45 protein-coding genes and 1 rRNA gene (1 of these 46 running past the window's edge) are annotated in these 57,671 nt (G+C 60.2%); 23 read left to right on the top strand and 23 right to left on the bottom strand.

The window, feature by feature from the left end; genetic code table 11:
- The 9 genes from tcyL to HU755_RS23420 all read left to right on the top strand — a co-directional run.
- Positions 1 to 223: the 3' end of a cystine ABC transporter permease gene (gene tcyL / locus HU755_RS23460; RefSeq protein ID WP_186622017.1), read on the top strand. The gene continues 443 nt to the left of window position 1, outside the view; the window shows 223 of its 666 coding nt (coding positions 444–666); its start codon lies off the left edge, out of view; the stop codon is at positions 221 to 223.
- 4 nt (positions 224 to 227) lie between these two features.
- On the top strand, positions 228 to 977 hold the full coding sequence (gene tcyN / locus HU755_RS23455) for an L-cystine ABC transporter ATP-binding protein TcyN (protein WP_186551515.1): 750 nt from the start codon (positions 228 to 230) through the stop codon (positions 975 to 977).
- Between the two features lie 474 nt (positions 978 to 1,451).
- Positions 1,452 to 2,216, top strand: a complete 765-nt coding sequence (locus tag HU755_RS23450) for a hypothetical protein (protein ID WP_186636984.1) — start codon at positions 1,452 to 1,454, stop codon at positions 2,214 to 2,216.
- A gap of 348 nt (positions 2,217 to 2,564) precedes the next feature.
- Positions 2,565 to 3,806: an SfnB family sulfur acquisition oxidoreductase gene (locus tag HU755_RS23445; protein WP_186636981.1), complete on the top strand. Its 1,242-nt coding sequence runs from the start codon at positions 2,565 to 2,567 to the stop codon at positions 3,804 to 3,806.
- Positions 3,807 to 3,829: 23 nt separating this feature from the next.
- Complete coding sequence (locus HU755_RS23440) at positions 3,830 to 5,023, top strand: SfnB family sulfur acquisition oxidoreductase (RefSeq protein WP_186622011.1); 1,194 nt, start codon at positions 3,830 to 3,832, stop codon at positions 5,021 to 5,023.
- On the top strand, positions 5,023 to 6,381 hold the full coding sequence (locus HU755_RS23435) for an LLM class flavin-dependent oxidoreductase (protein ID WP_186636978.1): 1,359 nt from the start codon (positions 5,023 to 5,025) through the stop codon (positions 6,379 to 6,381). The genes HU755_RS23440 and HU755_RS23435 overlap by 1 nt, the downstream gene beginning before the upstream one ends.
- Positions 6,382 to 6,501: 120 nt before the next feature.
- Complete coding sequence (locus HU755_RS23430) at positions 6,502 to 7,311, top strand: MetQ/NlpA family ABC transporter substrate-binding protein (protein WP_186636975.1); 810 nt, start codon at positions 6,502 to 6,504, stop codon at positions 7,309 to 7,311.
- Between the two features lie 2 nt (positions 7,312 to 7,313).
- Positions 7,314 to 8,435 carry a methionine ABC transporter ATP-binding protein gene (locus tag HU755_RS23425; protein ID WP_186636972.1) on the top strand — a complete coding sequence of 374 codons (1,122 nt, stop codon included), beginning with the start codon at positions 7,314 to 7,316 and terminating at the stop codon, positions 8,433 to 8,435.
- On the top strand, positions 8,425 to 9,069 hold the full coding sequence (locus tag HU755_RS23420; RefSeq protein ID WP_186636965.1) for a methionine ABC transporter permease: 645 nt from the start codon (positions 8,425 to 8,427) through the stop codon (positions 9,067 to 9,069). Before HU755_RS23425 ends, HU755_RS23420 begins: the two co-directional genes overlap by 11 nt.
- A 74-nt stretch (positions 9,070 to 9,143) precedes the next feature.
- On the opposite strand, the gene HU755_RS23415 is transcribed toward HU755_RS23420, so the two are convergent.
- Positions 9,144 to 11,975: an RHS repeat-associated core domain-containing protein gene (locus HU755_RS23415; RefSeq protein ID WP_346655442.1), complete on the bottom strand. Its 2,832-nt coding sequence runs from the start codon at positions 11,973 to 11,975 to the stop codon at positions 9,144 to 9,146.
- Positions 11,976 to 12,484: 509 nt separating this feature from the next.
- Between HU755_RS23415 and HU755_RS23410 the strand changes: the two genes are divergently transcribed.
- Positions 12,485 to 12,841 carry a hypothetical protein gene (locus HU755_RS23410; RefSeq protein WP_186636962.1) on the top strand — a complete coding sequence of 119 codons (357 nt, stop codon included), beginning with the start codon at positions 12,485 to 12,487 and terminating at the stop codon, positions 12,839 to 12,841.
- A gap of 137 nt (positions 12,842 to 12,978) precedes the next feature.
- Positions 12,979 to 13,605 (top strand): bifunctional 2-polyprenyl-6-hydroxyphenol methylase/3-demethylubiquinol 3-O-methyltransferase UbiG, encoded by a 627-nt coding sequence (locus tag HU755_RS23405; RefSeq protein ID WP_186636960.1) that lies wholly within the window; start codon positions 12,979 to 12,981, stop codon positions 13,603 to 13,605.
- 1 nt (position 13,606) lies between these two features.
- Here the strand turns inward: HU755_RS23405 and HU755_RS23400 are convergent, their stop codons facing one another.
- The 4 genes from HU755_RS23400 to HU755_RS23385 all read right to left on the bottom strand — a co-directional run bounded on the left by HU755_RS23400 (position 13,607) and on the right by HU755_RS23385 (position 21,169).
- Positions 13,607 to 15,856, bottom strand: coding sequence for a glycoside hydrolase (locus HU755_RS23400; RefSeq protein ID WP_186636957.1), 2,250 nt, complete (start codon positions 15,854 to 15,856; stop codon positions 13,607 to 13,609).
- 89 nt (positions 15,857 to 15,945) lie between these two features.
- A complete protein-coding gene (locus HU755_RS23395) occupies positions 15,946 to 19,008 on the bottom strand; it encodes an efflux RND transporter permease subunit (protein WP_186621997.1) in 3,063 nt (1,020 codons plus the stop codon).
- Positions 19,005 to 20,069 carry an efflux RND transporter periplasmic adaptor subunit gene (locus HU755_RS23390; RefSeq protein ID WP_186636954.1) on the bottom strand — a complete coding sequence of 355 codons (1,065 nt, stop codon included), beginning with the start codon at positions 20,067 to 20,069 and terminating at the stop codon, positions 19,005 to 19,007. Before HU755_RS23390 ends, HU755_RS23395 begins: the two co-directional genes overlap by 4 nt.
- Entirely contained in the window at positions 20,066 to 21,169 is a 1,104-nt protein-coding gene (locus HU755_RS23385; RefSeq protein ID WP_186636951.1) for an efflux RND transporter periplasmic adaptor subunit, read from the bottom strand. Before HU755_RS23385 ends, HU755_RS23390 begins: the two co-directional genes overlap by 4 nt.
- 222 nt (positions 21,170 to 21,391) lie before the next feature.
- On the opposite strand from HU755_RS23385, the gene HU755_RS23380 reads away from it, so the two are divergent.
- Positions 21,392 to 22,552, top strand: coding sequence for an AAA family ATPase (locus tag HU755_RS23380; protein WP_186636948.1), 1,161 nt, complete (start codon positions 21,392 to 21,394; stop codon positions 22,550 to 22,552).
- Between the two features lie 111 nt (positions 22,553 to 22,663).
- Here HU755_RS23380 and HU755_RS23375 read toward each other — a convergent pair whose 3' ends face one another.
- The 14 genes from HU755_RS23375 to HU755_RS23310 form a co-directional block, all read right to left on the bottom strand.
- Complete coding sequence (locus tag HU755_RS23375) at positions 22,664 to 23,536, bottom strand: transporter substrate-binding domain-containing protein (RefSeq protein WP_186636945.1); 873 nt, start codon at positions 23,534 to 23,536, stop codon at positions 22,664 to 22,666.
- On the bottom strand, positions 23,533 to 24,315 hold the full coding sequence (locus tag HU755_RS23370; protein ID WP_186636942.1) for an amino acid ABC transporter ATP-binding protein: 783 nt from the start codon (positions 24,313 to 24,315) through the stop codon (positions 23,533 to 23,535). The genes HU755_RS23375 and HU755_RS23370 overlap by 4 nt, the downstream gene beginning before the upstream one ends.
- Positions 24,312 to 24,971: an amino acid ABC transporter permease gene (locus HU755_RS23365; protein ID WP_186636940.1), complete on the bottom strand. Its 660-nt coding sequence runs from the start codon at positions 24,969 to 24,971 to the stop codon at positions 24,312 to 24,314. The genes HU755_RS23370 and HU755_RS23365 overlap by 4 nt, the downstream gene beginning before the upstream one ends.
- Positions 24,952 to 25,617, bottom strand: a complete 666-nt coding sequence (locus HU755_RS23360; protein ID WP_186636937.1) for an amino acid ABC transporter permease — start codon at positions 25,615 to 25,617, stop codon at positions 24,952 to 24,954. The genes HU755_RS23365 and HU755_RS23360 overlap by 20 nt, the downstream gene beginning before the upstream one ends.
- Positions 25,618 to 26,125: 508 nt before the next feature.
- Positions 26,126 to 26,923, bottom strand: a complete 798-nt coding sequence (locus HU755_RS23355; RefSeq protein ID WP_186551534.1) for a MetQ/NlpA family ABC transporter substrate-binding protein — start codon at positions 26,921 to 26,923, stop codon at positions 26,126 to 26,128.
- A 166-nt stretch (positions 26,924 to 27,089) separates the two neighbouring features.
- Positions 27,090 to 28,022 carry a sigma 54-interacting transcriptional regulator gene (locus HU755_RS23350; protein ID WP_186636935.1) on the bottom strand — a complete coding sequence of 311 codons (933 nt, stop codon included), beginning with the start codon at positions 28,020 to 28,022 and terminating at the stop codon, positions 27,090 to 27,092.
- Between the two features lie 51 nt (positions 28,023 to 28,073).
- Entirely contained in the window at positions 28,074 to 28,655 is a 582-nt protein-coding gene (locus HU755_RS23345) for an alpha/beta hydrolase (RefSeq protein ID WP_186551536.1), read from the bottom strand.
- Between the two features lie 159 nt (positions 28,656 to 28,814).
- Positions 28,815 to 29,657 (bottom strand): taurine dioxygenase, encoded by an 843-nt coding sequence (gene tauD / locus HU755_RS23340; RefSeq protein WP_186636933.1) that lies wholly within the window; start codon positions 29,655 to 29,657, stop codon positions 28,815 to 28,817.
- A 147-nt stretch (positions 29,658 to 29,804) separates the two neighbouring features.
- Positions 29,805 to 30,638, bottom strand: a complete 834-nt coding sequence (gene tauC, locus HU755_RS23335) for a taurine ABC transporter permease TauC (RefSeq protein WP_186636925.1) — start codon at positions 30,636 to 30,638, stop codon at positions 29,805 to 29,807.
- On the bottom strand, positions 30,635 to 31,429 hold the full coding sequence (gene tauB, locus HU755_RS23330) for a taurine ABC transporter ATP-binding subunit (RefSeq protein ID WP_186636923.1): 795 nt from the start codon (positions 31,427 to 31,429) through the stop codon (positions 30,635 to 30,637). Before tauB ends, tauC begins: the two co-directional genes overlap by 4 nt.
- A gap of 16 nt (positions 31,430 to 31,445) precedes the next feature.
- Positions 31,446 to 32,423, bottom strand: coding sequence for a taurine ABC transporter substrate-binding protein (gene tauA, locus HU755_RS23325; protein ID WP_186636921.1), 978 nt, complete (start codon positions 32,421 to 32,423; stop codon positions 31,446 to 31,448).
- 207 nt (positions 32,424 to 32,630) lie between these two features.
- Positions 32,631 to 34,214, bottom strand: a complete 1,584-nt coding sequence (gene gshA, locus HU755_RS23320) for a glutamate--cysteine ligase (protein WP_186551541.1) — start codon at positions 34,212 to 34,214, stop codon at positions 32,631 to 32,633.
- Positions 34,215 to 34,446: 232 nt separating this feature from the next.
- Complete coding sequence (locus HU755_RS23315) at positions 34,447 to 34,830, bottom strand: PaaI family thioesterase (protein WP_186551542.1); 384 nt, start codon at positions 34,828 to 34,830, stop codon at positions 34,447 to 34,449.
- Positions 34,830 to 37,154, bottom strand: coding sequence for a Tex family protein (locus tag HU755_RS23310; protein WP_186621974.1), 2,325 nt, complete (start codon positions 37,152 to 37,154; stop codon positions 34,830 to 34,832). Before HU755_RS23310 ends, HU755_RS23315 begins: the two co-directional genes overlap by 1 nt.
- 358 nt (positions 37,155 to 37,512) lie before the next feature.
- Between HU755_RS23310 and ompR the strand changes: the two genes are divergently transcribed.
- Positions 37,513 to 38,253 (top strand): two-component system response regulator OmpR, encoded by a 741-nt coding sequence (gene ompR, locus HU755_RS23305; protein WP_186551544.1) that lies wholly within the window; start codon positions 37,513 to 37,515, stop codon positions 38,251 to 38,253.
- A gap of 114 nt (positions 38,254 to 38,367) precedes the next feature.
- Complete coding sequence (locus HU755_RS23300; protein ID WP_186551545.1) at positions 38,368 to 39,681, top strand: ATP-binding protein; 1,314 nt, start codon at positions 38,368 to 38,370, stop codon at positions 39,679 to 39,681.
- A 64-nt stretch (positions 39,682 to 39,745) separates the two neighbouring features.
- Here HU755_RS23300 and lapD read toward each other — a convergent pair whose 3' ends face one another.
- Positions 39,746 to 41,692 carry a cyclic di-GMP receptor LapD gene (lapD, locus tag HU755_RS23295; RefSeq protein ID WP_186636915.1) on the bottom strand — a complete coding sequence of 649 codons (1,947 nt, stop codon included), beginning with the start codon at positions 41,690 to 41,692 and terminating at the stop codon, positions 39,746 to 39,748.
- A 14-nt stretch (positions 41,693 to 41,706) separates the two neighbouring features.
- Positions 41,707 to 42,399, bottom strand: a complete 693-nt coding sequence (gene lapG, locus HU755_RS23290) for a cysteine protease LapG (protein ID WP_186636914.1) — start codon at positions 42,397 to 42,399, stop codon at positions 41,707 to 41,709.
- Between the two features lie 196 nt (positions 42,400 to 42,595).
- Between lapG and HU755_RS23285 the strand changes: the two genes are divergently transcribed.
- From HU755_RS23285 to HU755_RS23265, 5 genes are all read left to right on the top strand, one after another.
- Entirely contained in the window at positions 42,596 to 43,306 is a 711-nt protein-coding gene (locus HU755_RS23285; RefSeq protein WP_186636913.1) for an FCD domain-containing protein, read from the top strand.
- Between the two features lie 747 nt (positions 43,307 to 44,053).
- Positions 44,054 to 44,830, top strand: coding sequence for a DUF3050 domain-containing protein (locus HU755_RS23280; protein WP_186551549.1), 777 nt, complete (start codon positions 44,054 to 44,056; stop codon positions 44,828 to 44,830).
- The gene (locus HU755_RS23275; protein WP_186551550.1) at positions 44,827 to 45,756 is read left to right on the top strand and encodes a diiron oxygenase; all 930 of its coding nucleotides are present in this window, start codon (positions 44,827 to 44,829) and stop codon (positions 45,754 to 45,756) included. The genes HU755_RS23280 and HU755_RS23275 overlap by 4 nt, the downstream gene beginning before the upstream one ends.
- Positions 45,757 to 45,769: 13 nt before the next feature.
- Entirely contained in the window at positions 45,770 to 49,162 is a 3,393-nt protein-coding gene (locus HU755_RS23270) for an amino acid adenylation domain-containing protein (RefSeq protein ID WP_186636911.1), read from the top strand.
- A 21-nt stretch (positions 49,163 to 49,183) separates the two neighbouring features.
- Positions 49,184 to 49,651, top strand: coding sequence for an SRPBCC family protein (locus HU755_RS23265; protein WP_186636909.1), 468 nt, complete (start codon positions 49,184 to 49,186; stop codon positions 49,649 to 49,651).
- A gap of 153 nt (positions 49,652 to 49,804) precedes the next feature.
- Here the strand turns inward: HU755_RS23265 and HU755_RS23260 are convergent, their stop codons facing one another.
- Entirely contained in the window at positions 49,805 to 51,685 is a 1,881-nt protein-coding gene (locus HU755_RS23260; RefSeq protein WP_186636906.1) for a methyl-accepting chemotaxis protein, read from the bottom strand.
- Positions 51,686 to 51,996: 311 nt separating this feature from the next.
- Here HU755_RS23260 and HU755_RS23255 point away from each other — a divergent pair, with 311 nt between their 5' ends.
- The 4 genes from HU755_RS23255 to HU755_RS23240 all read left to right on the top strand — a co-directional run bounded on the left by HU755_RS23255 (position 51,997) and on the right by HU755_RS23240 (position 57,346).
- Complete coding sequence (locus tag HU755_RS23255) at positions 51,997 to 52,497, top strand: sigma-70 family RNA polymerase sigma factor (RefSeq protein WP_186636903.1); 501 nt, start codon at positions 51,997 to 51,999, stop codon at positions 52,495 to 52,497.
- Positions 52,497 to 53,498 carry a FecR domain-containing protein gene (locus tag HU755_RS23250; protein ID WP_186624040.1) on the top strand — a complete coding sequence of 334 codons (1,002 nt, stop codon included), beginning with the start codon at positions 52,497 to 52,499 and terminating at the stop codon, positions 53,496 to 53,498. The genes HU755_RS23255 and HU755_RS23250 overlap by 1 nt, the downstream gene beginning before the upstream one ends.
- Before the next feature lie 87 nt (positions 53,499 to 53,585).
- On the top strand, positions 53,586 to 56,090 hold the full coding sequence (locus tag HU755_RS23245) for a TonB-dependent siderophore receptor (RefSeq protein ID WP_186636901.1): 2,505 nt from the start codon (positions 53,586 to 53,588) through the stop codon (positions 56,088 to 56,090).
- Between the two features lie 77 nt (positions 56,091 to 56,167).
- Positions 56,168 to 57,346: a PepSY domain-containing protein gene (locus HU755_RS23240; protein ID WP_186636892.1), complete on the top strand. Its 1,179-nt coding sequence runs from the start codon at positions 56,168 to 56,170 to the stop codon at positions 57,344 to 57,346.
- Between the two features lie 73 nt (positions 57,347 to 57,419).
- On the opposite strand, the gene rrf is transcribed toward HU755_RS23240, so the two are convergent.
- Positions 57,420 to 57,535 (bottom strand): 5S ribosomal RNA (gene rrf, locus HU755_RS23235).
- Positions 57,536 to 57,671 lie beyond the last annotated feature (136 nt).

Genomic DNA, 57,671 nt, shown 5'->3' with positions numbered 1-57,671 from the left:
GCTGGGCAACAGCTTCATTTCACTGGTCAAGGACACCGCGCTGGCTGCCACCATTCAGGTACCGGAACTGTTCCGCCAGGCGCAGTTGATTACCGCCCGGACTTTCGAAGTCTTCACCATGTATCTTGCCGCCGCGCTGATCTACTGGATTCTGGCCACAGTGCTTTCGCACTTCCAGAACAAGTTGGAAGAGCGGGTCAATCGGCACGACCAGGAGTCTTGACCCCATGATCGTCGTGGAAAAACTGACCAAGCAATTCAAGGGTCAAGTGGTGCTCAACGGCATCGATCTGCAGGTGCAGGAAGGCGAGGTGGTGGCAATCATTGGCCCCAGCGGCTCGGGTAAAACGACGTTCCTGCGCTGCCTGAATTTCCTTGAGGAGCCCAGCAGCGGCCGGATCAAGGTCGGCAATATCGAAATCGATACCCGTCGCCCGTTGAACCAGCAGCAGAGCCTGGTGCGTAACTTGCGCCAGCACGTCGGCTTCGTGTTCCAGAACTTCAACCTGTTTCCCCATCGCACAGCGTTGGAGAACGTCATTGAAGGCCCGATCGTGGTCAAGAAGATGCCACGCGACGAAGCCACTGCCCTGGGCAAAAGGCTGCTGGCCAAGGTTGGCCTCGCCGGCAAAGAGGATGCCTACCCGCGCCGCCTCTCTGGCGGTCAGCAACAGCGCGTGGCGATTGCCCGGGCGCTGGCGATGGAGCCGGAAGTGATCCTGTTCGACGAGCCGACCTCGGCCCTCGACCCGGAACTGGTCGGTGAAGTGCTGTCGACCATCCGCAGTCTGGCTGAAGAGAAGCGCACCATGGTGATCGTCACCCACGAGATGGGTTTTGCCCGCGACGTGGCCAACCGGGTAGTGTTTTTCGATAAAGGCGTGATTGTTGAACAAGGTGAAGCCAAAGCACTCTTTGCCAATCCGAAAGAGCCACGCACCCAACAGTTTCTCAGCAAGTTTCTCAACCACGCCTGAGAACTTTCACCGCGCTACCGACAACTTCCACGGATGGAAGTTACCCCCGCCTCAATGAAACATCGCCGTACACTCCCCTCCTGATAAAAACTATCAGATGCGTGAACTATTCATGTTCCGCAACAGATAATCCTTGTCTGGCAACACCCCGCACTGCTGTGAATGCCTGCAGATTAACCTGCGTTAAAAAACATAAAAACGCCTTGGTTACGTGGCTTGTTTCGCCATCAGACCTAGGCATTCTGCGGTGCAGCCGTAGGAACTTTCTGATTAAACCGTAATTCACGAGTTAACTAAAGCCGTCTATTGACACCGCGACCAACGCCCTCTTATCTAGTCGACAACTGGCCTCTATTAGTTCAACCAACCCGTATTCAACTTGAATAAAAGCTCCAGGTTTTATTGCCAGTTTATTCACGCCCTTTTGTTCTTTCAGAAACGGACTTCGCTGCAAGGCTTCAAGGAGAGAAATCGATGACCCGCACTTCGCATACCCCCGAACTGGCAGCGCCGACTCTGGCGCCAGCGCAAAAAACCGCTATCAACCTGGCCGCCGCGGCACACCTGTTCGTCGAGGTTCCGCCCTACCCCGAAATGGACTGCGGGGACCTCATCGAACTGTTCTGGAACAAGTGCTATGTCGCCTCCCGCGTGCTGACAACCGAAGACGTCGGCACCACAGTCAGCCTGCGCGTGCCGGAGAGTTTCATCGCCAGCGGCGCCGCGCGCATCCACTACCGGGTCATGCAGGTCGGCCATGGCCCCGCGCTGTCGGCGGCGACTCGGGTGCAGGTCAAACTCGATTGTCCCGGTGGCCAGCCATCGACACTCTGCGGCGATGAAAACCAGCAATTGGCGCCCGTTACCCTCCCCGACGCCATTCGCCGCCAGGGCGTCAATCCGAACCAGATCAAACGCGGCGTGCCACTGACTATCGAACCCTATGTGAACATGGCCGAAGGCGACGAAATCACCTTGCGCTGGGGCGATGTGCGCATGGACCTGACTCCGGTCACGGCGGCGGATCTCGACCTGCCGATTCAGGTCTGGGTGCCGCCGGCGGTAATCGTCGAAGCCGGTGAAGATCTACGCCTGGACGTGACCTACTGCGTCATCGACCGGGTTGGCAACAACTCGAACTGGGCGCCACCACGGACGCTGAAAATCGGTTGTGTAAACCCATACCTCAAGGTGCCGCTGAAACCAGCACTCAAAGCCGCCGAACCCATAAACAAATGACTGTGACCAGCGGGCCTCGTGTCGAGGGGATTATCCCCGTTGGACTGCGTAGCAGCCCCCTTCATGGGCTCGCTTCGCAACTTGGCCTGGAAAAATCCCCGCCCCACAAGGACTCCTCGATAAATGGTTAACCGGACAGCCAACACACCCTTCTATACATATTCCTAAAAGTTAGTTTATTTAATTTTTATACACGCTTAGGGTATATGCACCGGACCACCGGACATTCTTTCAATCGTCGCACTTCGCGGCGTTTTTCATGAAATGTGAGGTAGGTAGCATGGTCCGGAACACAATCACCCCAGTGCAGATCGCCAGGGCATTGCGTGCAGCCAGGGAGCGGCGCTGATGTCCAGTCTGGCCGATGCAAACGTCCAGTCGGATCTGGACATCGCCCCACTGTTGTTGCCCGCACAAGTCTTGCGCAACGACGCCCAGGCCATCCAGGCCGCCCGGGAACTGGCGCAGGTCGCTCGCGTACAGGCGGCCAAACGCGATCGCCAGCGCAAGTTGCCGTGGTCGGAAATCGAACAGTTCACCCGCAGCGGCCTGGGCAGTATTGCCATCCCGCGCGCTTACGGCGGCCCGCAGGTTTCGTTCGTGACGCTGGCCGAGGTGTTCGCAATCATTTCCGCCGCCGATCCGGCGCTGGGGCAGATTCCGCAGAACCAGTTCGGCATCCTCAATCTGGTGCTCGGCAGCGCCACCGAAGCGCAGAAGAAACAGCTGTTCCAGAGCGTTCTGGAAGGTTGGCGCATCGGTAATGCCGGCCCGGAGCGCGGCACTAAAAACACCCTGGAACTGAAAGCGCGGATCACCGCCGACGGCGACGATTACCTGATCAACGGCCAGAAGTTCTACTCCACCGGCGCTCTGTTTGCCCATTGGGTCGCGGTGAAAGCGCTCAACGATGACGGCAAGCAAGTGCTGGCCTTCGTCCGTCGTGGCACACCGGGCTTGCGCATCGTTGACGATTGGTCGGGCTTCGGCCAGCGCACCACCGCCAGCGGCACGATTTTACTCAACAACGTGCGCGTCGACGCTGCGCTGGTGGTCGACAACTGGAGGATCAACGAAAGCCCGAACACCCAAGGTGCCGTGTCGCAGTTGATCCAGGCAGCAATCGATGCCGGTATCGCCCGTGGCGCCATTGATGATGCGATCGACTTTGTCAAAACCCGCGCGCGGCCATGGATCGATGCCAAGGTCGAGCGCGCCAGCGATGACCTCTACGTGATCGCCGACATCGGCAAACTGAAAATCGAACTGCACGCCGCCGAAGCGCTGCTGCGCAAGGCCGGGCAAGTGCTCGATCAGGTGCACGCCGCGCCGCTCACCGCCGAATCCGCCGCACGCGCCTCGATTGCCGTGGCCGAGGCGAAAGTGCTGACCACCGAAATCTCGCTGCAGGCCAGCGAAAAGCTTTTCGAACTGGCCGGCAGCCGCGCGACTCTCGCCGAATTCAATCTTGACCGCCACTGGCGCAACGCCCGCGTGCACACCCTGCACGACCCGGTGCGCTGGAAATACCACGCGGTCGGCGCCTTTCGCCTGAACGGCACGTTGCCTGCTCGTCACTCCTGGATCTAACGACCGGACATCTGGAGAAGCACATGACTTTTTCTCACCCCGTCGCAGTCATCACCAGCGATGAGCAAGCCCTGATCGTCGCCAGCGACCTGGCCGAAGATTTCAAACGCGACAGTGCCCTGCGCGACCGCGAACGTCGCCTGCCCTTGGCGGAACTCGAAGTATTTTCCCGCTCCGGCCTATGGGGCATCAGCGTGCCGAAGGCATACGGCGGCGCTGGCGTATCCAATGTCACCCTGGCCAGGGTCATCGCGCTGATCGCTCAGGCCGACGGCTCGCTGGGGCAGATTCCGCAGAACCATTTCTACGCACTCGAAGTGCTGCGTGTTAATGGAAGCGACGAGCAGAAACGGCGGCTATACGCCGAAGTCCTCGCCGGCCAACGCTTCGGTAATGCGCTGGCGGAACTGGGCACCAAAACCGCCCACGACCGTGTCACCAGCCTCAAGCGTGACGGTGCTGGCTACCGCATCAATGGTCGCAAGTTCTACGCAACCGGCGCGATCTATGCGCAGCGCATTCCGACGTCCGTGGTCGATGAGCACGGCGTGCAGCAATTGGCTTTCGTCCCGCGCGACAGCAAAGGCCTGACCGTGATCGATGACTGGAGCGGCTTCGGCCAGCGCACCACCGGCAGCGGTTCGGTGCTGTTCGAAGATGTGTATGTAGCGGCTGACGATGTGCTGCCGTTCCAGAGCGCTTTCGAACGCCCGACCACCGTCGGTCCGCTCGCGCAGATTCTTCACGCCGCCATCGATACCGGTATTGCCCGCGCTGCTTACGAGGATGCGCTGCATTTTGTGCGCAGCAAGACGCGGCCATGGATCGACTCGGGCAACGACAACGCCAGCGAAGATCCGCTGACGCTGAAGAGCTTCGGCCATCTGAGCATTCGCCTGCACGCCACCGAAGCCCTGCTCGAACGCGCCGGCGAATTTCTCGATGCCGCGCAAGCCGACACCAATGCCGAGACCGTCGCCGCTGCCTCGATTGCCGTTGCCGAAGCACGGGCGATCAGCACAGAGATTTCTCTCGCCGCCGGCAGCACACTGTTCGAATTGGCTGGCAGTCAGGCCACCCTCAGCGAGCACGGCCTCGACCGTCACTGGCGCAACGCCCGGGTGCACACCCTGCACGACCCGGTGCGCTGGAAGTATCACGCGGTGGGCAACTACTACCTCAACGATGAAAAGCCGCCGCTGCGGGGGACCATCTGATGCCCGCTGCGAAAAAGAAGATCCTGCTCAATGCGTTCAACATGAACTGCATCGGTCATATCAACCACGGCTTGTGGACGCATCCGCGCGATACCTCGACCCGTTACAACACCATTGAGTACTGGACAGAACTGGCGCAGTTGCTTGAGCGCGGGCTGTTCGACGGCCTGTTTATCGCCGACATCGTCGGCGTGTATGACGTCTACCAGAACTCGGTTGACGTGACGCTGAAAGAGTCGATCCAGTTACCGGTCAATGATCCGCTGCTGCTGGTTTCGGCAATGGCGGCCGTCACCAAAAATCTCGGTTTCGGCCTGACCGCCAACCTCACTTACGAACCGCCGTATCTGTTCGCCCGACGCCTGTCGACGCTCGATCATTTGAGCCGTGGGCGGGTCGGCTGGAATATCGTCACCGGTTATCTGGACAGCGCCGCCAAAGCCATGGGCTTGCGCGAACAGGTCGAACATGACCGCCGCTACGACCAGGCCGACGAGTACCTTGAGGTGCTCTACAAACTTTGGGAAGGCAGCTGGGAAAACGGCTCGGTGCTCAACGACCGCGAGCAGCGCATCTATGCGCAGCCCGACAAAGTACACAAAGTCGAGCACACCGGCGAGTTCTATCAGGTCGAGGGTTATCACCTCTGCGAGCCGTCACCGCAACGCACACCGGTACTGTTTCAGGCCGGCAGTTCCGATCGCGGTTTGCTCTTCGCCGGGCGTCATGCCGAGTGCGTATTTATCAGCGGCCAGAACAAGCCATCGACCAAAGTGCAGGTCGACAAGGTCCGCGCCAGCGCCGTCGAAGCCGGGCGCAACCCCGAAGATATCAAGGTGTTCATGGGCCTCAACGTGATCGTCGGCGCCACCGAAGAAGCGGCGTGGGCCAAGCACGCCGAGTACCTGAGCTACGCCAGTGCCGAGGCAGGCGTGGCGCATTTTTCCGCATCGACCGGCATCGATTTTTCCCAGTACCAGATCGACGAACCGATCCAGTACGTGAAGAGCAACGCCATTCAATCGGCGACGAAAAACCTGCAGAACAACGACTGGACCCGACGCAAGTTGCTCGACCAGCACGCCCTCGGTGGTCGCTACATCACGGTGGTCGGCTCGCCCGGGCAAGTCGCCGATGAGCTGGAAGCGTGGATCGCCGAAACCGGTCTCGACGGCTTCAACCTGACCCGCATTGTGACCCCGGAGAGCTACGTCGACTTTATCGAGCTGGTGATTCCGGAGCTGCAGCGGCGCGGGTCGTACAAGACCGCGTATGACAGCGGCACCTTGCGCGAGAAGCTGTTTCACGCGGAGGCGCAGTTACCTGAGCAACACACCGGATCTTCGTACAGGCATTAAAAGCTTCGCGAGCAGGCTCGCTCCTACAAGGGGAACGCATTCCAAATGTAGGAGTGAGCCTGCTCGCGATGAGGCCGCAACAGACACCAAAAATCCACGCGCTGACTGGAAAAAACCACCATGACCCAGAAAATCCTGTCCCACCCAGTCAAAGCACTGGCCCTGGCCTTCGGCCTGTTCAGTTCGGCGGTGTTCGCCGCCGATGCGCCGCTGAAAATCGGCACCACCGCCGCGTTTGCCATCCCTCTGGAGGCCGCCGTCGAGGAGGCCTCCAAACAAGGCCTGAAAGTCGAACTGGTGGAGTTCACCGACTGGATCGCGCCCAACGTCAGCCTCGCCGCCGGCGACATCGACGTGAATTATTTCCAGCACCTCCCGTTCCTCGAAAACGCCAAAGCTGCGTCGGGTTTTGACCTGGTGCCGTTCGCACCGGGAATCATCAACAACGTCGGCCTCTATTCGAAGAAATACAAAAGCTTCGAAGATCTGCCGGAAGGCGCGAGCGTCGCCATCGCCAACGACCCGATCAACAGCGGTCGCGGCCTGCAATTGCTGGCCAAGGCCGGGTTGATCACGCTGAAACCGGGGGTGGGCTACAAAGCCACCGAGGATGACATCGTCGCCAACCCGAAAAAGATCAAGATTCTGCAAGTCGAAGCCGTGCAACTGGTGCGCGCCTATGACGATGCCGATCTGGTCCAGGGCTACCCGGCCTACATTCGCCTGGCGAAGACCTTCGATGCCGGTTCGGCGCTGCTGTTTGACGGCCTCGATCACAAGGAATACGTAATCCAGTTCGTCATCCAGCCGAAAAGCAAAACCGACCCGCGCCTGATCAAGTTCGTCGACATCTACCAGCATTCGCCAGTGGTGCGCGCGGCGCTGGATAAGGCCCACGGCAAGCTGTATCAAGCCGGCTGGGAAAGCTGAGCATGACGGCCGCGATCCAACGGCGACTGGCCATTCCAGAGCCACACAACGCTGAAAAGACCGAGCTTCATCCTGAACTCAATCGCGCCCATGTGCGCTTCATCGGCCTGGGCAAAACCTATAACGGTCGGCAAGGCCCGGTCGCGGCATTGCAGGGCATCGATCTGGCGATTCAGCGCGGTGAAGTGTTCGGCATCATCGGCCGCAGCGGCGCTGGCAAATCGTCGCTGATCCGCGCGATCAATCGTCTCGAACAACCGACCTCGGGCCGGGTGTTGATCGATCAGGTGGACATTGGCGAGTTCGATGAAGATCGCCTCGTCGCATTGCGCCGGCGTATCGGGATGATCTTCCAGCATTTCAATCTGATGTCGGCCAAGACCGTTTGGCAAAACGTCGAATTGCCGCTGAAAGTGGCGGGCGTACCGAAAGAGCAACGCGAGAAAAAGGTCCGCGAACTGCTCGAGCTGGTTGGCCTGCAAAGCAAGCACAAGGCATATCCGGCGCAACTGTCGGGCGGGCAGAAACAGCGGGTCGGCATCGCCCGCGCGTTGGTACATGATCCGGACATTCTGCTCTGCGACGAAGCCACTTCGGCGCTCGATCCGGAAACCACGCAATCGATCCTCGGCCTGCTGCGAGAGATTAATCAGCGCCTGGGCCTGACCATCGTTTTGATCACCCATGAAATGGCGGTGATCCGTGAAATCTGCGACCGCGTGGTCGTGCTTGAGCACGGCCGTATCGTCGAGCAAGGCCCGGTCTGGGAAGTGTTTGGCAATCCGCAGCACGAGGTCAGCCAGACCTTGCTCGCACCGCTGCAACACGCGTTGCCGGACGATGTGAAAAACCGTTTGCATGCGCAAGCGCCATCGCCCGATGCCGCCGTGGTGCTGCGCTTGCAGTTCACCGGCAGCGCCGCTGGCGAGCCCGATCTTGCCGCACTGTTTGCGGCGCTGGGTGGCCAGGTGAAGCTGCTTCACGGCGGCGTTGAGCGCATTCAGGGCCATGCGCTCGGGCAACTGTTGTTGGCCGTCAGCGGCTCATCGCTCGACGCCGGACAATTACGTGAAAGCGCCGGGCAGTGGGCGCAACGGGTGGAGGTACTGGGCTATGTGGTTTGATCGCTTGCTGCAGGGCTTTATCGATACGTTTTTGATGGTCGGCGTGTCTTCACTGATCGCGCTGCTGGTGGGGATTCCCATGGCAGTGATTCTGGTCACCAGCGACAAGGGCGGCATCTACGAGGCGCCGCTGTTGAACCGTGCGCTGGGCGCCTTCGTCAATCTGTTCCGCTCAATCCCGTTCCTGATTCTGATGGTTGCGCTGATTCCGTTCACCCGGTTGATCGTCGGCACCACTTACGGTGTGTGGGCGGCGGTGGTGCCGCTGACCATTGCCGCGACGCCATTTTTTGCACGGATTGCCGAAGTCAGTCTGCGCGAGGTAGACCATGGTCTGATCGAGGCCGCGCAAGCGATGGGCTGCCGGCGCTGGCATATCGTCTGGCATGTGTTGTTGCCTGAGGCGTTGCCGGGGATTGTCGGTGGTTTCACCATCACCCTGGTGACGATGATCAACTCCTCGGCCATGGCCGGTGCGATTGGTGCGGGCGGTTTGGGTGATATCGCTTATCGCTACGGCTATCAACGTTTTGACAGCCAGATCATGTTGACGGTGATCGTGTTGCTGGTGGCGTTAGTGGCGGTGATTCAGTTGGGTGGAGATCGGTTGGCTCGCAGGTTCACCAAACGCTGAGGCGAGATCAACGGTCGCAGCCCTTTAGCCAAAGTTAGTTACCTTTTTGGAAATTGGGCTGCCCCTTGGCTGCGTTAACTCCTACGCGGTCCAGGAGTCTGTAATAAAAAATCACCTTGCTTAATCTTCAAACCCCCAGGGACTGCAATCTGCGGACGATAAAAAATATTAATTACTTGACTTAGATTTTCCAACGGTCGATCGCCGGCGGTCCATTCAACAACAGCGTCCTGTGTATCTGGACTCAGGGAGCTAAGATCTACAGCAATTTTTAATCCCAATCCTTTGAGCATGTCTGCGCCGTAAAATAACAAATCAGCTTCAGTATCCGGACGAAGTCCAACTCTTTGTAAAAAATTTTCTACACCATATTCTTGAGTAAGTAAGTCCGCCATCCAAGGGAGACTTTTTAAGCGCTCGCTGCTCGCGTCACGGTTATTGGGTCGCATTAAATCCCCCACCTCCATATGAGCATAATCGGATTTTTCCCCCAGTTTTTCCAAAGAGGCACTATAGCGAAAATCGCCAAATCGAGATTTTGTTTTCCCTGGTATCTTTCCTGCTTCCAAAGCAAAAAAGGAAAAATCGTGATTTCCATAGTTGGGAATATTCCCCCCCATGGAGTTACCCTCATAGTCAACATCCCCTCTTTCATTCTGTAAAGTGACTAAAGTTTTAAAATACACTCCCTCCTCCGTCGTAAAATCGGCTTTACTGAAGTGCGTAATCGAATATTCAGACAATGGCACATTAAAAAACCTATCAGCAAAGTTCCTCTGCAGCTCACTTTCAATTTCATCCTCCAACACCAAAATATTTTTTGTCGATAGGCGATTTATTGTATCGACGCCACTTTCATTGCTGCGACCCAGGCCTTCCCATACCAGCCCTTGTTTAAACATGCGACCGTAAGCATGTTCAACGTCAGCCGGGATTTCGCCTACTGCGCCTAAGACATCCAGCCTAGTTAATGGGTTGTTACTTACAAAGCGGTATTGGTTAAGCCCATCAATAGACCCACCAGGATCTGTATTGGTCCACCGCTGCAACCACGGTGCGTAATATCGATAACCATAATAATAAAGCCCCGTCGCATCCCGCTCCTTAGCCGAGTAATGGATAGTTTTGTACGTCGCCACCAAGGCGCTTTTACCCGCCCAGCACGCCGAACCGCCAAACGGGTAATAATACTCCTGACTTAATACCCTTGCTTCATCGTCCAGCTCCAAATTGCTGGAACCGAGATGGTCACACAAGCTGTAACGCAGTTGATCGCCTTCAGCGTCAGCGGGCCAATGCAGCATTCGCACCTGATTACGCCCAGCGTCGACGCTGATTACATGCCGCTCTTTTCCGTCCGTTTCGTGATGCACTTCAAGGCCCGGCAGATAACGCACTTCTGATCTAAGAACTTGCCCGGATGCCTGGCTCGAGTAGGTTTTACGCAACCGATGGCCGGAGCGGTCGTAGGCATAACATTCATCGTCATCCGGCTCTTTCTGGCGTTGCACCATCGTCACTCGTCTCAATTGATTGCGCACATCCCAACTCATGGCCTGTCCGCGCTGAAGCTCCAGTTGATTGCCGGCCTGGTCAAACCCTTCGCCGATCTGCGGTTCCCCGGGCAGGGAACCATCGTCGCGCTGCGCAAGGCTTCGATTGCTATAAGCAGAGGTAAACATTGAAAACCCCGGCGCACCGCTGTGGTGGCGGGTGATCAGATTACCCGCTGCGTCGTAATCGAATTTCTGCGTGTAGTTGCGCCGTTGATTGGGGTCCAGCGGCGTTGGCAGCAGATCCGGCAATGCCGGGCCATGGCTCGGCTTGCTGACCTCCCAGCCGCTGGCCTCGACGAGCTGATAAAGGCTGTCGTAGCGATACCAACTGACCGGATCGATTCGCTGGTTATTGAAGTACGACACGGCTTGGGTTTTATCTTCAAGGCTGATGATGTTGCCAACCGGATCGTAGACATAATTCAGATCCTGCAATGCAGGTCGCGCGCCGACACTGGCGAGCAGTCTGAGCAACCGGCCGTCATCACGGCTGTATTCGGCACGGGCGATGACGCCGTTGCCGGCCGTCTCACTTTCGATCTGACCCTGCGCGTTGTAGCGAATGGCACTGGCCAGGCACTTCGGCTGCCTGCCGTCGCCGGCCTGCAACAGCCAGGTTGCGCAAGATTGCCCGGCCACGTTGTAGTGCTGCGTGCTGATGTTGCCCATCGCGTCGGTGTGATGCTGCAACTCGCCTGTCGGATTGAAAGTCTGCCGGGTGACGTAGGTTGTTTTCTCGAGGTAGTCATCCCGCCGATCGGGTTCGATTGGCCAGTCAGGCGTCTCCAGCTCAATCAAAAAACGTCGCGACTCCACCAGCACTGCGCCGCCGAGGCCGTAGTCATTGAAATGCCGATTGCCGGCAGGGTCATCGTGGCGGATCGGACGGCCGCATTGATTGTGCTGGGCGCAATCATCCGTGGCGCTGCCATAAGTCCAGCGCTCGACCACGCAGGACTGCCCCTCATGCGCTTGCTCAGTCAGCGCCAGCGGACGCTGCAGATCATCGTATTGGCGATGACTCTGGCTGCCACGCGCATCCCAGTCAGAACAAACCGACCCCGCTTCATTCAACAGCCGCACCTGCCAGCCAGCGTCAACGCTGTCTGTGAACAATGCCTGGCCACTCAATGCGTAGCTTGTGGTCAGATTCGGCTTCGGCGCAACGCCCCACAACCGCGGATCCCACGACGCCACCTGGCGCCCCGCGTTATCAAACACCTGGCGGGTGATGCGCGCGTCGATGTCGGGTTTGTCCGGATGCCGACAATAGGCAACGCTACGAATTGCCAATGCGCGCGGGTCAATGACCGACAAGGTCGGCGTGGTGGTGTCGCGGCGAGTGTTCACGGCTACGCGAGTCCTCGGGTCAGTGTCCCCCATACTGAGCCGGTTTTCCTTGGTTCGATACTGTAACAACTAACAGGTGCTAAGCTGCGTGCAACGCGATGGCTCATGGCCACCGAACTCATCTGATGACGTCGCTGGTTACGAATAAAAGGCAAGATCCCTGGTGAAAACCAGACATTTCCCACAGGTAATTTTCCGTTTCACCGGGCATGACCACCGCCCTTTGCAGGACGATTCCTAGATTATTTTCGACGCTTGTGCCCGAAATATCCCGTAGCTAATCTCCGACCGTCACTGTTCGGCAGTGACCGGGTGTAGTCGCTCGGATTCGCTGGGCGTGCAGTCAGACCTGACATCAGCAGAGAGTTTTCATCTGATGGATGGCGGCTGGGCGCGGGGCACTTTCAAGTGCGCCGATGCTTGTGATCAGCGACTGACCCGCGTGCAGCCGCCGCCTGCTCGTTTAGTCGCGAAATGGTTGGCTCCCACTTGAAGTCAGGAGTTTACCTATGGAAAAACATCTTCCCGATCCTCCGTTCAACCTTGCCTCTCACCAGAACTTTACTGCGGATCTGCTCAAGGATCGCTCCGCCCTTTGCCGAGCAGTGGACACCCATCTGGCCGGCAACCCCATGAACCTGCCAGGGCAAAAACGCGTGTACAGCATCAGCAATGATGTATCGCTGGAGGACGCCCAGTTGTATGTCGCCGACCTGCTGCGCTGCGCCTCGGTGACTGTGCACCAGTGTGGCGATCATCTCGGAGGCGAAGATCGGGCCATGGTGTTCTCGGTCTGGCATTTGCTGGAGATGGCCAAGGCGATGGTCGATCGCTCGATCGACTGTCTGGAAATGAAACGAAGCTGAAGCCCGCTCTGAGGATCGAAGATTTGGGCAGCGCCAGCAGCGCTTGCAGTAACCCCGCTGGCGCTGCCCAAGTCGGCGATCTTTCAAGCGCGAAAACGCTTATAGTCAGGCCTGACTTCGCCGACACAGCCCCGATCATGAAACAGACGCCTACCGACCTCGAACAGATTACCGCCACGACCCTGGGCCACTACAACTCAGTGGCCGAAGACTTCCGTGAAGGCACCCGCGACCACGACGTCAGCCAGAACATCGATGCGTTGCTGCGCCACATCAGGTCGCAGGCGCCGTTCACGATCCTCGATTTCGGCTGCGGCCCGGGGCGCGACTTGCAGACGTTCACGCGAATGGGGCATGTCGCCGTCGGTCTCGACGGTTCGCTGGAATTCGCGCGGATGGCCCGCGAGGACAGCGGTTGCGAGGTCTGGCAGCAGGACTTCCTCAAGCTGGACTTGCCGACCGCGCGCTTCGACGGCGTCTTCGCCAACGCCACGCTGTTTCATGTGCCCTCGCAGGCGTTGCCGCAGGTGCTCAAGCAATTGCACGGCACGCTGAAAGCCGATGGCGTGTTGTTCAGTTCCAATCCGCGCGGGGACAATCGTGAGGGCTGGAACGGCCCGCGATACGGCGCCTACCACGACCTTGAAGCCTGGCGTCGATTGCTGACGGATGCCGGGTTCGTCGAACTGGAGCACTATTACCGTCCCGCCGGGCTGCCCCGCGAGCAGCAGCCGTGGCTGGCCAGCGTCTGGCGCAAGGTCTGATTCACGGCGCGGCGAGCGCTTCGTAACGGCTGACCGAACCTTGCGGTGTCAGCGCCGTCACGCTATGCCCGGGCAGCGTCTGCCCCTCCACTTCACGCAGGTCGGCGCCAAAGTTGGCAATCAGTCGCGTGCCGTCCTCGAACGTGGTCTGCTGCACTTTTCTGTCCTCGCTCAGCCACTCGAAAGCACTGAGCGCCTGGGTCGCCAGTCGCTCGTGCAGCGGACGGAAAAACCGCTCCTGACGCGCAATCAACGGCAACCGCTGCGCAAGGGTCGTTGCACTCAGGTGATATAGCGGTGGCACGTTGTAGAGCAGCTGCGCGAGTTCGTTTTCGATGCGCACGTTGCTCAATTTCAGGTTGTCGAACAGCCAGTGATGGCTAGTGATGATCGATCCGTGAAACACCGTTTGGTACAGCGGTAAACGGTTCTCGGGTTCAAAGTGAATGCGCCGATACGACGCCTTCACCGGCACCGGCTTGAAGAACACTGCCGGTTGTTCCGGTGGATACCACTGACCGACGAAGAACGGCGAGCCGGGTTCTTGCATCTCGCCATCGCCCCAACCGATCACCGGCGTCTGCATGCCATGGGCAAACAGCAGGCCACGGGCGGTGGTCGCGTTGCCGTCCTCGGATCCGCTCGGCACTCGCAGGGTTTCGTTGAGCCAGCGGGAGGCCGCGACATTGCCTTCGGCGTTCTGCGCCTGGGTCATGGACGCGCCGGGACGATAACTGTCGAACACCATGCCAGCGGCGTAAGCATCGAGAAACCAGCTGTTGAACCCGGCAGCCTGCTGAATGGCGCGTACGCGTTGCTCCAGTAGCGGTCGCACGCACCGCGGATCGGTGTAGTGGCCCGCCTCCTGAAAACCGCGTTTCAGCGCACCGCCCTCCAACACAATTGCGCAATCGCGGTTTGCCCGGTCGCCCAGGTGCGCAGTGGTCCAGTCCGGGTTTTCGTCACCGCGCAACGCTGTCTCGTAGGAGTCGTACGGCGCGATCAGATAGCCCGCCTTTACCGCAGCGCGAACCGCTTGCGGATGCCACAGCCCGCCCTCCCAGCCTTCGCCGAGTCCCAACCACAAACGCGACAACCCGGCGTCCTGCAGTTGCTGGATGGTACGTTGCGACAAGGTGCTGCCCCAGCGCGTCGAGTCGGACGTCAGCGCATCCGCCAAGGCAAGGGCCAGTTGCGCGCGCACCTCGGCGTAACCGTTGACCAGCGCCGACATGTCCGGGACCGCTTGAGCCTGCCAGGTCTTGCGTGCCTGAGTGTTCAATGCCTGGTTGAGACTGCGCAACAGCAGGCTCTGCTGATAGCGGTTGAGCAAGGTCTCGCTCGCGATCAGTCGCAGCGCTTCAGCATCCATTGCGGCGCGCAGCTCGCCGGCAAGCGGCGCCGAACCACGCAAACGGGCGAGCAGCAGCGGCCAATTGCGCACGTCGTCCGGCCCCAACAGACCGTTGCCCCACAAGTAGACGTGGCTGGCACCCAGCAGCTTGCGGGCCTGCGGGGTTTTCGCGAACTTGTCCTGCAAGGTTTCGTACTGGCCACTGTCGATCAGCCATTGCTTGTAGCGTCGGGCGCCGGCCAACGGTTCGGCAGTGCCGAGAAACAGGCGGAACGTCAGCGGCCTTGAGGGTTCAAGCGAGGTGAAGCGGTGCCGCGCCGATAACGCCAGCGCATCGCCGTCCGCAGTGAAGCGCAGCTGATTGTGATAAGGCTCGGTCATCAGCCAGTGCAGGCTGAACCCGGCATGCGCCATCCCCCACAGCGGCAGGCTCAGGTCCTGGGTGGTATCGAGTGCGCCTTGGTTGATCAGGAACCGGCGCCAGACGGGATCGCCACGGGGCACGTAATGCCCTTCGGCAAGCGGCCAGATCAGTGCCTGGCCCATCGCACTGGCGGGCTGATGCAAAAACTCGAGTTCGGAAGGCGTCCGCGCGGTGATCGAGAACGACACCTCGCGCTGGTCCAGCTCGACACTGAGCGCCCAGACACCTCCATCCCACTGCCAGTCGAGGCGGTTGTCGCGCCTGTTCAGTTGGCTGACCGTGTGCCGCAGCCCACCGGTCGAGGCCTGCACGGCGGGGCGGCCGGTGGGTTCGACACGTACCGCCAATGTCGCCGGATCGACCGCGACTCGCCACAGCGCGTTTTCCAGCAGGACTTCGGCCAGCGATGACGGCGACAGACTCAGGCCCGCCAGCAGCAGGAGATGGCGCAAGCAGCCAGCAACGGTCGACATCGGACGTCCCTCCTCAAATGAAGGAGGGACGTTAACCCAAGCCGTTGCTGCTGTAAGTCAGACCATTCCCAAAGATGCGTGGCCCGCCATCACCGCGCCGCCTGCTCGTCCTTCTGCGGTTCGCGGATCTTGTACCAGGCCACATACAGCGCCGGCAGGAACAACAGCGTCAGCAGCGTTGCCACCACGATCCCGCCAATCATGGCGTAGGCCATCGGCCCCCAGAACACTTCCCGGGCAATCGGGATCATGCCCATGCTCGCGGCCGCCGCGGTCAGCAGGATCGGCCGGCGCCGGTGTTCAGTCGCTTCCACCACCGCATCCCAGGGCGCATAGCCTTTCTGTTCGAACTCATCGATCTGCGTCACCAGAATCACCGAGTTGCGGATGATGATGCCGATCAGCGCGAGAATCCCCAGGATCGCCACAAAACCCATCGGCGTACCGGTCGGCACCAGCGCCAGCACCACGCCAATCAGTCCCAGCGGCGCGACACTGGCCACCAGGAACATCTTCTGCACGCTGTGCAACTGGATCATCAGGAAGGTCGCCATCAGAAACAGCATCAACGGCAAGACCTTGGCAATCGGCCCCTGGGCCTTGCCGCTTTCCTCGACCGTACCGCCCGTGGCGACCTTGTAACCGACCGGCAATTTGGCCGCGAAGGCGTCAATCGACGGCTTGAGCAGTTTCACCAGATCGGTCGGCTGGATCTCGTCACGCACCGACGCCTTGATGGTGATGGTCGGCAAGCGATCGCGACGCCACACCAGCGGCTGCTCCAGTTCATAGCGCACGGTGGCGAACGCCAGCAGCGGAATCGAGGTGCCGCTCGGCGTGACGATTTGCAGGTTTTGCAGGGTCTCCGGCGTCCCGCGCTCGGCATCTACCGCACGGCCGACGACGTTGATCAGGTAGATGTCGTCATCGACCTGGGTCAAGGGTGCGCCGCTGACGATGCTGTTCATCAGGTTCGCCACGTCTTCGGAGGACAGCCCGAGCTGGCGTGCCTTGTCCTGGGCAATGTCGATGCGCAGGACCTTGCCCGGCTCGTTCCAGTCATAAATGATCTCGCCGATGTGCGGGTTCTTGTCCAGTTCGGTCGCCAGATCGATGGCGTGCCTGCGCACCTGATCGACGTCCTTGCCGCTGACCCGGTACTGGATCGGACGGCCCACTGGCGGGCCCATTTCCAGCGCCTGCACGTAGCTGCCGATGCCGACGAAGTCTTTGTGCAGACGCTCGCGCAGGCGCTGGCTCAATGCCTCGCGGGCTTCGAAATCCTTGCTGACGATCACCAGTTGCGCGTAGTACGGGTTTTGCAATTGCTGGTCGAGGGGCAGGTAGAAACGGATCGCGCCCTGGCCGATGTAAGTACTCCAGCGCACGATGTCCGGATCGCCCTTGAGGGTCGCTTCGAGCTTGTCCACCGCTTTGCGGGTTTCGTCGATCGAAGCGTTTTGCGGCAGGTTCAGATCAACCAGAATCTCCGGACGGTCCGAGGCCGGGAAGAACTGGTTCTGCACAAAGCGCATGCAAAACACCGCCAGCACGAACAACAGCACGGTAATGCCGATGGCCCACCAGCGGTTGCGCATGGCCCACAACAGACCGCCATTGAAGGCGCGACCGATGCGCCCCGGCTCGGCAGCGTGCGGCTTCACATTGGCGCTGAGGATGTGCACACCAATCACTGGCGCAAAGAACACCGCCACCACCCACGAGACGATCATCGCCACCGCGATCACCGCAAACAGGGTGTAGGTGTATTCACCCGCGGAGCTGGCATTGAGGCCGATGGGCACGAAACCGGCGACGGTCACCAGCGTACCGGTGAGCATCGGGAAGGCCGTCGAGGTATAGGCGAACGTCGCCGCCTGCTCCTTGCTCTCGCCCATTTCCAGGCGCGTGACCATCATTTCCACGGTGATCATCGCGTCGTCCACCAGCAGACCAAGGGCGATGATCAGCGCGCCGAGGGAAATCCGCTGCATGGTGATGCCGCTGTATTCCATGAACACAAACACCATCGCCAGCACCAGCGGGATCGAACAGGCCACCACCAGACCGGCACGTACGCCGAGGCTGATGAAGCTCACCACCAGCACGATGATCACCGCTTCGAACAAGGCGCTGGTGAAGCCGCCCACTGCCTCTTCGACCACCACCGCCTGATCGGACACGGTGTGCACGCCGACGCCTACCGGCAGGTCCGCGGTGAGTTGGTCGATGCGCGCGTGCAAAGCCTTGCCGAACTCCTGAACGTTGCCGCCCTTTTGCATGGCTATCGCCAGGCCAATGGCCGGCTTGCCGTCGAAACGAAATTCCGGCGTTGCCGGATCGACGTAGCCACGGCTGATATCGGCGACATCAGCCAGACGATAAAAACGGTCATTGAGCTTGAGGTTGACCTCGGCCAGATCCTTTTCCGAAGCGAACTGGCCCGAGGTGCGCACGGAAATCCGCTCGGGACCGGCCTCGATCACCCCGGCCGGGGTCACGGCGTTCTGCGATTGCAGACTTTGCACGACCTGGCGCTGATCAATCCCCAGCGCGGCCAGTTTGCGGGTGGAGAAATTCAGGTAAATGACTTCGTCCTGCTGGCCGACCATTTCGATCTTGCCCAGCCCCGGCACATTGCGAATCTCGGCCCGCGCCTGCTCAACGTAATCGCGCAACTGGCGCATGGTCAGGCCGTCGGCGGTAAAGGCGTACACCGAGCCGTACACGTCACCGAACTCATCGTTGAAGCCCGGCCCTTGAATTCCCTGGGGAAACTGGCCGCGAATGTCGTCGATTTTCTTGCGCACCTGGTACCAGATTTCCGGGATGTCCTTGGCACTGGTGGTGTCGCGCAGGTACACGTACACCGTCGATTCGCCGGGGCGCGTGTAGCTTTTCACGTAGTCGAGGGAGTCGAGTTCCTCGAGTTTTTTCTCGATGCGATCGGTGACCTGCTTGAGGGTTTCCTCCTGAGTCGCGCCCGGCCACTTGGTCTGGATTACCATGGTCTTGATGGTGAATGACGGGTCTTCTTCGCGGCCCAGATTGAAGTAGGAAAACACCCCCATGAGCAATCCGACGAACATCAGATACCAGACGAATGACTGATGCTTGAGGGCCCATTCGGAGAGGTTGAAAGAGCCTTTCATTGACTGTCCTCGTCAAGTTTTACCGATTGTCCGGGTTTGAGACTGTTGACGCCGGCGCTGACCACGCGCTCGCCATCCTTCACACCGCCGGCCAGTACCACGCTGCTGTCGGTGCGGCTGATGATCGTGACGTCGCGAGGGCTGACGGTTTTGCTCTGGGTATCGATCACCCAGATCCGCGCTTTGCCCTCGACCTCCTGCAACGCCGTGGCGGGTAACTCGATACGCGGTTTGATCGCTGAGCTGAGGGTCACACTGATTGCCGTGCCGAGGCGAAAACCGTCCGGTGTATCGGTCAGGGTCAGACGTGCGCGGCGGGTACGCGTGGCGCTCTGTGCCTGGGGTTCGATCTCGCGGATGATCGCCGTGGTGTGGATGCTCGGGTCGAGCTGTGCAGCGACCGAAAACACCACGTCGTCGGGAAGCTGATCGACCAGCGTGTCGGGCAGGTCGATCACCGCCTCCTTGATGTCCGGTTGCGCCAGCGTCACCACTTGCTGCCCCGCCGTCACCACCTGCCCGGCCTCGGCGCTCCAGGCGGTGACCACCGCTTTGTGGTCGGCACGCAGTTCGGTGTAGCTGAGTTGGTCCTTGCTCTGGTTGACCGCCGCGCGTGCCTGGTCCAGGGAAGCCTGGGTGGTTTTCAGATCCGTGTTGGCAACGTCCAGTTGCGCCTGGGCGCCGACGCCGCGATCGAACAGCGCCTGCTGCCGCCGTGCGTTGGCTTGCGCGTTGATCAGTTGCGCCTGGACCCTGGCCAGATCGCCCTGAGCCGAGCGCAGCTGATTTTGCTGATCGGACGGATCGAGGGTCGCGAGCAACGTGCCCTTCTGCACCTCGGCGCCGACATCGACGTTACGACTGGCGATACGCCCGCCGACGCGGAAACCGGTATTGCTCTCGTAGCGCGCCTGGATGCTCCCGGCAAAGCGGCCGAGATTTTCCTCGCTCAAGGCTTCGACCTTGACCGACAGCACCGGCCGCACTGGCTCCGGCGCGGCTTCCTTTTCCGAGCAGGCGGTGAGTATCAGCGCCATGCACAACAGCCCGAAACGCTTCATGGTTGCGCTCCCGGTTGCAAATCCTTGTAAGTGTTTTCGGCGATTTCGACTTTCATCCCCGGGTGCAGCAATTGCCCTCCGGCGACGATGACTTTTTCGCCGCCCTTGAGACCTTCGCTGATGATGACTTTGCCGGTCAGGTAGCGGCCAACCGTGACGTTGTGCAATTGCGCTTCACCGTTGCCATCGACCATCCAAACGGCCGGCGCGCTGATGTTCTTGGTCAGTGCCGACCATGGCAACTCGACCGCCGATTTGCCCGAGCCTTTGGCCGTGGCGCTGACCACTGAGCCGAGCTGCATGCCCGGCGGCAGTTTGTCGAGGCTGACCTTGACCTGCACGGTGCCCGATTGCGCCGATACCGCCGGGGTAATCTCGCGCACGGTGCCGGTGGTTTTGACCTGCGGATTATCGAGCAGGCTGACCACAATCGAACGCTCTGCCGGGCGCTCGGCGAGTAGCGATTCGTAGACGTTGAACACCGCGTCGCGGTCGCCATCACGGGCCAGGCTGAAGATCGGTGCGGTGGCCTGCACCACCTGGCCCACTTCGGCCTGGCGCTCGGTGATGATCCCCGGCGCATCGGCGATCAACGCGGTATAGCTGAGCTGGTCCCTGGCGTTGGCCAATTGCGCCTGGGCGGCGCTCAATGCGCTCTGGCTGCTGCGCAACGCCGCTTGTGCCGAATCGTATTCGCTTTGGCTGGTGTAGCCCTTGGGCAGGAGCTTTTGCTGACGGACGAACGCCGCCGCTGCCTGCTTCACGCGGGCCTGTTCGGCGACGACCTGGGCCTGGGCGGAATCAACGTTGGTCTGCAGATCTTTCGGATCGAGTCTGGCTAGCACCTGTTTGGCGGTGACGCGGTCGCCGACGTCGACCATGCGCTGGATGATCTTGCCGCCAACGCGAAATGACAATTGCGTCTGCACGCGTGCCTGCACATCACCGGTGAGGGTCACCGCTGCGGCGTAGTTCGCCGGTTCGACCTCTTGCACAAAGACCCTAGGCAAGTATTCCTGAGCAGGTTTCTTGTCGCCGCAAGCGGTGAGCAACGCCATGGCGCCCAACGCCATCAGCAATTTCAATCCGGGACCCGCCATGCACACTCCTTGGCCTGTAATGCTGCTGTCGAGACGATACGACTTCAGAGCTTAGAACAGGGTTCCACGCTTGCCCGTCCTAATACCAGATTTATATCTGCAGGAGCTGCCGCAGGCTGCGATCTTTTGATCTGATTGAAAACAACACCAAAAAATCGCAGCCTTCGCCAGCTCCTACACGGGTATCGTGTGACGGATTCAGCGTATGCGGAGAAGGATTTCATGCTCAACACCCTGGCGGTGGCCAATTACCGCTCGATCAATAAATTGGTGATTCCACTGGGCCGGCTGAACCTGATCACCGGGCCCAACGGCAGTGGCAAGTCCAACCTCTACCGGGCCTTGCGCCTGCTGGCGGAAACCGCGCAGGGTGGCGTGGTCAATGCGCTGGCTCGCGAAGGCGGGCTGGATTCGACGTTCTGGGCCGGGCCGGAAACCCTCAGCCGGCGCATGCGCAGCGGCGAGGTGGCCATCCAGTCCACGGTTCGCCAGAGCGTGAAACGTCTGCGCCTGGGGTTTGCCGGGGAAGATTTCAGTTATTCGATCAGTCTGGGTCTGCCGGAACCAAGCCAGTCCTGTTTTTCACTCGATCCGCAAATCAAGCGCGAATGCATCTGGGCAGGCCCCGTGTTTCGCCCCGCGAGCCTGCTGGTGGACCGCAACGGCCCGATGGTCCGCGCCCGCGCCGAGCGCACATGGGAGGTACTGGCGCAACACACGCCGGACTTCGACAGCCTGTTCGATCAGGTCGGCAGTCTGCGCGGTTCGCCGGAGGTCCTTCAGATGCGCGAGTTTATCCGCCGCTGGCGCTTTTACGATCACTTTCGCAGCGACGCCGACGCGCCGGTGCGTCAGCCACAACTGGGCACCCGCACGCCGGTGCTGCATCACGACGGCAGGGACCTGGCAGCGGCGTTGCAGACGATTATCGAAATCGGCGATCCGGAAGCGCTACAGGCGGCAATCAGCGATGCGTTCCCCGGCGCGCGCTTGAACATCGCGCCGTTGGCCGGCGGCCGCTTTGCCATCGAGTTTTATCAGGAAGGCTTGCTGCGGCCGTTATCGGCGGCGGAATTGTCAGACGGCACGTTGCGTTACCTGTTGCTGGTCGCGGCATTGCTGACACCGCGACCACCGACACTGATGGTGCTGAATGAACCGGAAACCAGCCTGCATCCGGATCTGCTGCCGGCGCTGGCACGCTTGATCATTCGCGCTTCGCAGCAGTGCCAGGTGTGGGTGGTGTCCCATGCGCGGCGATTGATCTCGGCGTTGCAGGAAGATCCGGAATGCAACTGCATCGTGCTGGAGAAGACGCTGGGGCAGACCGGGATTGTCGGGCAGCGGGTGCTGGATGAGCCGGCGTGGCATTGGCCGGATTAAGCGGTGGCTGAAAAATTCGCGAGCAGGCTCGCTCCCACAGGAGACCGCGTATCACTGTGGGAGCGAGCCTGCTCGCGAAGGCAATTTCAGCGTCACTACTGAATCAACGGCTCAACCCTGCCACTTGCCGCCTTCGACAATCACACTCTCAGGCCGGGTGTCATCACTCAGCTCCTTGCGCACATATTGGTCATACAGTTTGAGCAGATACTTCTCCTCCCCAAGCTTCGCCAGCTCAGCGTTGACCCAATCGCGCAACTCGATATTGCCCTTCTTCACCGCCGGCGCAATCGGCGCTTCTGCCCCGAGTTTTTCCTCCAGCACGCGATAGCCCGGGTTCTGCTTGGCCCAACTGAACAGCACCAGATTGTCCTGCGCATAGGCATCGCCGCGACCGTTGGCCAAGGCTTGCAGCGACTCGGAATTTTTCTCGAACTTGAGCAGCTTCCAGTCCGGGTGGTTTTTGGTCAGCCAGATATCCGCCGTGGTGCCGGTCGTGACAATGGTGGTGCGGGTCGCCAGGTCATCGAGTTTTTTCACCGAGCTGCCCTGCGGTACCAGTGCCTGCACCGCGACCTTGAGGTTCGGGTTGGTAAATTCCACCGCTTCCCGGCGCTCCGGGGTCACGGTCATGTTGGCCAGGATCAGGTCGACCTTGTCGCTTTGCAGAAACGGGATGCGGCTCGCCGGTTCCACGGCAACGAATTCGACCTTGTTCTCATCGCCGAGCAGGTCCTTGGCGAAGCGCCGTCCGATGTCGGTATCGAAGCCGACGTAGCGTCCGGCCTCATCGACGAAACCGAACGGTGGCTTGTCGGTGAAGACGCCGACGATCAGTTTGTCGCGGGCTTTGATCTTGTCCAGATAACCCGCCGGGGCCGCACTTTCGCTGGCAACTTTGGGTTTGGGCGGTGCTTCGGTCTCACCGCAACCGGCGAGCAAGGCGAGGCTGAGCAGAGGCATTAAAAAAGCGGCAGTTTTCATAGCGGTTCCAGTTCCTTTGTCGGATTCGTTTTGGGCAGTGTGGCAACGAAGGAGAACTTCTCCAGAAACTGCTGCGCGCGTGCGGTTTGCGGGTTCGTAAAGAAAGTCTCGGGAGGGTTCTGTTCAAGGATGCGCCCGGCATCCATGAACACGATGCGGTCGGCCACCGCGCGAGCGAAGGCCATTTCATGGGTGACGATCAACAGGGTCATGCCCTCGCGGGCCAAGCCCTGAATGACCTGCAGCACTTCCTTGACCATTTCCGGATCGAGGGCGGCGGTGACTTCGTCGAACAGCATCACCCGCGGATTCATGCACAGCGAACGGACGATGGCGATGCGTTGCTGCTGACCGCCGGAGAGCTGACGCGCGAATGCATCGCGCTTGTCCAGCAGGCCGACGCGCTCCAGCAAGGCTTCGGCCTGCTGTTGCGCTTCGCGACGCTGACGCTTTTGCACCTTGAGCGGACCGAGCAACAGATTGTCGAGCACGCTCATGTGCGGGAACAGGTGGTAACTCTGAAACACCATGCCGATCTGCTGCCGGATGTCGCGCCAGTCGGTGGCCTTATCGAGCAGTTCGCGCCCGGCGAATGTCATGCTGCCGCTGTGCGCCGTTTCCAGGCCGTTGAGGCAGCGCAGCAGGGTACTTTTGCCGCAGCCGCTGGGGCCGAGAATGACGATGACCTCGCCACTCTGCACGCGCAGATCAATGCCGTTGAGCACCTGTTGCTCGCCGTAGAATTTGTTGAAACCGCGAAACTCGATCAATGCGCTCATGCTTGCGTCCAGCGCCGCTCCAGCACGCGCGAGGCGGCCGAGAGCGGGTAGCAGATGAAAAAGAAAAACAGGAACAGCGCGCCGTAGATCAGTACCGATTCGTAGGTGCGCTCGATGATCTGCTGACCAACCTTGATCACGTCGACCACACCGATCAGCACCGCCAGCGAACTGGTCTTGATGATCCGCGTGTAGACGTTGATAGTGGGTGGCGTCATGCGTTTCAGCGCCTGCGGCAGCAGCACGTAGCCGTAAAGCTGCGCGGCGTTCAGGCCAATCGACAGCCCGGCTTCACGCTGCCCGCGCGGCAGAGAATGCAGCGCACCGCGTGCCACTTCGCCGACCTCGCTGGCGCCCCACAGCGACAGCACCAGCACCGCACACCAGAAGCTCGGCAGGCTCAGGCCAAGGAAAATCGGCAGGCCGAAAAACAGCAGGTACAACCAGACCAGCACCGGGATCGCCCGGAACAGCTCCAGGTAAACCCGCAGGATTGCGTTGAGCCAAGACACATTGAGCGTGCGCAACACGCCATAGAGCACGCCGCCGACGGTACTGACGGCAATGCTCAGAAACGAGATCGACAAGGTTTGCCCGGCGCCTTTGGCCAATTGCGGCAACGACACCCACAGCAACTCAAGACCCGAACTGGCCATGCTGGAGCCTCCTTTCCAGGCGGCTGAGCAGCAGCGACAGCGGCAGAAACAACAACACGCAAATCAGCGTCAACACGGCGAGCATTTCGTAGGTTTTGTAATAGAGCGCGATGTAGCTCTTGGTGGTGTAGAGAATTTCCGGCACCGCCACCGCCGAGACCACGGTGGTTTCCTTGAGCAGGAATATGAAATTGGCGAACAGCGACGGCAGGCTGAGGATCCCCGCTTGCGGCAGGATCACGTAGCGCAGCAATTGACCGTGGGACAAGCCGATCGACCGGCCGGATTCCAGTTGTGCCTGGGGCACCGCATCGACGCCGGCACGCAGTACTTCGGTGAGATAAGCACCGCCGAGGAAGGTCATGGTGATGATCGCTGCCGTAAACCCGGAGACCTTGATGCCCAGAGCCGGCAGCGCGAAGTAAACGAAAAACAACTGGATCAGCAATGGCGTATTGCGCGCCAGCTCGACGTACACACCGACCAGTCTGTGCAGATAAGGCGTGCGCAACACCAGAATCGTCGCATTGAGCAGCGCCACCAGCAGCGAAGTGCCGATCGCGATGAATCCGACCTGCAGCGTCACGCCCACGGCTTTGAGAAAGGCCGGCAGAGTGCTGAGAATAAACGCGTAATCGAAAGTCATGAAGCGTCCTGACGCCGCTCGGTAAGCGGCGGTGGTGCAATCCATGGACAGCGGGTGGCTGTCCGGCAGGCACTGACTTTATAGGTATAAAAACCAGAATTTAAATACTGTTAAAGCATATTGATATCACCCAAAAAACTATCCTGTGGGTTTGCCGGGAAGGAATAAGAAGGCTATTTTCCTTTTCGCTGTAGGAAGGATCTTTTTTTCAGGAAAGCCCTCCAAGGACGAACAGCTTTTGGCCAGACTCCCGGCCGAACCATCACAAGGAAGAGAAATATGGCTGACGTAAAAGCACCCCAGCGACTGGACCCGCAGGATATTGTGAAGTGGCTGATGGCGTTGCGCCGGGCAGTGAAAGCGCAGGTGACCTGAGCCTTTTGATCGTTCCCACGCTCCGCGTGGGAACGATCACCGGGAAACTCTCTATCGAACACACACAAAAACGCCGATGACCATCGCTGGCCATCGGCGTTTTTACATGTGCAGCGGATTCCCAAACGTTGAATCAGAACGCCGGAAGTACCGCGCCGCTGTACTTCTTCTCGATGAATGCTTTGACTTCCGGGCTGGTCAGGGCCTTGGCCAGTTTCTGGATCGCGTCGCTGTTCTTGTTGTCCTCACGGGCCACCAGGAAATTCACGTACGGCGAATCAGCGCCTTCGATCAACAGCGCGTCTTTCTGCGGATTGAGCTTGGCTTCCAGCGCGTAGTTGGTATTGATCATGTCCAGATCAACTTCGTTCAGCACCCGTGGCAGCAGCGCCGATTCCAGTTCCTTGAACTTGAAGTTATGCGGGTTCTTGGCGATGTCTTTCGGCGTCGCCACGGCGTTTTTCGGGTCTTTCAGTTCGATCAGGCCGGCCTTCTGCAGCAGGATCAGCGCACGACCGCTGTTGCTGCCTTCGTTGGGGATAGCGATGGTCGCGCCGTCCGGCAGTTCAGCCAGGGTCTTGTACTTGCTTGAGTAGCCACCGAATGGTTCAACATGGACACCCTGCACGGTCACCAGGTACTTGGATTTGTCGTCCTTGTATTTACCCTGGTTGAAGCTGTTCAGGTAAGGCAGGGTCTGAAAGTAGTTGGCGTCCAGACGCTTCTCGCCAACCTGTACGTTGGGCTGCACGTAGTCGGTGAAGACTTTGATTTGCAGATCCACGCCTTCTTTGGCCAGGGTCGGTTTGATCAGCTCGAGAATTTCAGCGTGCGGCACCGGCGTTGCGGCAACCACCAGTTTCTCGCCGGCGTTGGCGAAAGAAGCCGTCAGAGCAGCCGCCAATGCGGTAAACAACAGAACCTTTTTCATGCAGTGTCCTTATCGAAAATCACGGTCGTCATCGACGACGGCATTAATACGTGTGCCAGTGAAGTGATATCGCTGGCGTGAGGCGGACAATACCGGGATTTTTTATTCCCGGACAATAACGTTTATTCAGCTTCATATTCCATTTTGTTCATGTTGAACAAAGTGGTCATAGCCCCTCGCTCAAGCGAATCAGGAGTTCTTTCAATGCCTTACGTTCAGCAGCGCTGCCGCCGATGTTGATTTGCTTCACCAGACGTTCGATGTGAAGCGGCGGCGCAGACGCTTCGGGCAGATTGAGATGCTCCGGCAGGATCTCATCGCCAGCGCTGACCAACAGGGCGAAGTGAATGACGTTTTCCAGCTCGCGGGTATTGCCCGGCCAGCCATGTTGCTCAAGCACGTGCTGCGCCGCTTCGCTGATCACCGGCACAGGCAAGGCGAGGCGCTGGCTGTAGATGCCGAGGAAATACTCGGCCAGAGGCAAGATATCGCCGGTTCGCGCGCGCAATGCCGGCAACTCCAGATGGCCCTCGCTGAGGTAGTGATAGAGCCGCTCGTGGAATTTTCCGGCGTCCACGGCCTGGGCCAGATCGATGCTGGTCGCGGCGACCAGACGTACATCCACCGGGCTCGGCTGAGGCGCGCCGACGCGGGTTACTTCGTGATTTTCCAGCGCCGCAAGCAATTTGATCTGGATCGGCAGCGGCAAGTCGCCGATTTCATCCAGGTACAAAGTGCCGCCATTGGCCGAACCGAACCAGCCAGCGCGACTGCTGGCCGAACCGCTGTAACTGCCGGCGGCATAGCCGAACAATTCGGCATCGGCGTAGGTCGGGCTGATCGCCCCGCAGTTGACCGAGACGAACAGACCGCTGCGATCACTGGCGCGGTGGATATGCCGGGCGAGCAGTTCTTTACCGGTGCCGGTCTCGCCGCGAATCAATACGGAAAGCGAGCGCGGGGCCAATTGTTCGAGTTCTTCGCGCAACTGACGCGAGCGCGGATCGACAAACACCAGCGCCTTGGCGCGAATGCTCAGGGGGCTTTTTTCCGCATCGGGAAAGGTCAGCAACGGCTGGCCGAACGTTTCGAAACTCATGGCAGACTCCCGCCCAAACCGCCTGGAGGCGGCGACGTTGAAAAAAAGAAATCAGGCGCGCCGGCGGGCGTGATGCTCCATGCGGTTTTGCAGGCGGTAGAGGTAAGCAAACCCCTGCTCCCAACGCTGGTGCCCGGATTTGACATTGATGTGCCCGGCACCGGCGAGAATCCCCGCCTCGGCGCCCCAGTTGCGCGCCAGCTCCAACGCGCGTGGCGCACTCACGGCGGCGTCGTTGTCGGAGCCGACGACCTGACTGGGGAAGGGCAGCAAATCGGTGGGAATCGGCGCAAAGTTGCGCAGCGCCGGAGCGCAGGCCGGCCGTTCGACGTCCGCCGGGGCGACCAGCAAGGCACCGCGTACCTGACGCAGGTAGTGCAGCGGCGCGGTGGCCGCCCAATGGGCAACGGTGATGCAGCCAAGGCTGTGCGCAATGAGAATTACCGGCGTGCTGTCAGCCGCGATCGCTTCGGCCAGGGCCGCGACCCAGTCTTCGCGGCGCGGCGTCAGCCAGTCGGCTTGCTCGACCCGGGCGCTGTTGGGCAGGCTGTTTTGCCAGTGGGTTTGCCAATGGTCATCTGGCGATCCTTGCCAGCCCGGCACAATCAGGTAGCGGATTGATTCGTTGCGCATGGGGAGCTCTCCTGCGTCGTGTCTGTTCGTGACCGAGTATAGGGAGAGGATTTATATTCGTTAAGGAATAAGAAGCTATTTATTAATACCTGTTTGGAATATAAAATCTGGCGCGACATCTGGAATGTCCCCTTGAAGCAAGGGCCATTCGCGATGCGCTCAGCGGAAAAACGGCACGTCGCCCAGCACCGTGGCCCGTTGCATTACTCGCCGCGTCGGGCGGTAGTCATCCACGGCGTAATGTTGCGTCACGCGGTTGTCCCAAAACGCAATATCGTCCTGCTGCCAACGCCAGCGCACAGTAAATTCTGGTCGGGTGGCATGGGCAAAGAGAAACTTCAGGATCGCCTCGCTCTCGGTCTCCGACAGCTCATTGATCTTCGAGGTGAAGCCCTCGTTGACGAACAGCGAACGTCGCCCGCTGATCGGATGGGTGCGAATCACCGGATGTGACAGCGGTGGATTCTTGCGCCGCGCCTCCTCCCACTGCGCCAGCGCATCGGGCGTGTTGCCGTAGCGCTCGAGCGGAAACGAGCGGGTGAAATCGTGGGTCGCGGTCAGGCCTTCAAGCAAGCTTTTCAGCGGTGCCGACAACGCCTCATACGCGGCAATGCCGCTGGCCCACAAGGTATCGCCGCCGTACGCCGGCAACAACTTGGCGCTGAGCACCGCGCCCATCGCCGGCGTTGGCAGGAAGGTCACGTCGGTGTGCCAGATGGCGTTGTCACGCACGTCGGTGACAGCGGTGTCGAGGATCAGAACTTCCGGTTGTTCCGGCACGTTCGGGTAGATCGGGTGGATGTGCAAGTCGCCGAAATAATGCGCGAAGCGTGCCTGCTGCGCCGGCTCGATCGGCTGATTGCGAAAGAACAGCACTTGATACTTGAGCAGCGCCTGCTCGATGGCGTCGCGGGTTGGCGGGTTCAACGGCTGGCTGATGTCGACGCCGTCGATTTGCGCGCCGAGGGCCGAGCTTAATGGGGTGATGTTGAGAGTGCTCATGGTCTTTCTCTTCAAATTCTTGAGTGTCGAGCGTCTGGTGGGAGCGAGCCTGCTCGCGAATGCGGACTGTCAGGCGCGACTGCAGTGACTGATCCAGCGCTTTCGCGAGCAGGCTCGCTCCCACAGTGGGTGTTCACATGAAAGCTGTCAGTGCGCCTGGCCGTGCCACGGCACCAGTTTGCGTTGCAGCGCGCGCAGGCCCATTTCCATGGCGAAGGCAATCAGGGCAATGACCAGAATCCCCAGCACCACCACGTCGGTGACCAGAAACTGCGCGGCCGACTGCACCATGAAACCCAAACCGCTGGTGGCGGCGATCAGTTCGGCGGCAACCAGGGTTGACCAGCCCACCCCCAGGCCGATGCGCACGCCGGTGAGGATATCCGGCAATGCACTGGGCAAAATCACATGGCGAATCAGTTGCGCGCGAGTGGCGCCCAACGACTGCGCCGCGCGCAATTTCGCCGGGTCTACGGTGCGCACGCCGGTCGCGGTGGCGATAGCAATCGGCGCGAAAATCGCCAGATAGATCAGCAGCACTTTCGACAGCTCGCCGATGCCGCACCAGATCACGATCAGCGGCAGATAGGCCAGCGGTGGAATCGGTCGGTAGAACTCGATCAGCGGATCGAGCACACCCCGGGCGATGCGATTGGCACCAATGGCGATGCCCACCGGCACTGCCGTGAGAATCGCAAAGACCAGGCCCAGACCGATGCGACTCAGGCTCGCGCCCAAGTGCTGCCACAAGGTCGAATCCATGTAGCCCGAAGTCGCCAGCAGCCAGCCTTTTTGCAGCACGGCGGAGGGTGGCGGCAGGAACAGCGGTTCGATCAGACCGGTAGCGGTCACCGCCCACCAGACCGCCAACAGGGCGAAGAGGGTCAGCAGGCTGATCCAGCGTGCACTCAGGCTGCGGCGTACCGGCAGGATCACCGAAGGCGTCTTTACCGTCGCAGCGCTTACGTCGTAACTGCTCATGCGCGCTCCTGCCGTTGCACGGCACTGCGTTGCGAAAACACTTTGCTCAGCACGTGCTCGCGGGTTTCGATAAAAAGCGGATCGGACTTGATCGCCCGGGCCGGCTCGCCAGCGGCATAACGCTGACCGAAGTCCAGCGCCAGACGCTCAACGATCTGCCCCGGATTCGGCGCCAGCAAAATCAGATCCGTAGCGAGGAATACCGCCTCTTCAATGTCGTGGGTAATCAGAAAAACCGGCTTGGCGGTGCGCTGCCAGACTTGCAGCAACAGCTCCTGCATCTGCTCGCGGGTGAACGCGTCGAGGGCGCCGAACGGCTCGTCCATCAGCAGCACCCGAGGGTCGGCGGCGAGGGCACGAGCAAGGCCGACACGCTGTTTCTGGCCGCCGGAAAGCTGCCAGATGCGCCGCTCTTCGAAACCGGCCAGATCGACCAGCGCAAGCATTTCCCGGGCGCGCTGTTCGCGTTTTGGCTTGGCGACGCCGGCCAGTTCCAGGCCAAACGCGACGTTGCCCAGCACATTCTGCCAAGGCAGCAAGGCGTCATCCTGGAACACCACGCCGCGCTCGGCGCTCGGGCCTTTGACCGGCACGCCATCGAGGGTGATGCGTCCGGCGCTAGGATCGACAAAACCGGCAATCAGGTTCAACAGCGAAGTCTTGCCACTGCCGGACGGGCCGAGGGCGACCAGCAACTGCCGGGGTCCCAGGGTCAGAGAAATATCCGCCAACACAGGTTCCGGGCTGCCCGGGTACTGTGCGCTGATGCGCTCCAGCTGTAGCAAGGCCATCGCGGTCGACTCCCGATCAGTTAGTGATGTATTTGGCGCTGACGTACGGCGCGTAGTCCGGCAGCACCGCCTCGACTTTGCCCTGCTCCTTGAGGAACACGGCCGTGTCGGTGATGGCTTTGGTGGTCGGCGCACCGAGGTCACTGACCTGATCCGCCGCCAGCGGGTAGACGTTGCCTTGCAGCAGCAACGGAATGTCGCTGGCCTTGGCGCCGGAGAGTTTCACCAGTTTGTCGACATTGGACTGATTGGCGAGCCAGGCTTGCGGATCCTTGCGGTAGTCGGCGTAGGCGTCGAGGGTGACTTTGGCGAAGGCGGTGACAATCTCCGGGTGCTTGGCGGCGAAGTCTTTACGCACGATCCACGCATCGAAGGTCGGCGCGCCGAATTTGGCCAGTTCGCCAGAGGTGATCAGCACTTTGCCGTTTTCCTTGGCGACGCCGAGAGCCGGGTCCCAGACGTAAGTGGCATCGATATCACCGCGTTTCCACGCCGCGATGATCGCTGGCGGAGCGAAGTTGAGTACGGTGACCTTCGACGGATCGATGTTCCAGTGCTTCAGCGCTGCCAGCAGGCTGTAGTGCCCAGTGGACACGAACGGCACAGCGATTTTCTTGCCGATCAGGTCTTGCGGCGTTTTGATGCCGGAACCCTCACGCGCGACCAGGGCTTCAGCGGCGCCGATCTGCGTGGCAATGAGGAACGTTTCGACCGGGACTTTGCGGGTGATCGCGGCGGTCAACGGGCTAGAACCGAGGTAGCCGATCTGCACATCGCCGGACGCGATGGCGGCGATGATGTCGGCGCCGTTGTCGAACTTGCGCCAGCTGATGTCGGCCCGGGTGGCTTTTTCGTAGGCGCCATCGGCCTGGGCGACTTTCGCCGGATCAACGGTGGTTTGGTAGGCGACGGTGAGGTCGGCGGCCTGAGCGAGGAAACTTGCGGCCGCCAGCGAAGCGGCGGCGAGCAGGCGAAGCGGGACATTCAGTTTCAATTGAGAGCTCCATATCAGGCGACCGAGCGTCGGCGTGAATGGAGACTAAATGATCTAAGAATCCAGAAATAAATAACTTTTTAGAATGAGCTTATGAGCGGAAAAATCTAAGCGCAGCGGTCATTCGCGAGCAGGCTCGCTCCCACAGGACCGAATTCCTCTGTGGGAGCGAGCCTGCTCGCGAAAAGGGCCGAAGGACCTTCTATATCAGTTGCTGATGGCGAGGATGCTCGCCTGATACGCCCCGACAAACACATCGAAATCGCCAACCTCGTTCTGCTCAAGCTCGGTCTGCTGCGCCAGCGACGCGCGCGCCAGCTCTTCGAACTTCGCCTGTTCATCCGCAGCCAATGGCTCGCTGCGAAAAAATTCGGCATGCGCCTGGCTCTGACGCAGGGAGAATTGCGCAAAGCTTTCCTTGTGCTCGGCCATCGCCGCCAGCACCTGCGCCGATGGCGTCAGGGACGGGTCGCTGACTTTCGCCAACTGCGCATCCAGCGCTTTGCTGTGCGCATCACCGCCCACGCTTTGGTCCAGCAGCGCGGCCAGCGGAGCAATCTGTTCAAGCAATTCGGCGGCCCACTGTTTCATCTCGACCGGCTGACCGTCACGCTGCAATTGCAGGCCCGGACGGCGACCTTCCTTGACCACGCTGAGGAAGTTCGACGTGGCATTGCCGCAGGTGGTGTTGGTCAGCAGCGGACTGTCGTTCAGTGCGCAATACAGCAGGAACGCGTCGATGAAACGCGACTCGGTGAGGTCGATGCCCATCGGCAGGAACGGGTTGATGTCCAGGCAACGCACTTCGACGTACTGGATGCCGCGCGCCATCAGCGCCTGAATCGGCCGCTCGCCGGTGTACGTCACACGTTTGGGGCGGATGTTGGAGTAGTACTCGTTTTCGATCTGCAGGATGTTGGTGTTGAGCTGGACCCACTCGCCATCCTTGTGCGTACCGACTTCGACGTACGGCGCGTACGGCGTGGCTACGGCTTTGCGCAGGCTGTCGGTGTAGCTCGCCAGGTCGTTGTAGCATGGCGTCAGGCCGGCCTGGGCGTTGCTCTGATAACCGAGATCGCTCATGCGCAGGCTGGTGGCGTACGGCAGATACAGCGTGTCCGGATCGAGCTGTTCCAACTGATGCGAACGGCCGCGCAGGAAACCGGCGTCCAGCGCCGGCGACGCCCCGAACAGGTACATCAGCAGCCAGCTGTAGCGACGGAAGTTGCGGATCAGGGCGATGTACGACACCGACTGGAAATCGCGGTCCGTACCGACGAAACCTTCGGCCTCGCGCAGCAGCGGCCAGAGTTGTTCCGGCAGCGAGAAGTTGTAGTGAATCCCGGCGATGCACTGCATGGTCTTGCCATACCGCAGAGCCAGGCCCTTGCGGTAGACGTACTTGAGCTGACCGATGTTGGAGGTGCCGTAATAGGCGATCGGGATGTCTTCCTCGGCCGGCAACGGGCACGGCATCGATGGACTCCACAGGTACTCGTTGCCGAGCTTGCTGTAGGCAAAACGGTGAATCTTGTCCAGGCTCGCCAGCGTGTCGGCAGGGTTCGGCAAGGCCGGCGTGATGAATTCCAGCAGCGACTCGGAGTAGTCGGTGGTGATCTGTTCGTTGGTCAGCGCGGAACCTAGGGCTTCGGGGTGCGGCGTTTGCGCCAGGCGACCTTCGCTGGTCACGCGCAGGCATTCACGTTCGATACCGTGCAGGCACTGCTTGAGCAGGGAGAGGTTAGCGCGCTCGCCGAGCAGAGCCAGGCGGCGGTTGAGAAGTTCGCTCAATTTGGATTCCTTCACGCGTCAGTCGCCCCAATATGGGGGTGGGCAGGACGGTCTACAAGGGTGAAGTTGAAACTGGCGTTATCGCCTGGTTTTTTGGCCTCAAAAGGCACTTTCGAACCGCCGGCTTCAATCCCTGAATCTGGCAGATGCACGCGAAGATCATGCAATACCCACAGAAAAGCTCGACGCTGCGATCACAGCGCCGAAATTAACTCAAAATGATGAGCAACATCTACAGCACAGCGAACGTGCCTTGCGCTTTTGCGACCAGTTTGTCGCCCTGCATCACGTCGGCTTCGACCACCAGCGTGCGCCGGCCCGGGTGGATCACCCGCGCCGTGCACAGCACCTCGCCATCCGAGACGGCGCGAATGTAATTGATCTTGCACTCGATGGTCGCGCTCTGCTGATCGAAGCCATGGGTGCTGGAACAGGCCAGCCCCATGGCGATGTCGACCAGACTGAACAGCGCGCCGCCGTGCAGTTTGCCGCCGCGGTTGCGCAGTTCGGGCTCAAGGGCGAGGGCGACTTGCGCCACCCCGGTTTCGAGGCTGTGCAGGCGGCAGCCCAACAGCTTGAAAAACGCGCTCTCGACGAGCCCGGCCGGCAATTCCATCAGCGTTTCTTCAACTGCTTGGCGTTGGCGAACAGCGAGGCCATCGCGTTGTTCACCGGGGCGGCGGTTACGGTTTCCTTGCGCGGCGCGCTGCCTGAAGACTGGCGCGGTGCAGAGCCGGGACGCGAGCCACGGGCGCCGTCGACCTTCTCGCCCGGGGTGTCGCTCATGCGCATCGACAAGCCGACGCGTTTGCGCGGGATGTCGACTTCCATGACCTTGACCTTGACCACGTCGCCGGCCTTCACCGCTTCGCGCGGATCCTTGATGAACTTCTCCGACAGCGCCGAGATGTGCACCAGACCGTCCTGATGCACGCCGATGTCAACGAACGCACCGAACGCCGTCACGTTGGTTACCACGCCTTCGAGGATCATTCCCGGTTGCAGATCCTTGAGGTCTTCGACGCCTTCCTGGAACTCGGCAGTCTTGAACTCGGGACGCGGATCGCGGCCAGGTTTTTCCAGCTCTTGGAGGATGTCGGTAACGGTCGGCAGGCCGAAGGTTTCGTCGGTGAATTTCTTCGGATCCAGGCGCTTGAGGAACGCGGCATCGCCGATCAGCGAGCGGATGTCGCGATCGGTTTCAGCGGCGATACGCTGCACCAGCGGATAGGCTTCCGGGTGCACCGCCGAGGAATCCAGCGGGTTGTCGCCGTTCATCACGCGCAGGAAACCGGCGGCCTGTTCGAAGGTTTTTTCGCCCAGACGCGCGACTTTCTTCAGCGCTGCACGGGTCTTGAACGCGCCGTGTTCATCACGGTGCGCGACGATGTTTTGCGCCAGCGTTGCGTTGAGGCCGGAGATCCGCGCCAGCAATGCCACGGAGGCGGTGTTCACATCCACACCCACGGCGTTCACGCAGTCCTCGACCACGGCATCCAGGCCACGCGCCAGTTTCAGCTGCGAGACGTCGTGCTGGTATTGGCCGACACCGATGGATTTCGGATCGATTTTCACCAGCTCGGCGAGCGGATCCTGCAGACGCCGGGCGATCGACACCGCGCCACGGATCGACACGTCGAGGTCCGGGAATTCCTTGGCTGCCAGTTCCGATGCCGAGTACACCGATGCACCGGCCTCGGAAACCATGACCTTGGTCATCTTCATCGCCGGGTATTTTTTGATCAGCTCGATGGCCAGTTTGTCGGTTTCGCGGCTGGCGGTGCCGTTGCCAATGGCGATCAGGTCCACCGAGTGCTTGGCGCACAGGGCGGCCAGAATCGCGATGGTCTGATCCCACTTGTTGTGCGGCACGTGCGGGTAAACCGTGGCGTGATCGAGCAGCTTGCCGGTCGCGTCGACCACCGCCACCTTGCAGCCGGTACGCAGGCCCGGATCGAGACCCAGGGTCGCGCGCGGCCCGGCCGGAGCGGCCAGCAGCAGGTCGTGCAGGTTGTGGGCGAACACGTTGATCGCTTCGGTTTCGGCGCCGTCGCGCAGCTCGCCGAGCAGGTCGGTTTCCAGGTGAGTGTAGAGCTTGACCTTCCAGGTCCAGCGCACCACTTCACTCAGCCACTTGTCCGCGGGGCGGCTCTGGTTCTGGATATTGAACTGCTGGGCGATCATGCCTTCGCATGGGTGCATGGAGCCTGGGAGCTCGTCGCCGACTTTCAGCGCGGAACTGAGAATGCCTTCGTTGCGGCCGCGGAAAATTGCCAGCGCGCGGTGCGACGGCATGCTTTTCAGCGGCTCGTCGTGTTCGAAGTAATCGCGGAACTTGGCGCCTTCCTCTTCCTTGCCGGCGATCACGCGGGCGCTGAGGATCGCTTCCTGCTTGAGGTAGTTGCGCAGTTTTTCCAGCAGGCTGGCGTCTTCGGCGAAGCGCTCCATGAGGATGTATTTGGCGCCTTCCAGCGCTGCCTTGACATCAGCCACGCCTTTTTCCGCGTCGACGAAGCGTGCGGCTTCGGTTTCCGGAGAGAGGTTCGGGTCGTTGAACAGGCCGTCCGCCAGCTCGCCGAGGCCGGCTTCCAGGGCGATCTGACCCTTGGTGCGGCGCTTCTGCTTGTACGGCAGGTACAAATCTTCGAGGCGGGTCTTGGTGTCGGCGAGCTTGATGTCGCGCTCCAGGGCAGGGGTGAGTTTGCCCTGTTCCTGGATGCTGGCGAGGATGCTGATGCGCCGTTCGTCGAGTTCTCGCAGGTAGCGCAGACGCTCTTCCAGATGACGTAACTGGGTGTCATCGAGGCTGCCGGTGACTTCTTTCCGGTAACGGGCGATGAAGGGAACGGTAGAACCTTCATCGAGTAGCGCGACGGCCGCTTCGACCTGTTGCGGGCGTACGCCGAGTTCCTCGGCGATGCGGCTGTTGATGCTGTCCATAAAACCACCTGACATAGTGTGAAAGCAGGCTCTCAGGCACGCAAATAAAGGCCTGGAGGCTGATTGAGCGGCTAGAAAATTGCCGCTGCCTGGATCAAGAGGCAGCCCATTGACCCGTGAAATCGAACGGTTACTGCACAGGGCCGGAAAAAATGCCGGCCACTTACGGTAACGATTCAGACGTTGCCTGGCACAAAACGCCGCGCATTATAACCAGCGTTCTGTCATTCGGGGGCGTTGCAGCTTGTAGGCATAAACCCCGGTTTTCTGGCAGTGAAGGAAAAATCTGCTAACAATGCACACGGTGCGTATAACGGCAGCTACGCCATAATGCGCGCCGAGCTAAAAGGAGCATCTAATGAGCAGCACTGCACAAACTGCTGAAGGCGAAAAAATTCTTATTGTTGATGACGATCCAGGGCTGAGCAGCCTGCTGGAACGTTTCTTCGTCAGCAAGGGCTACCGTGCCCGTACCGTTCCGAACACCGAGCAGATGGATCGTCTGCTGTCGCGTGAAGTGTTCAATCTGGTCGTCCTCGACCTGATGCTGCCTGGCGAAGACGGCCTGACCGCTTGCCGCCGTCTGCGTGGCGCGAACAACCAGATCCCGATCATCATGCTCACCGCCAAGGGCGACGAGCTGAGCCGTATCAAGGGCCTGGAGCTGGGCGCCGACGATTACCTGGCCAAGCCATTCAACCCCGACGAGCTGATGGCGCGCGTCAAAGCCGTCCTGCGCCGTCAGGCCGCACCGGTACCGGGCGCGCCGGGCAGCGAGGACGAAAACGTCACCTTCGGTGATTACGTCTTGTCCCTGGCGACCCGTGAATTGAAGCGTGGCGACGAAGTGCACATGCTCACCACCGGTGAGTTCGCAGTGCTCAAGGCGCTGGTGATGAACGCCCGTCAGCCGTTGACCCGCGACAAACTGATGAACCTGGCCCGGGGCCGCGAGTGGGATGCCCTGGAGCGTTCCATCGACGTACAGATTTCGCGTCTGCGCCGGATGATCGAGCCGGACCCGTCGAAACCGCGCTATATCCAGACTGTCTGGGGCGTGGGTTACGTGTTCGTACCGGATGGCACCGCCACCAAGTGATCGGTGATTTGTAGGAGCGAGTCTGCCAGGCTCTGGTCGCACGGCCATTGCCACAGACTCGCAATCCGCAATATGCGAGCATTGCTCGCTCCTGCAAGTGTGTAGCGGTTAAAGATGAAAACCCCCGTCTGGTTCCCCCAAAGTTTTTTCTCCCGCACCCTTTGGCTGGTGCTCATCGTCGTGCTGTTTTCCAAGGCGCTGACCCTGGTTTATCTGTTGATGAACGAGGACGTGCTGGTGGACCGTCAGTACAGCCACGGCGTCGCCCTGACGTTGCGTGCCTACTGGGCCGCCGATGAAGAAAACCGCGCAAAAATTGCCGATGCCGCGACCTTGATTCGCGTGGTCGGTGCCGGTGTGCCGGAAGGCGAACAGCACTGGCCGTACAGCGAAATCTATCAACGCCAGATGCAGGCGGAACTGGGTGCCGACACCGAAGTGCGCTTGCGCATGCATTCGCCGCCAGCGTTGTGGGTGCGCGCGCCGAGCCTGGGCGATGGCTGGCTGAAAGTGCCGCTGTATCCGCATCCATTGCGTGGCCAGAAAATCTGGAACGTGCTCGGCTGGTTCCTCGCCATCGGCTTGTTGTCGACGGCCTCGGCGTGGATTTTTGTCAGCCAGCTCAACCAGCCGCTGAAGCGCCTGGTGTATGCCGCGCGGCAACTCGGACAGGGCCGCAGCGTGCGGCTGCCGATCAGCGACACGCCGAGCGAAATGACCGAGGTCTACCGCGCCTTCAACCAGATGGCCGAAGACGTCGAGCAAGCCGGGCGCGAGCGTGAACTGATGCTGGCGGGCGTTTCCCATGACTTGCGCACACCACTGACCCGCTTGCGGTTGTCGCTGGAGTTGATGGGCGATCACAACGACCTGACCGACGACATGGTCCGTGATATCGAAGACATGGACGCCATTCTCGATCAGTTCCTCGCGTTCATCCGCGACGGTCGCGACGAGTCGGTCGAAGAGGTCGACCTCAGTGATCTGGTGCGCGAAGTGGCCGCGCCGTACAACCAGAATGAAGAAAAGGTCCGTTTGCGCCTGGAGCCCATCCAGCCGTTTCCGCTGCGTCGGGTATCGATGAAGCGCCTGCTCAACAACCTCATCGGCAACGCCCTGAACCATGCGGGCAGTGGCGTGGAAGTCGCCGCTTATGTGTCCGGCGACACCAGCGCGCCCTATGTGGTGCTGAGCGTCATGGACCGCGGGGCGGGCATCGACCCTGCCGAGCTTGAGGCGATTTTCAACCCGTTCACTCGCGGCGATCGGGCCCGCGGCGGCAAGGGCACCGGGCTGGGGCTGGCGATCGTGAAGCGGATCGCGTCGATGCACGGCGGCAACGTCGAATTGCGCAATCGCTCCGGTGGCGGGCTGGAAGCGCGGGTGCGCTTGCCGTTAGGGTTGATGCTGCCGCGGGACGCGGTCTGACGGACCCGCTCCCCCTGGCCTTCGCTTCACAGGCAGGTCAGGGTGAGTGCCGCTGTTCAACCGCTCACCGCCAAGGTTTGGGTTCACCCAGCAACTGCCCCTGAACCCCGTACAGACCCATTTCGCGAATCACCGACAATTCCCCTTCAGTCTCGACCCGCTCGGCAATCAACGGCAGATCGATGCTGTGCGCCGCGCGCTGAATCGCTTCGATGAACAGGCGCTTGTCGCTTTCCTGATCGATCGCACGAATGTAGCTGCCATCGATTTTCAAGTACGCCAGCCCCAGCCGCGCCAGGTTGCCGATCATGCTGAACCGCCCACCGAAGCGTTGCAGGCTCAGCGAGAAGCCCAACTCGCGCAGGCGCCGTGTCAACTGCTCCAGCACCGCTTGTTCCGGCAATTGCTCTTCACCGATTTCCAGGGTCAGGCGCGCGCCGAGATTGGAATGCGCGCGCAGGATGTCGAAGACTTTGTTCAGCGCCTGGGGATCGGCCAGGGTCGCGGAAGACAGGTTCAGTGCCAGCGCATCTTCGTGGGTTTTCATCTGCTCGAGCACGCGTTCGAGCATCAGGCGGTCCAGTCGTGCCGTCCAGCCAAAGCGCTCCAGCCAGGGCAGGAAGCGCCCGGCGGGAATGGTCTGGCCCTGCTCGTCGAGCAAACGCGACAGCACTTTGTAATGCAGCACCAGTTGCGGGTCCTGGGCGGACACCACGGGCTGGAAATACAGCTCGAAACGCTGCTGACTCAAGGCCTGGTCAAGCAAGCGATGCCAGGCGTGATGATCGTCGCCGACGTCTGCGCTCAGGCTCTGCTCGATACAGGCCCAGTTCTGCTCACCCTGTCCTTCGGCCTGCGCCAGCGCCTGATCACCGAGGGTCAGTACCTGCTGCGGCGAATCGCCGTGGGCGAACGGCGCCAGACCAATCGACGCCACCGCCGGCACATCGGTCGCGCCCGTGGCATGCAGGCTGCTGAGGGCACTGTCGAGGTTCTGCGCCAGTTGCAGCGCTTCCTCGCGCACCAGCCCCGGCGCCAGCACGGCAAACTCACCGCCGCGGATACGGGTGACGAGGTTCTGGGTTTCCGGGTATTTGGCGCACTCGCGGGACAATTGCTCGCCGACCGCTTGCAGCAATTGATCGGTGCGCTGGCCGCCGAGACGCTGGTTCAGCCCGGCCAGGTCTTTCACCCGCAACAGCAGCAGGTAACCGGAACTGGCCTGCTCCGGATTGCTCACCCGGTCGTTCAGTTGCATCTCGAAATAACGCCGGTTGGCCAGCCCGGTGAGGTTGTCCTGATAGGACTCGGCACGCAGTTTTTCGCTGCGCTCGGCCTGCTCCTGAAACAGTGCCTTGAGCTTCTCGACCATCTGATTCATTGCTTGCACCACGCGCCGCAATTCCGGGGTTCGCGGCAGGTCCGGCAGGCTGAGAAACTCGCGACGGGCGATGGCGTGGGACTGCTTGACCATGTAATCGAGCGGCTTCAGTTGTCGGCGCAGCAACAACGCCCCCAGCACCGCACTCACCGCACCGCAGAGCAGCAGCCAGCCGAGACTGCCCAGCGCGCTCTGCCAGAGTTTGGCCACGGCGAACATCGGATGGCTGACCACCTCGACCCGCGCCGCCTGCTCCCAGCCTCGGCTGACCAGCGCATCGCCACCGGCCGGTTCCAGACCGATCAGTTTGACGAACCAGTCCGGCACGTTGCTCACCGCCGGGATGCCGGTTCGCTCGACGATGGTTTTCTCGGTTTTCACATCGACCACGCGAATGCTCGCGTAATAGCCACTGTCGAAAATCGAGCTGACCAGCAACTCGACCATCGCCGGATCGTCAATGTTCGGCGTCAGCGACAAGGCCAGCGCCGTCGCGGCGTCCTGGGCATGGGAGCGCAACTGGTTGACGTACTGGGTGCGCGAGCTCTCCAGACTGACCATGAAGCTGCCGGTGAAGGCAACCACCAGGAACAGACAGATAGCGATCAACAGCTGTTTGAACAAAGACATCTGAGCGCGTGCTCCTAGTTAGTCGTCTCGACCGGAAAACCTTCGGCCTGCATTTTTTTCAGCACATCCTGCCAGCGCGACAGGCGTTTGGTGTCGCCGACCTTTTTGTTGCCCTTGGCCCCCGGCAGATACAGACCTTCGGCATTGAAAGAGTAGACCGGCAGCAAATCGGTTCGCTGCGATGCCGGCTGGATCGGGTCGATCAGGCTGTCGAGCACCAGCGGCATGGCGTCGGGGGTGGCATAGTAAGTGAGTACCATGTGCGCGCGGTTCTGGCGCAGGGCCTTGACGTAGGTAATGCGCAGCTTGTCACTGGAGACCCCGAGGTGGCGCAGGCTGAAATACTTGGCGATCGCATAATCCTCGCAGTCGCCGGCGCCCTTCCACAACGCCTGGATCGGGGTTTCCCAATAATCGACCTCACGCCACAGATCGATGTCTTCGACGTAGCGCACCTGTTGGTTGAAAAACCGGTTCACCACGTTGAGCTTGTCCATCTCGCTGACCTGTTTCTGCGTCGCCAACAGGTTCTGCCAGGCATCGATGCGCTGCTGCCCGGCGCCCAGCGGCCCATAGAGGGCCGTGGCCTTGCGGCTGATCGCGGAAAAATCCCAATCGGCATGCAGGCCGCCCAGCATGACGCCGGCCAGCAGCAGTGCGCAGCCAAGCCAGCGCAACGTCCGGGGGATCGCGAAACGTACCGCCACAGCAAGTTTCCAGAGGGCAGGGAGGAAAGCGTTTGATGGTGAAGCTTAGTCTGCGAAAAAACAATGGCACCGTGAGATCATCGGTAACGCGCTAAACTCAACAATGGACGCGTTCTTCTACACGGTTTGACAACCTGTAAAGCAATCACTAGTGTCATTTGGATCCAAATTCAGTCGACATACAGGGTGCGTAGTCGTGACTCAGAAGCCCAAACCACTGCACAGCATTAAAGTCGATGGGCCGATCCCCGCACACCTGGCCCGTTCGACCATCGAGGAAACCCTGCGCACGGCCATTCTCGATGGCCGTTTGCCCTGTGGCACGGCCCTGCGCCAGCAGGACCTGGCCGATCTGTTCGGGGTCAGCCGCATGCCGGTGCGCGAAGCCTTGCGCCAGCTCGAAGCCCAGGCGCTGCTCAGCGTAACCACACACAAAGGTGCCGTGGTCGCACCGTTGATTCAAGAAGACGCGACGCAAACCTACCAATTGCGCATCCTGCTCGAATCCGAAGCACTGCGCCAATCGGTGCCTTTGCTGACCCCCGCCGACCATGACCGCGCGGCCGCGCTGATCGAAGAGCTGGAAAATCAACACGACTACAGCGAAATCGGTCGGCTCAATCGCTTGTTCCACATGACCCTGTACAGCAAAGCGGCCAACCGGCGCCTGTTGCGCCTGGTCGAAGACGGCCTCAACGAGGAGGAGCGTTTCCTGCGCTTTAACCTCGAAGCCATGGGCCTGGGCAAAATCTCCCAGGACGACCACTGGGCGATGCTGCAAGCGACCATCGACGGTGACGTAGAAGGCTCGGTGACGCTATTGGTCCAGCATCTCAATCGCGGTGTGGAAGTCATTACTCGCTACCTCGACAGCCCTGCCGGTCAAAGCCGCCAAGCCAACCCCTGAACGGCTCCCCTGCCCTCGAATTAACTGCTTACAAATCCCCTGCTCTGTCCGCCACCCCGCCAGGTGGTGGACGCGCCTGCCCGCTCCGACCTTTTCTGCGCCCATCAGCCCGGTTTCCCGGCCCCGAGTGAATGAAACGGGCATAGCCGTGGCCACCATTTACCCGCACTCTTTAGGCGCCAACCCAATACAGAACGGGCGACGCCCCGCACCGCCGGCGCAGTCCCCGCACCAGGAACCTACGGAAGGAGCCTTGTCACGGGAAAAAGGAAGTACTGGCGCCAATCACGGCCAACCTCCGCCCCTTTAATCAATCAATTCTCTTCAGTTGAAAGTTGCTTCGAGTGAGGCATTCACTCTGTTTGTCCCATTTTGGCCGTTATTTGCCGAAAGGAGTAACTACGCCCAAATAAAACTACAGACAATAGTTTTATCGGTGCAACTCACACTTGAAAAACCGCAAACTAAAAATAGTTGAAAATAAACTTGTTAAATAGTTTGAGCCTGTATTAATTTTTCCTCGCCAAGTTTGAACTTCAACGTTCACCTTCGGTAAATCGCCTCGGTGATGCGCCAGGCTCAAGGCCCACACCAGCCGACCGCTTCAGCCTGACAGGCCTGCAAGGTCGGACTTGAACAATGCCTCGGCATTTTTAATTTAGGCATTTTAAACATAAACAAATCGTTGTTCCGCTGATTGCGTAGTTGATAAAGCTGTTCCACTTCATATCACTGATAAAGGACATCATGATGCCCCTCAAGCACCAACTCGCCCTGAAGAAAGCCGAACTTAGCGTTCACCCGATCTTTTCCGAGATCACTTCATTGTCGGTATTGCGTCGATTCATGGAGACCCACGTATTTGCCGTTTGGGATTTCATGTCGCTGACCAAACGCCTGCAACAGGAACTGACCTGTACCCGTTTGCCCTGGCTGCCACCGCGCGATCCCCACGCCGCCCGACTGATCAACGAGATCGTCCTTGGTGAAGAATCGGACGATCGACTGGCCGAAGGGCACTACAGCCACTTCGAACTTTATCTGGATGCGATGCGCGAAATCGGCGCCAGCACCACGGCAGTGGAACGCTTCGTGGCGCTGCAAGAGGAAGGCGTGAGCTACGACGTGGCGTTGCAAAGCGTCGAGGTTGAGCCGGCGGCTGCGCAGTTTGTCCGCGATACCTTGCGCACTGCCCTGCAGGCACCGGGGCATAGCGTTGCCGCCGCGTTTCTGCACGGCCGCGAAAGCGTGATCCCGACGATGTTCCAGCGCATTCTCGATGACTGGGGCATCGGCATCGAACAAGCACCGACCTTCCGTTACTACCTGCAACGGCACATCGAGGTCGACTCCGAAGACCACGGCCCGGCGGCAGAGCAACTGCTGGCACGGCTGATCGCGGGTGATCCGCAACGACAAGCCGAGGTCTACGCCAGTGCCATCGCCGCCGTCGAAAGCCGCATCGCTTTATGGGACGGCCTGCGCCTGAGCATGGGCGCGCCACTGGCGGAGGTGGCCCGATGAACCCTGCCGACTATCAATCGTTCGCCGATGTCTGGGAGAGCCGCGCCACCATCCGCACACGTCCGCGGCGGGTACTGGAAGACGATCAGCGGCTGATCTATCCGCTCAGTCGCCAACCACTGGTGCTCAGCGAAACGTTCCTGCGCGAATGCCCGCAACTACGTGATTTCGCCCTGGTGCAGACGCTGTACAAATTCATCAACGACGTGGTGATTTTCGAGACTGAAATCGTCGACAAGACCGCGCGCAGCATCGCCAAGAATCGCTTCGACGTGCCGTTCCCGCTCGCTTGCCGCTATGACGCCATGACCGTGGTGGTCGATGAGGATTACCACGCGCTGGTGGCCATGGATTTCATGCAGCAGACGGTGGCGCTGACCGGCATCGAGCCCATCCGGTTGCCGGACGAAATCGAGCTGAGCCGGGCGATTCCCGCCGCCGTGGCGCTCGCGCCGGAGCACCTGCGCGGCGCGGTGGAACTGATCTGTGTGGCCATCGCCGAAAACACCGTGACCGGCGATGTCGCCGCGTTCGCCCGCGACGACACGGTGAAGCCATCAATCAAGGGGCTGATGGCCGACCACTTGCTCGACGAGGGCCGCCATTCCAGTTTCTGGGCACGCATGGTGCGCATCTATTGGCACACCGCGAGCGACGCGGACCGCAACACCATCGCGCAGATCCTGCCGGTATTCATCGGCCATTACCTGACCCACGACATCCAGAAGGCCTTCGACCTGCGCCTGATAGACGCGCTGCCGGTCAGCGATGCCACGCGCCGATCGCTGCGCGAGGAAATCGCCGGGCTAGCCTTCCCGATCAACCGCCACCACCCGCTGGTGGGCAACATCGTCAAGTTCTTCCACAACAGTTCGCTGCTCGACAGCCCCTGTGTGCAGCACGCCCTGCGCGACTATCTGGTTTGACAAGGAAGCCGACATGAAACGTCTCGACATTGTGCTGACAGGCACCAGCCAGGCCATGACCGACCTGGCGCAAGAACTGCTACAACACGGTCATTCAATACGCCGCAGCGCTGCGGCACTATCGGCGGTGGACCTGATCATTGACGATGGTTTTATTGCCGCCGGCGATGGCTGCGCGATCCCGCATCTGCATTTGCGATTGGGCGTCGCAGCCCGGAGCAGCGGCGGTCTGCCGTCACTCGACTTGCTGTGTTTTCTTGGCTCGTCGCTGATCAGCCGCGTGCCGATGGCCGATGAGCCGTCCGGCAACGGTCAGGCGTTGCGCCAACGGGTAATGGCGCAGGTAGTGGACGAAGTGACGTTGCTGGTCAGCCGCTTTTCCCGCGACCCCGACGCGCTTCGCCACGCCCCTGCGCTGACCGCGCCGGATTTCGAGCGCATGGAAGATCTGCTGTTTCTCGACAGCCTGGCGTATGTCCATCGCTTCAACGACACGGCCAATGCAGCGTTGCTGAAACAGGCGCAGGTCTCGGTGATCGAACGCCTGCAACAGAGCCTGATCGAGCATGCCGGACGGCCCGCTCTGCATCTGGACGGGCAGTCGATCAGCTACCGCCAGTTGCAGGCCCACAGCCTGGCGATTCAACAACGACTACAGCCCTTGCTTGAGCGCCACCCGCAACCGTGGGTAATTGCCGTCTGCCTGCCGAAAAGTCCGGCGCTGTACGCCGCGATTCTGGCGATTCTCGGCAGCGGTGCGGTGTATTTGCCGCTGGAGCCGAGCCATCCATTGCCGCGTCAGCAATACATTGTGCAGAACGCCGCAGCGGTGCTGCTGCTCCACGATGGCGAGCAGGCGCTGGGGGGCACGATGTCGGCGCTGGATATCAGCGGCATCCATGCAGCGGCTGCCGATCTCAGCCAACCCTTGCTGCAAAGACGTCCCGCCCCCGATGCGCCGTGCATGGCGCTTTACACCTCGGGCACCACCGGGCATCCGAAAGGGGTGCTGCTCAGCCAGGCCAACCTCGCGCACTTCACCGCGTGGTACGCCGACTATGTGCAACTGAGCAGCGAAAGCCGGGTATTGCAGTTCTCTTCGCTGAGCTTCGACTCGTCGCTGATCGACATCTTCCCGACGCTGATCGCCGGCGCCGAACTGGTAGTGCCCGACGACACGCAGCGGCGCGATCCGCTGCAACTGGTTGCGCTGATCCGCCGACGGCAACTGACCCATGCGTTCCTGCCCCCGGCGCTGTTGAGCATCCTGCCGCTGGAACACCTGCAAGGTGTGCAGGTGATGACCGGCGGCGATGTCTGCGAGCCTTTCGTCATCGAGCAACTGACCCGGCAGGGCACGTTGCATAACCTCTATGGCCCGACCGAGGCCACGGTACTGATTACCGCCCGGCGACTCGAAAACAGCGACAGCAATCGCAGCCTCGGCGCGCCGATCGCCAACAGTCAGGTGCTGATTCTCGACGACGATCTGCAACCGGTACCCGAACAAACCGTGGGTGAACTGTTCATCGTCGGCCCCGGTGTCTGCCTCGGTTACCTGAACAATCCGCAGCAGACCGCCGCACGCTATCTGACCCTGGCCTTGCCGGGAGGCGCGACCTTGCGCGCCTACCGCAGCGGCGACATGGCCAAGTGGGGCGAGCACGGCATCGAGTTGTGCGGACGACGTGACAACCAAGTGAAAATTCGTGGTTTTCGCGTCGAGCCGGAAGAGATCGAGCGTTGCCTGCGGGACAGCCGGTTGTATCGCCAGATTGCCGTGGTGATCGACAGTCAGCGGCGCATCCTTGCCTTCCTCGCCCAGCCGCAGTCAGACGATGCCCGCGAGGCGCTGCTGGCGCATGCCCGGCAATTTTTACCGGACTACATGCACCCGACAGCGTGGACCGAACTGCCGGGCATGCCGTTCGCCAGCAACGGCAAAGTCGACCGCAAAGCGCTGTTGGCAATGCCGGTGACCGTACAGGACGGCGCTGCGAAATGCCTGCCAGCGAATGCCGACGAAGCGCTGCTGCTGGGGATCTGGGCGGAGTTGCTGGAGCTGCCTGACCACGATATTTCCACTGACGAAAGCTTCTTCAATCTTGGCGGCCATTCGATTCTGCTGTCGCGGCTGTTGCTGCGCCTGCGTGAGGAGTTTGGGCGCAGCATTTCGATCAACCGCTTCATCGAACTGCCGACAATCCGCAAACTGGCAACGCTGGTACGCGGCACCGATGATCGCGCCGTGCTCAGCGTGCAGGCCATGGCCGATGCCGAACGTGCGCTGGATATCGAGCCGCTGCCGATCAACCGCATGGGCGATGTGCACAAAGTGATCGTCACCGGTGCCAACAGCTTTGTCGGCGTCCACATCGTTGAAGCACTGCTCGGCTGGGGGGCCAGCGAGGTGGCTTGCCTGGTGCGCGACGGCGGTGGGCAAACGGCGGCGCAGCGCTTTGCCCAAGCACTGCGCGAGAACCGTCTCGAGCACCTGGATCTGCGCCGGGTGCGCGTCTATGCGGCGGATCTGACTCACGCGCAGCTAGGCCTGGGCGATGACGATTATCAGCGGCTGGATCGCGAGTTCGGCGCGCTGGTGCACAACGCCGCCAACGTCAATCATGTGCTCGACTACGAGTCGTTGGCGGCGGACAACGTCGAGCCGATCTTCGCGCTCCTGAGGCTGTGCGAAGGGCAGTGCAAAAAGGTCTTCAACTTTGTCTCGACGCTGTCCGCCTCCAGCACCGTGGATGAGGCCGGTCGAGTATTGGAGCTGCCCGCCGCAGCGACGCCGCCGATCTACATTCGCAACGGCTACAACCTGTCCAAATGGGTCGGCGAACGCCTCCTCGAGCGGGCGCGCGAGCGTGGCGTGCGGGTCAATCTGTATCGCCCCGGCAACATCAGTTTCAACAGCCTGAGCGGTGTCTGCCAGCCGCACAAAAACCGCCTGATGTTGATGCTCAAAGGCTCGATCCAGCTCGGACAGGTGCCGGCCCTCGCGCTGAATTTCGACTTGATGCCGGTGGACTTTCTCGCCCGCTTCATCGCCTTCCATGCCAGCCGCTATTCGCCCGAGCGCGCGGTGTTCAACCTGCACAACCCCGAGCCGCTGAGCTGGGACGCCTATGTCGCTTCGTTTCGGGAAACCGGCCGCGAGTTTTCGCTGGTCAGCGTCGCCGACTGGCAGCAGCAACTGAGCCGGGTCGATGCCGACAACGCACTGTTCGGCGTACTCGGGTTTTACCTCAACGGCTTCGAAGAAGACATCGGCGATATCTCGCTGATCGGCCACGCCAACGCCGCCGCCGGCGTGCGGCAGATGGGCGCGCACTACCCGCACAAATCCCCGGCGCTGTTACGCCGCGGCTGCGATTACCTGAAACAGATCGATTTCATCTAGTGCATAAAAAGGAGCAACACCATGAACAATCTGCAACCGGACACCCTGATTAAAAACCCGCAAGGCTGCCACGTTGTGTCCTCGGTGGAGATACCGGCGGACGCCGCGCAGGTCTGGGCGGTGGTCGGCAATTTCGCCGGTTTCGACCGTTTCATACCCGCGCTGTCGCACATCGAGATGACCGGCGAGGGCGTGTCTTCGCTGCGCAAGAAGCATTTCAAGGACGGCAACATCGTCGTCGAACAGCTCAATTCACGCGATGACCAAGCGCTGAACATGACTTGGACAACGATCTATAACACCTTGGGGGTGGCGAATCTGTGGGCGGCGATGCAGGTGGAATCGCTGGCCGAAGGCGAATCGCGGGCGACCTGGACGATCATTGCCGAGCCGGCTTCGGGAGGTGAAGAAGCGTTGCCGGGGTTCAAGGATTTTGTGCAGGGGTTTGCTGATGAGGCGATGGGGAATGTCTTGAAGCTGTTTGTTTAAGGCTTTGGTTTGGCGGTGAATGAACCACCGCTTTCGCGAGCAGGCTCGCTCCCACAGTGTATTGGGTGTTCACACACATGTTGTGTTCAACCAAAAATACTGTGGGAGCGAGCCTGCTCGCGAAGAACGGTAACGCGATCTAACGGACTGCTATCAGATCTTGAAACTGTCGACCAATTGCTTCAACCGGTTGGCCTGCTGCGACAACGCATCGCAATCCTTCAACGTCTCGTTGAGGTTGGCGACGCTCTGCTGGTTCAACAGGTTGATCTGGTTGACGTCGACGTTGAGCGTTTCCACCACGGCGGTCTGCTCCTCGGTTGCAGCGGCCACCGACTGGTTCATGCCATCGATTTCGCCGATGCGCTGGGTCACGCTGACCAGGCGCAAGCCGGCCTGATTGGCCACTTCAACGCTTTGCTCACTAGATGCCTGGCTGGCGTTCATCGTGCTCACCGCTTCACGCGAACCCACTTGCAGGGAAGTGATCATCTTGTGGATTTCTTCCGCCGACTCCTGGGTGCGATGGGCGAGGTTGCGCACCTCATCCGCGACCACGGCAAAACCGCGCCCAGCTTCACCGGCACGCGCCGCTTCGATAGCGGCATTGAGCGCCAGCAGGTTGGTTTGCTGCGAGATCCCTTTGATCACATCGAGGATGTGGCCGATGTTGTCGGTGCTGGCGTTCAGGGTTTCGATCTGAGTGCACGACAGGCTGATCTTTTGCGACAACTCGGTCATCGCCTGAATGGTTTGTTCCACCACTTGGCGGCCATCATCGGCCTGCTCGCTGGCGCCGCTGGCATGCTGCGAAGCATCGGCGGCGTTGCGGGCGATTTCCTGAGTGGCGGCGCCCAACTGGTTAATCGCCGCCGCCACGCTGTTGGTGCGTGCGCTTTGTTCATCGGAGCCGACAATCGAAGCGTTGGACGACGCCATCACCCGCTGCGACAGATCGTGAACGTGACGGGTCGCCGATGACACTTCGGAAATCGACGCGTGAATTCGCTCAACGAACTGGTTGAATGCGCTGCCCAGTTCGCCGAATTCGTCTTTGCTCACGACCACCAGACGACGGGTCAGGTCGCCTTCACCTTGAGCGATGTCTTGCATCGCGCGGCCCATGGTGGTCAACGGACGCATCAACACGTTGATCAACAGGCTCAGCAACAGCGCAATCGCCGCCACCGCGACAAACATCGCGATCAGTGCCGAGGTGCGGAACTGGCTGAGTGCGGCGTAGGCCTTATCGTGATCGATCGAGAGACCGATGTACCACTGCGCATTTGGCAGGTCGCTGACCGGGGTAAACGACAGAATCCGCTCCTGGCCATTGAGCACGACGTTCTGATTGCCTTTTTCGATGCGCACGCTGGTGTTCGGGTAGATGTCCTTGAGGTTCTTCATCACTTGGTCTTTGTCCGGGCTGACGATCACCTGACCGTCAGCGCTGACCAGAAACGCATGGCCAAGGCCACCGAAGTCCACCGAGTTGATGATTTTCACCAGGGTTTCCAGGCTCAGGTCACCGCCGACGACGCCCAGCAGCTCGCCGTTCTTCTTCACCGGCATGGCGATGGTCACCACCAGACCGCCGACGGCCGCCATGTACGGCGGGGTCAGCATGGTCTTGTCGGCGGCGACCGCTTGTTTGTACCAAGGGCGCTGACGCGGGTCGTAACCGTCGGGCATCTTCGCATCAGGGCGCTGGGTAAAGACACCGTTGGCCTGACCGACGTAAGTGAATTGAAAGTTCGAAGTGAAGGCTGGTTGGTCGACCAGTCCCGGAAGATCGGCGCTCTTGCCTTGATGGGCCACGTTTTGCGCGAGGTTTTCCAGCACCAGGATTCTTCCGCTCATCCAGTTCTGCACACTGCTGGCGGTCAGGTCACCGGCCTGCTGCACGGAAGACTGGAGGTTCTGGCGAATGGTGTTTCGCTGCAGGTAGTCGTTGTAGAGCGTGAACAGCGCGAACGCCAGGACCACGACGCCCGAGGCGGCCAACAGGATTTTATGGCTGAACTTGAGATTCATTTCATGGGACTTCTTATGCCAAAAGTGGGGATGCGTTCCGGATGCAACATTCCATGTACAGCGCAGGCAGCGTTCTTCTGGCCGCTCTACTTTGGTGCACGCATGTCTCACCAGTCTGTCGGCACGCATGGAAGAAATCTTAGGGCGGCGTAGGAAATGGATGAGGTTTACGCATGATTCCCGCCGAACGGCGTGCCAGAGCGCCTGCGAGGAAATTTTTCTGGGTGTTGGTTGAGCGACAGTTGCAAAATCTGTAACCCTTGATGACAATGCGACTAATTATCATTTGTGACGTTCGGGCTGTTGCGTAAATGTCCTCTCCTGAGTTCGCAGTACAGACGCTTTACAGTAGTCATCACGGCTGGCTCAACGCTTGGCTGCGCGCACGGCTGGGCAACGCGGCGGACGCAGCGGATCTGGCCCAGGATACGTTTGTGCGCCTGCTGCAACGCACCGAACGCCTCGAACTCAAGGCGCCCCGCGCCTTCCTGCGCACCATTGCCCGCGGGTTGGTGATTGATCACTGGCGCCGCGAGGAAATCGAGCGCGCCTACCTGGAAAGCATTGCCCATTTGCCCGAAGCACAGGCGCCCGGTGCCGAAGCCCGAGCGCTGGTGATCGAGTTGCTCGAAAGCATCGCGCGCATGCTTGAAGGACTGAAGCCGAAAGTGCGTCAGGCTTTTCTGTTGGCGCAGTGCGAAGGCTTGACCCATAAGCAGATCGCCGAGCAGATGGGTCTGTCGTTGCGCTCGGTGGAGCGCTACATCGCCGATGCCCTCTATCACTGTTACGTGCTGCGGTATGAGAGCTGATGCCTGTGGATAACTTGTCATTGGGTCGGCGCGCCGAGCCGCAGCAGAAAGTGGTCCGGCAGGCCATTCACTGGTTGCTGCGCCTGCGTAATAACCACGGCAACCCGCGCCTCCAGCGCCAATGCGAACAATGGCGCGCCGAACAGATTGAACACGAATTGGCCTGGCAACGGGTGCAGTCGCTGCAAGCCGAGCTGAGCAACAACCTGCGTGCCGTACCCGGTGCGCAAGTGGCCTTCAACACACTGGAAAACAGCGCACAGGGGCTCGGCCGCCGCCAGGCGCTGAAGCTGCTGTCGGGCGTGCTGGTGATGGGTTCAGCGGCGTGGCTGGCCAAGGACACTGCGGTGTGGCAGCAATGGCGCGCCGATTACGCCACAACAACCGGCGAGCGTCGCGGCTTTCAGTTGCCCGATGGCACGCGCCTGGAACTCAATACCGCCAGCGCCGTGGATCTTGATTACACGGCGCAACAACGCCTGATCAAGTTGACTCGCGGCGAAATCATCGTCAGTTGTGGCGGCGCCGATGAAGGCGCACCGTTCGATCGGCCGCTGCGCATCGAAAACCGCCACGGCCGTTATGAACCGCTTGATGCGCGCTTCATCCTGCGTCAGGACAATGATTGCACACGGCTCAGCGTCACCCGTGGAAGGGTCGCCATCCATACCGGCGGAGCATCGGTGGAAGCACTTGCCGGGCAGAGCTATCTGATTGACCGCCATCAGGTAAGGCCGGCTCCGACGCTGCCCATGGATGCCGGCGCCTGGGTCGACGGCTTGATCGTCACGCGCAATATGCGCCTGGGCGACTTCCTCGCTGAGGTCGGGCGTTATCGCCAGGGTTTTCTGACGTGCGCCTCTGAAGTGGCTGATCTGCAACTGTCTGGCGTGTTTCGCCTGGAGGACACCGACAGGCTTCTGGCGGTGCTGCCGCAGACCCTGCCGGTGCAGCTGCGCTATCGCACCCGCTGGTGGGTGACGCTGGAATCGCTGGCCTGAATATTTTTTGGCGGGTTTTCGCAACGAGTCCGGCTTAGTCAGTAAGCAGTTCCACTCAGCCTTCGCGACTTCCTACGGAAACCTACAATGACTGTCCGCGCTACCTGTAAGCATTCTCTGAATATCACGGTTGAATCGGGTTTATTACGCCACGCCATCCGGGCGGCGCTGTTCTCTACCGCTCTGGGCGCCGGGGTGTTGCCGAGCCTGAGCCTGGCGGCCGGGCTGACTGGCAATGAAGTCAGCCATCGCTACGACATCCCTGCCGGAGCGCTGGGTGACGCATTGAACCAGTTTGCCCGGCAAGCCGGCATCACCCTGTCGATGACGCCGCAACAGACCCAAGGCCGGCAGTCGCCGGGCGTTCAGGGTGACTACTCGACGGAACAGGCGTTGAGCCATTTGCTCGGCGGTTCCGGTTTGCAAGCGGTCAGCCAGGACGGCAGCAGCTACATTCTGCGCCCGTTCGCGGAAACCGAAGCGCTGGCCTTGCCGACCACCGACATCAAAGGCTTCGCCCTTGGTAACGCGCTGGGCAGCATGGATGGCTACAACGCCACGCATAGCCAGATCGCCACGAAAACCAGTACGGCATTGCGGGAAACGTCGCAAAGCGTGTCCGTGGTGACCCGCGAGCAAATGGACGATCAAGGTTCGCAGACGGTGTCGCAGGCCATGCGTTACACCCCTGGCGTGTTGACCAATCCCTACGGTGCCACCCACCGTTACGACTACGTCGCGATGCGCGGCTTCAACGACGGTTCTGTGGATAACCTCTATCTCGACGGCCTCAAGTCGATGGGCGATAGTGGCACTTACAGCACCATGCAGGTCGATCCGTATTTCCTCGAGCGCGTCGACATTCTCAAAGGCCCGTCGTCGGTTTTGTATGGCCGCAGTTCGCCGGGTGGACTGGTGGCTCTGACGAGCAAGAAGCCGCTGTACGAGGCTTATCATCAGGTGCAAGCCACAGTCGGAACGCAGGGCCAGCGCGGGGTCGGCTTTGACTTCAGCGGTCCGGTCGATGACGACAAGCGCATCGCCTATCGTCTGACCGGTTTGACCGATCAGTCCGACACACAATTTGACCACAACAAGGAAAAGCGCTTCGCCCTCGCACCGACCGTCAACATCGATTTCAGCGAAGACACGTCGCTGACCCTGCAGGCGTACCTGCAGCACGATCCGGACGGCGGTTACCATGGTGGCGTGCCGGCGGATGGCACGATTCATCAGCGCAATGGCCAGCGCATCTCGCCACACTTCTTTGAGGGCGAGCCGGGGGTTGATGGCTACTCACGTGATCAGCAGTCGTTCGGCTACCAGTTCGAACACCGCTTCAACGACGTCTTCACTGCGCGACAGAACTTTCGTTACCTGGACTCCAAAGTAAACATGGATCAGGTCTACGCGTATGGCTGGACCACACCGACCAGCAATGAGCTGAACCGTTATTACACCGGGGGCGACGAGCGGCTGCACGCGTTTATCGTCGACAACATGCTCCAGGCCGAATTTTTCACCGGTGCGACCAAGCATACGGTGCTGATGGGCGCCGATTACCAACGACGCAAGACGGTGGTCGACTGGACCAGCGGCGGATTGGCGCCGATCGATGCGTTCAATCCGGTGTACGGCAACTCGACGATCGAGATGTACGGTGAGACCAGCTATCTGCGCCGCCTCGAGCAAACGGGTGTGTATTTGCAGGACTTGATCGAGATGGACCAGTGGCGCTTCTCGCTGGGCCTACGCCAGGACTGGGTAGAAACTTCTGATGAGAACCGGATTGCCGAAGCAGGTCGCCCGCAAGGCACCGAAATCAAAGACCGTCGCACCAAGCTGACCGGCCGCGCGGGTGCCCTGTATCTGTTCGATAACGGTCTGGCGCCGTACATCAGTTACTCCGAGTCGTTTAATCCGAATTCCTACGCTGACAGTGCCGGTAACCCACTGGCGCCTACCGACGGTAAACAATGGGAGGTCGGCCTGAAGTATCAGCCGCCAGGCACCGACAATCTGTTTACCGCGTCGCTGTTCCGCATCGATCAGGAAAACCTGGCGACCAAACTGCCGCAGGAAAACTTCTATCGCGCCGTAGGTGCCGTCCGCTCTCAAGGCCTGGAACTGGAAGCGCACACGCAACTGACCGATAACCTGAAGGTGCTCGGCAGCTACACCTTCACCGATATCGAATATTCCAAATCGATGGTCAGCACGCTGAGCACACCCACCGACGTCATCGAGAACAAAGGCAACTCACCGACACAGGCACCGCGGCACATGGCATCGCTGTGGGCTGACTACAAGTTCGACAGCGCGGCGCTCGATGGCCTGCGTCTGGGCGGTGGTGTGCGTTACGTCGGCTACAGCTGGGCGGATGCAGAAAACACCCTGAAGGTGCCCTCCTACACATTGTTCGATGCATCGATCGGTTACGACCTGGGCAAAGTCGGCTTGAAGGGCGTTGACCTGCGCCTGAATGCAAACAACCTGACCAACGAGTCCTACGTGGCGTCCTGCGCCAGCCTGAACTTCTGCTACATGGGCGAAGAGCGCAATGTCGCGGCGACGGTCAGCTACCAGTTCTAATCCTGTGCCCTGTGCATAAAAAAGCCAGCCCCTGATATTCGGGGGCTGGCTTTGTCGTCTCTGTGAGGGAAATGTTCATGCGTGCGTTTTTGGTTGTATTGCATCGCTATATCGGATTGGCAATCGCCGTGTTTCTGCTGCTGGCGGGGATCACCGGGAGCATTCTGGCGTTTAACCATGAGCTGGATGAAGCCTTGAATCCGCAGTTTTATGCGGCGTCTGCCGAGGGGCAACGACTGCCACCCGGCGATTTGGTCCAGGCAGTGCAGACTACGCATCCAACACTGCAGGTCTGGTACATGGAGTACCCGAACGAACCAGGACATACCGCGTTGCTGGCGGCCGTGCCACGCACGGACCCGGCCACCGGCAAGCCGTTCGACGAGCCGAACCAAGTGTTTTACCTGGATCCGGTGAACGCTGAGCAAAAAGGACAACGCTATTGGGGAGAATGCTGTTTCCAGCGGGAGAACTTCATCCCCTTCATCCTCGAGTTTCATTACAACCTCACGCTTCCCGAGAACTGGGGGCTGTTGCTGATGGGGTTGGTGGCCATCGCCTGGGTGATCGATTGTTTTGTCGCGTTATGGCTGACGCTGCCACGTGGTAAACCGTTCTGGAAGAAATGGTCGACCGCCTGGAAGGTAAAAGGCGGACATGCTTATCGCGTTAATTTCGATCTGCATCGTGCAGGGGGATTGTGGTTATGGTTGTTACTGCTACCGATTGCCGTCAGCAGCGTGGCGATGAACCTGCCAAGCCAGGTATTCAAACCGGTCGTGTCGTTATTCTCGCCCATTGAGCCGAGTGTCTATGAGGCGCGAGGCCGAATGCCTCCAGACGAACTGGGGGTCACGCAACTAAGTTATCAACAGGCGTATGAAAGGGCATTAGAGGAAGGGAAACGGTTAGGACTGACTGCGGCAATCGGGGAGTTGTACTACAGCTTCGAATGCAACTTTTACGGCGCGGGGTTTGGACAGCATGACACGCAGGCGCATGGCAAATCCTGGTTGTTCTTTCATGGTACGGATGGGCGATTACTGGGACAGGAAATCGCTGGGCAGGGAACGTGGGGCGAGCAGTTTTATCGGCTGCAGTTACCGATACACGGTGGCCGAATCTTTGGCGTTACAGGGCAAGTGATGATTGCAGTGCTGGGCGTGCTGATTGCCGGTTTGTCAGGTACCGGTGTCTATATCTGGTGGCGTAAGTGGCAGGCAAGGCGCATCAGCAAGATACGTAAAACGCTTTGAACAAGTGGGTTGGGTCAGGCCAGAAATGACAAAACCCCTGACTGCTCACGCAGACAGGGGTTTCGGAATTCAATCTTGACGATGACCTACTCTCACATGGGGAAACCCCACACTACCATCGGCGATACATCGTTTCACTGCTGAGTTCGGGATGGGATCAGGTGGTTCCAATGTTCTATGGTCGTCAAGAAATTCTTTATCTGGCCCGTCAACACGGTAACAAGCCAGCAAAAACAGGAACTTCTACTAAAACAAAACCCCAACTGCTTTCGCAATTGGGGTTTCGGAATTTAATCTTGACGATGACCTACTCTCACATGGGGAA

The organism is Pseudomonas sp. SWRI111, assembly GCF_014268555.1.
Lineage (GTDB): Bacteria > Pseudomonadota > Gammaproteobacteria > Pseudomonadales > Pseudomonadaceae > Aquipseudomonas > Aquipseudomonas hamedanensis.
Note: the sequence above shows the minus strand (reverse complement) of the source record. Positions and strands in the feature narration are given on the sequence as shown.

Coding starts and splice junctions, on each gene's coding strand:
- tcyN (WP_186551515.1), top strand. CDS start 228: ATGATCGTCGTGGAAAAACTGACCAAGCAATTCAAGGGTCAAGTGGTG.
- HU755_RS23450 (WP_186636984.1), top strand. CDS start 1,452: ATGACCCGCACTTCGCATACCCCCGAACTGGCAGCGCCGACTCTGGCG.
- HU755_RS23445 (WP_186636981.1), top strand. CDS start 2,565: ATGTCCAGTCTGGCCGATGCAAACGTCCAGTCGGATCTGGACATCGCC.
- HU755_RS23440 (WP_186622011.1), top strand. CDS start 3,830: ATGACTTTTTCTCACCCCGTCGCAGTCATCACCAGCGATGAGCAAGCC.
- HU755_RS23435 (WP_186636978.1), top strand. CDS start 5,023: ATGCCCGCTGCGAAAAAGAAGATCCTGCTCAATGCGTTCAACATGAAC.
- HU755_RS23430 (WP_186636975.1), top strand. CDS start 6,502: ATGACCCAGAAAATCCTGTCCCACCCAGTCAAAGCACTGGCCCTGGCC.
- HU755_RS23425 (WP_186636972.1), top strand. CDS start 7,314: ATGACGGCCGCGATCCAACGGCGACTGGCCATTCCAGAGCCACACAAC.
- HU755_RS23420 (WP_186636965.1), top strand. CDS start 8,425: ATGTGGTTTGATCGCTTGCTGCAGGGCTTTATCGATACGTTTTTGATG.
- HU755_RS23410 (WP_186636962.1), top strand. CDS start 12,485: ATGGAAAAACATCTTCCCGATCCTCCGTTCAACCTTGCCTCTCACCAG.
- HU755_RS23405 (WP_186636960.1), top strand. CDS start 12,979: ATGAAACAGACGCCTACCGACCTCGAACAGATTACCGCCACGACCCTG.
- HU755_RS23400 (WP_186636957.1), bottom strand. CDS start 15,856: ATGTCGACCGTTGCTGGCTGCTTGCGCCATCTCCTGCTGCTGGCGGGC.
- HU755_RS23395 (WP_186621997.1), bottom strand. CDS start 19,008: ATGAAAGGCTCTTTCAACCTCTCCGAATGGGCCCTCAAGCATCAGTCA.
- HU755_RS23390 (WP_186636954.1), bottom strand. CDS start 20,069: ATGAAGCGTTTCGGGCTGTTGTGCATGGCGCTGATACTCACCGCCTGC.
- HU755_RS23385 (WP_186636951.1), bottom strand. CDS start 21,169: ATGGCGGGTCCCGGATTGAAATTGCTGATGGCGTTGGGCGCCATGGCG.
- HU755_RS23380 (WP_186636948.1), top strand. CDS start 21,392: ATGCTCAACACCCTGGCGGTGGCCAATTACCGCTCGATCAATAAATTG.
- HU755_RS23375 (WP_186636945.1), bottom strand. CDS start 23,536: ATGAAAACTGCCGCTTTTTTAATGCCTCTGCTCAGCCTCGCCTTGCTC.
- HU755_RS23370 (WP_186636942.1), bottom strand. CDS start 24,315: ATGAGCGCATTGATCGAGTTTCGCGGTTTCAACAAATTCTACGGCGAG.
- HU755_RS23365 (WP_186636940.1), bottom strand. CDS start 24,971: ATGGCCAGTTCGGGTCTTGAGTTGCTGTGGGTGTCGTTGCCGCAATTG.
- HU755_RS23360 (WP_186636937.1), bottom strand. CDS start 25,617: ATGACTTTCGATTACGCGTTTATTCTCAGCACTCTGCCGGCCTTTCTC.
- HU755_RS23355 (WP_186551534.1), bottom strand. CDS start 26,923: ATGAAAAAGGTTCTGTTGTTTACCGCATTGGCGGCTGCTCTGACGGCT.
- HU755_RS23350 (WP_186636935.1), bottom strand. CDS start 28,022: ATGAGTTTCGAAACGTTCGGCCAGCCGTTGCTGACCTTTCCCGATGCG.
- HU755_RS23345 (WP_186551536.1), bottom strand. CDS start 28,655: ATGCGCAACGAATCAATCCGCTACCTGATTGTGCCGGGCTGGCAAGGA.
- tauD (WP_186636933.1), bottom strand. CDS start 29,657: ATGAGCACTCTCAACATCACCCCATTAAGCTCGGCCCTCGGCGCGCAA.
- tauC (WP_186636925.1), bottom strand. CDS start 30,638: ATGAGCAGTTACGACGTAAGCGCTGCGACGGTAAAGACGCCTTCGGTG.
- tauB (WP_186636923.1), bottom strand. CDS start 31,429: ATGGCCTTGCTACAGCTGGAGCGCATCAGCGCACAGTACCCGGGCAGC.
- HU755_RS23315 (WP_186551542.1), bottom strand. CDS start 34,830: ATGGAATTGCCGGCCGGGCTCGTCGAGAGCGCGTTTTTCAAGCTGTTG.
- HU755_RS23310 (WP_186621974.1), bottom strand. CDS start 37,154: ATGGACAGCATCAACAGCCGCATCGCCGAGGAACTCGGCGTACGCCCG.
- ompR (WP_186551544.1), top strand. CDS start 37,513: ATGAGCAGCACTGCACAAACTGCTGAAGGCGAAAAAATTCTTATTGTT.
- HU755_RS23300 (WP_186551545.1), top strand. CDS start 38,368: ATGAAAACCCCCGTCTGGTTCCCCCAAAGTTTTTTCTCCCGCACCCTT.
- lapD (WP_186636915.1), bottom strand. CDS start 41,692: ATGTCTTTGTTCAAACAGCTGTTGATCGCTATCTGTCTGTTCCTGGTG.
- HU755_RS23280 (WP_186551549.1), top strand. CDS start 44,054: ATGATGCCCCTCAAGCACCAACTCGCCCTGAAGAAAGCCGAACTTAGC.
- HU755_RS23275 (WP_186551550.1), top strand. CDS start 44,827: ATGAACCCTGCCGACTATCAATCGTTCGCCGATGTCTGGGAGAGCCGC.
- HU755_RS23270 (WP_186636911.1), top strand. CDS start 45,770: ATGAAACGTCTCGACATTGTGCTGACAGGCACCAGCCAGGCCATGACC.
- HU755_RS23265 (WP_186636909.1), top strand. CDS start 49,184: ATGAACAATCTGCAACCGGACACCCTGATTAAAAACCCGCAAGGCTGC.
- HU755_RS23260 (WP_186636906.1), bottom strand. CDS start 51,685: ATGAATCTCAAGTTCAGCCATAAAATCCTGTTGGCCGCCTCGGGCGTC.
- HU755_RS23255 (WP_186636903.1), top strand. CDS start 51,997: ATGTCCTCTCCTGAGTTCGCAGTACAGACGCTTTACAGTAGTCATCAC.
- HU755_RS23250 (WP_186624040.1), top strand. CDS start 52,497: ATGCCTGTGGATAACTTGTCATTGGGTCGGCGCGCCGAGCCGCAGCAG.
- HU755_RS23245 (WP_186636901.1), top strand. CDS start 53,586: ATGACTGTCCGCGCTACCTGTAAGCATTCTCTGAATATCACGGTTGAA.
- HU755_RS23240 (WP_186636892.1), top strand. CDS start 56,168: ATGCGTGCGTTTTTGGTTGTATTGCATCGCTATATCGGATTGGCAATC.